The organism is Hyphomonas sp. UBA4505 (assembly GCF_002388685.1).
In the GTDB taxonomy this organism is placed as follows: domain Bacteria; phylum Pseudomonadota; class Alphaproteobacteria; order Caulobacterales; family Hyphomonadaceae; genus Hyphomonas.
In genome coordinates, this window is the sequence record NZ_DGMZ01000012.1 from 244,507 (window position 1) to 302,177 (window position 57,671).

Annotated in this window: 54 protein-coding genes (1 of these 54 running past the window's edge); 29 read left to right on the forward strand and 25 right to left on the reverse strand. The window is 58.4% G+C overall.

Annotated elements, in window-relative coordinates; translation table 11 throughout:
- Together B3527_RS10280 and B3527_RS10285 are read left to right on the forward strand one after the other, a co-directional pair.
- A partial coding sequence (locus B3527_RS10280; RefSeq protein ID WP_290479810.1) for an FkbM family methyltransferase occupies positions 1–1,307 on the forward strand: 1,307 nt, incomplete at its 5' end.
- 105 nt (positions 1,308–1,412) lie between these two features.
- On the forward strand, positions 1,413–2,459 hold the full coding sequence (locus tag B3527_RS10285) for an NAD-dependent epimerase (RefSeq protein WP_290479811.1): 1,047 nt from the start codon (positions 1,413–1,415) through the stop codon (positions 2,457–2,459).
- Here the strand turns inward: B3527_RS10285 and rfbC are convergent, their stop codons facing one another.
- The 4 genes from rfbC to rfbB all read right to left on the reverse strand — a co-directional run bounded on the left by rfbC (position 2,460) and on the right by rfbB (position 6,045).
- Positions 2,460–3,023 (reverse strand): dTDP-4-dehydrorhamnose 3,5-epimerase, encoded by a 564-nt coding sequence (rfbC, locus tag B3527_RS10290; RefSeq protein ID WP_206991144.1) that lies wholly within the window; start codon positions 3,021–3,023, stop codon positions 2,460–2,462.
- Positions 3,024–3,035: 12 nt separating this feature from the next.
- The gene (rfbA, locus tag B3527_RS10295) at positions 3,036–3,905 is read right to left on the reverse strand and encodes a glucose-1-phosphate thymidylyltransferase RfbA (protein ID WP_290479812.1); all 870 of its coding nucleotides are present in this window, start codon (positions 3,903–3,905) and stop codon (positions 3,036–3,038) included.
- Positions 3,906–4,114: 209 nt separating this feature from the next.
- Entirely contained in the window at positions 4,115–4,996 is an 882-nt protein-coding gene (gene rfbD / locus B3527_RS10300; RefSeq protein ID WP_290479813.1) for a dTDP-4-dehydrorhamnose reductase, read from the reverse strand.
- Entirely contained in the window at positions 4,993–6,045 is a 1,053-nt protein-coding gene (gene rfbB / locus B3527_RS10305) for a dTDP-glucose 4,6-dehydratase (RefSeq protein WP_206991147.1), read from the reverse strand. Before rfbB ends, rfbD begins: the two co-directional genes overlap by 4 nt.
- A 370-nt stretch (positions 6,046–6,415) precedes the next feature.
- Between rfbB and B3527_RS10310 the strand changes: the two genes are divergently transcribed.
- The 4 genes from B3527_RS10310 to metK all read left to right on the forward strand — a co-directional run bounded on the left by B3527_RS10310 (position 6,416) and on the right by metK (position 11,152).
- On the forward strand, positions 6,416–7,576 hold the full coding sequence (locus B3527_RS10310; protein WP_290479814.1) for a DegT/DnrJ/EryC1/StrS family aminotransferase: 1,161 nt from the start codon (positions 6,416–6,418) through the stop codon (positions 7,574–7,576).
- 105 nt (positions 7,577–7,681) lie between these two features.
- Positions 7,682–9,076, forward strand: a complete 1,395-nt coding sequence (gene ahcY, locus B3527_RS10315; protein WP_034810898.1) for an adenosylhomocysteinase — start codon at positions 7,682–7,684, stop codon at positions 9,074–9,076.
- 15 nt (positions 9,077–9,091) lie between these two features.
- Positions 9,092–9,946 carry a formyltetrahydrofolate deformylase gene (locus B3527_RS10320; RefSeq protein ID WP_290479815.1) on the forward strand — a complete coding sequence of 285 codons (855 nt, stop codon included), beginning with the start codon at positions 9,092–9,094 and terminating at the stop codon, positions 9,944–9,946.
- Positions 9,947–9,970: 24 nt separating this feature from the next.
- Positions 9,971–11,152 (forward strand): methionine adenosyltransferase, encoded by a 1,182-nt coding sequence (metK, locus tag B3527_RS10325; protein WP_290479816.1) that lies wholly within the window; start codon positions 9,971–9,973, stop codon positions 11,150–11,152.
- A gap of 7 nt (positions 11,153–11,159) precedes the next feature.
- On the opposite strand, the gene B3527_RS10330 is transcribed toward metK, so the two are convergent.
- From B3527_RS10330 to glmS, 4 genes are all read right to left on the reverse strand, one after another.
- Positions 11,160–11,555, reverse strand: a complete 396-nt coding sequence (locus tag B3527_RS10330) for a hypothetical protein (protein ID WP_290479817.1) — start codon at positions 11,553–11,555, stop codon at positions 11,160–11,162.
- On the reverse strand, positions 11,528–13,996 hold the full coding sequence (locus B3527_RS10335) for a S8 family peptidase (RefSeq protein WP_290479818.1): 2,469 nt from the start codon (positions 13,994–13,996) through the stop codon (positions 11,528–11,530). The genes B3527_RS10330 and B3527_RS10335 overlap by 28 nt, the downstream gene beginning before the upstream one ends.
- Before the next feature lie 104 nt (positions 13,997–14,100).
- A complete protein-coding gene (locus tag B3527_RS10340) occupies positions 14,101–15,027 on the reverse strand; it encodes a hypothetical protein (protein ID WP_290479819.1) in 927 nt (308 codons plus the stop codon).
- Positions 15,028–15,131: 104 nt separating this feature from the next.
- Positions 15,132–16,958 carry a glutamine--fructose-6-phosphate transaminase (isomerizing) gene (gene glmS / locus B3527_RS10345; RefSeq protein WP_290479820.1) on the reverse strand — a complete coding sequence of 609 codons (1,827 nt, stop codon included), beginning with the start codon at positions 16,956–16,958 and terminating at the stop codon, positions 15,132–15,134.
- 249 nt (positions 16,959–17,207) lie between these two features.
- Here glmS and cysD point away from each other — a divergent pair, with 249 nt between their 5' ends.
- The 4 genes from cysD to B3527_RS10365 all read left to right on the forward strand — a co-directional run bounded on the left by cysD (position 17,208) and on the right by B3527_RS10365 (position 22,721).
- Positions 17,208–18,110 carry a sulfate adenylyltransferase subunit CysD gene (cysD, locus tag B3527_RS10350; protein WP_034810883.1) on the forward strand — a complete coding sequence of 301 codons (903 nt, stop codon included), beginning with the start codon at positions 17,208–17,210 and terminating at the stop codon, positions 18,108–18,110.
- Positions 18,110–20,020, forward strand: coding sequence for a sulfate adenylyltransferase subunit CysN (gene cysN, locus B3527_RS10355; RefSeq protein ID WP_206991154.1), 1,911 nt, complete (start codon positions 18,110–18,112; stop codon positions 20,018–20,020). The genes cysD and cysN overlap by 1 nt, the downstream gene beginning before the upstream one ends.
- Positions 20,021–20,153: 133 nt before the next feature.
- A complete protein-coding gene (locus B3527_RS10360; protein WP_290479821.1) occupies positions 20,154–21,671 on the forward strand; it encodes an acetyl-CoA acetyltransferase in 1,518 nt (505 codons plus the stop codon).
- A gap of 45 nt (positions 21,672–21,716) precedes the next feature.
- Positions 21,717–22,721 (forward strand): NAD(P)H-dependent glycerol-3-phosphate dehydrogenase, encoded by a 1,005-nt coding sequence (locus tag B3527_RS10365; RefSeq protein ID WP_290479822.1) that lies wholly within the window; start codon positions 21,717–21,719, stop codon positions 22,719–22,721.
- Between the two features lie 25 nt (positions 22,722–22,746).
- Here B3527_RS10365 and B3527_RS10370 read toward each other — a convergent pair whose 3' ends face one another.
- The 3 genes from B3527_RS10370 to B3527_RS10380 form a co-directional block, all read right to left on the reverse strand.
- Positions 22,747–23,658 carry an MBL fold metallo-hydrolase gene (locus B3527_RS10370; protein ID WP_206991157.1) on the reverse strand — a complete coding sequence of 304 codons (912 nt, stop codon included), beginning with the start codon at positions 23,656–23,658 and terminating at the stop codon, positions 22,747–22,749.
- A 42-nt stretch (positions 23,659–23,700) separates the two neighbouring features.
- Entirely contained in the window at positions 23,701–24,639 is a 939-nt protein-coding gene (locus tag B3527_RS10375; protein ID WP_206991158.1) for a hypothetical protein, read from the reverse strand.
- A gap of 139 nt (positions 24,640–24,778) precedes the next feature.
- Positions 24,779–25,189, reverse strand: coding sequence for a TIGR01244 family sulfur transferase (locus B3527_RS10380; RefSeq protein ID WP_034810871.1), 411 nt, complete (start codon positions 25,187–25,189; stop codon positions 24,779–24,781).
- A 136-nt stretch (positions 25,190–25,325) separates the two neighbouring features.
- Here B3527_RS10380 and B3527_RS10385 point away from each other — a divergent pair, with 136 nt between their 5' ends.
- From B3527_RS10385 to B3527_RS10400, 4 genes are all read left to right on the forward strand, one after another.
- A complete protein-coding gene (locus B3527_RS10385; RefSeq protein WP_290479823.1) occupies positions 25,326–26,297 on the forward strand; it encodes an ABC transporter permease in 972 nt (323 codons plus the stop codon).
- Entirely contained in the window at positions 26,297–27,208 is a 912-nt protein-coding gene (locus tag B3527_RS10390; RefSeq protein ID WP_290479824.1) for an ABC transporter permease subunit, read from the forward strand. Before B3527_RS10385 ends, B3527_RS10390 begins: the two co-directional genes overlap by 1 nt.
- 131 nt (positions 27,209–27,339) lie before the next feature.
- Positions 27,340–28,779 carry a mannose-1-phosphate guanylyltransferase/mannose-6-phosphate isomerase gene (locus B3527_RS10395; RefSeq protein WP_290479825.1) on the forward strand — a complete coding sequence of 480 codons (1,440 nt, stop codon included), beginning with the start codon at positions 27,340–27,342 and terminating at the stop codon, positions 28,777–28,779.
- 108 nt (positions 28,780–28,887) lie between these two features.
- Positions 28,888–30,099: a potassium/proton antiporter gene (locus B3527_RS10400; RefSeq protein WP_290479826.1), complete on the forward strand. Its 1,212-nt coding sequence runs from the start codon at positions 28,888–28,890 to the stop codon at positions 30,097–30,099.
- Here the strand turns inward: B3527_RS10400 and B3527_RS10405 are convergent.
- Positions 30,096–30,968, reverse strand: a complete 873-nt coding sequence (locus B3527_RS10405; protein ID WP_206991162.1) for a DUF1499 domain-containing protein — start codon at positions 30,966–30,968, stop codon at positions 30,096–30,098. The genes B3527_RS10400 and B3527_RS10405 overlap by 4 nt on opposite strands.
- A gap of 153 nt (positions 30,969–31,121) precedes the next feature.
- Between B3527_RS10405 and B3527_RS10410 the strand changes: the two genes are divergently transcribed.
- Positions 31,122–31,640 carry a DUF305 domain-containing protein gene (locus B3527_RS10410; protein WP_206991163.1) on the forward strand — a complete coding sequence of 173 codons (519 nt, stop codon included), beginning with the start codon at positions 31,122–31,124 and terminating at the stop codon, positions 31,638–31,640.
- Here B3527_RS10410 and B3527_RS10415 read toward each other — a convergent pair.
- Complete coding sequence (locus B3527_RS10415) at positions 31,637–33,262, reverse strand: long-chain-fatty-acid--CoA ligase (protein WP_206991164.1); 1,626 nt, start codon at positions 33,260–33,262, stop codon at positions 31,637–31,639. The two genes, B3527_RS10410 and B3527_RS10415, sit on opposite strands and share 4 nt — an antisense overlap.
- A gap of 99 nt (positions 33,263–33,361) precedes the next feature.
- On the opposite strand from B3527_RS10415, the gene B3527_RS10420 reads away from it, so the two are divergent.
- Positions 33,362–34,306, forward strand: coding sequence for a glycerophosphodiester phosphodiesterase family protein (locus B3527_RS10420; protein ID WP_290479828.1), 945 nt, complete (start codon positions 33,362–33,364; stop codon positions 34,304–34,306).
- Here the strand turns inward: B3527_RS10420 and B3527_RS10425 are convergent.
- Complete coding sequence (locus B3527_RS10425; RefSeq protein WP_206991165.1) at positions 34,303–34,680, reverse strand: DUF4345 domain-containing protein; 378 nt, start codon at positions 34,678–34,680, stop codon at positions 34,303–34,305. The genes B3527_RS10420 and B3527_RS10425 overlap by 4 nt on opposite strands.
- Positions 34,681–34,962: 282 nt before the next feature.
- Here B3527_RS10425 and B3527_RS10430 point away from each other — a divergent pair, with 282 nt between their 5' ends.
- Complete coding sequence (locus B3527_RS10430) at positions 34,963–35,412, forward strand: glyoxalase superfamily protein (RefSeq protein WP_290479829.1); 450 nt, start codon at positions 34,963–34,965, stop codon at positions 35,410–35,412.
- Between the two features lie 15 nt (positions 35,413–35,427).
- On the opposite strand, the gene pdxH is transcribed toward B3527_RS10430, so the two are convergent.
- The gene (gene pdxH, locus B3527_RS10435; protein WP_206991167.1) at positions 35,428–36,099 is read right to left on the reverse strand and encodes a pyridoxamine 5'-phosphate oxidase; all 672 of its coding nucleotides are present in this window, start codon (positions 36,097–36,099) and stop codon (positions 35,428–35,430) included.
- Positions 36,100–36,272: 173 nt separating this feature from the next.
- On the opposite strand from pdxH, the gene B3527_RS10440 reads away from it, so the two are divergent.
- From B3527_RS10440 to B3527_RS10450, 3 genes are all read left to right on the forward strand, one after another.
- Positions 36,273–37,253, forward strand: coding sequence for a malate dehydrogenase (locus B3527_RS10440; RefSeq protein ID WP_206991168.1), 981 nt, complete (start codon positions 36,273–36,275; stop codon positions 37,251–37,253).
- Between the two features lie 29 nt (positions 37,254–37,282).
- Complete coding sequence (aroC, locus tag B3527_RS10445) at positions 37,283–38,374, forward strand: chorismate synthase (RefSeq protein ID WP_290479830.1); 1,092 nt, start codon at positions 37,283–37,285, stop codon at positions 38,372–38,374.
- A 103-nt stretch (positions 38,375–38,477) separates the two neighbouring features.
- Positions 38,478–39,533 (forward strand): hypothetical protein, encoded by a 1,056-nt coding sequence (locus tag B3527_RS10450; protein WP_206991170.1) that lies wholly within the window; start codon positions 38,478–38,480, stop codon positions 39,531–39,533.
- A 12-nt stretch (positions 39,534–39,545) separates the two neighbouring features.
- Here B3527_RS10450 and B3527_RS10455 read toward each other — a convergent pair whose 3' ends face one another.
- Both B3527_RS10455 and B3527_RS10460 read right to left on the reverse strand, forming a co-directional pair.
- Entirely contained in the window at positions 39,546–39,716 is a 171-nt protein-coding gene (locus tag B3527_RS10455; protein ID WP_156947775.1) for a hypothetical protein, read from the reverse strand.
- A 154-nt stretch (positions 39,717–39,870) separates the two neighbouring features.
- The gene (locus tag B3527_RS10460) at positions 39,871–40,944 is read right to left on the reverse strand and encodes a class I SAM-dependent methyltransferase (RefSeq protein ID WP_290479831.1); all 1,074 of its coding nucleotides are present in this window, start codon (positions 40,942–40,944) and stop codon (positions 39,871–39,873) included.
- Positions 40,945–41,062: 118 nt separating this feature from the next.
- Here B3527_RS10460 and B3527_RS10465 point away from each other — a divergent pair, with 118 nt between their 5' ends.
- A complete protein-coding gene (locus tag B3527_RS10465; RefSeq protein ID WP_206991173.1) occupies positions 41,063–41,791 on the forward strand; it encodes a hypothetical protein in 729 nt (242 codons plus the stop codon).
- A gap of 9 nt (positions 41,792–41,800) precedes the next feature.
- Here the strand turns inward: B3527_RS10465 and B3527_RS10470 are convergent, their stop codons facing one another.
- On the reverse strand, positions 41,801–42,529 hold the full coding sequence (locus tag B3527_RS10470; protein ID WP_290479832.1) for a TlyA family RNA methyltransferase: 729 nt from the start codon (positions 42,527–42,529) through the stop codon (positions 41,801–41,803).
- 66 nt (positions 42,530–42,595) lie between these two features.
- On the opposite strand from B3527_RS10470, the gene B3527_RS10475 reads away from it, so the two are divergent.
- The 5 genes from B3527_RS10475 to B3527_RS10495 all read left to right on the forward strand — a co-directional run bounded on the left by B3527_RS10475 (position 42,596) and on the right by B3527_RS10495 (position 50,327).
- Positions 42,596–43,189, forward strand: a complete 594-nt coding sequence (locus B3527_RS10475) for a superoxide dismutase family protein (RefSeq protein WP_290479833.1) — start codon at positions 42,596–42,598, stop codon at positions 43,187–43,189.
- 124 nt (positions 43,190–43,313) lie between these two features.
- Positions 43,314–44,828 carry an amidase family protein gene (locus B3527_RS10480; RefSeq protein WP_290479834.1) on the forward strand — a complete coding sequence of 505 codons (1,515 nt, stop codon included), beginning with the start codon at positions 43,314–43,316 and terminating at the stop codon, positions 44,826–44,828.
- A gap of 9 nt (positions 44,829–44,837) precedes the next feature.
- On the forward strand, positions 44,838–45,845 hold the full coding sequence (locus B3527_RS10485) for a zinc transporter ZntB (RefSeq protein ID WP_290480936.1): 1,008 nt from the start codon (positions 44,838–44,840) through the stop codon (positions 45,843–45,845).
- A gap of 178 nt (positions 45,846–46,023) precedes the next feature.
- Positions 46,024–47,100, forward strand: a complete 1,077-nt coding sequence (locus B3527_RS10490) for an efflux RND transporter periplasmic adaptor subunit (protein ID WP_290479836.1) — start codon at positions 46,024–46,026, stop codon at positions 47,098–47,100.
- Positions 47,097–50,327, forward strand: coding sequence for an efflux RND transporter permease subunit (locus tag B3527_RS10495; RefSeq protein ID WP_290479837.1), 3,231 nt, complete (start codon positions 47,097–47,099; stop codon positions 50,325–50,327). The genes B3527_RS10490 and B3527_RS10495 overlap by 4 nt, the downstream gene beginning before the upstream one ends.
- Positions 50,328–50,524: 197 nt before the next feature.
- On the opposite strand, the gene B3527_RS10500 is transcribed toward B3527_RS10495, so the two are convergent.
- Positions 50,525–50,959, reverse strand: coding sequence for a PH domain-containing protein (locus B3527_RS10500; protein ID WP_206991179.1), 435 nt, complete (start codon positions 50,957–50,959; stop codon positions 50,525–50,527).
- Between the two features lie 58 nt (positions 50,960–51,017).
- On the reverse strand, positions 51,018–53,357 hold the full coding sequence (locus B3527_RS10505; RefSeq protein ID WP_349677859.1) for an ATP-dependent helicase: 2,340 nt from the start codon (positions 53,355–53,357) through the stop codon (positions 51,018–51,020).
- A gap of 105 nt (positions 53,358–53,462) precedes the next feature.
- On the opposite strand from B3527_RS10505, the gene B3527_RS10510 reads away from it, so the two are divergent.
- A complete protein-coding gene (locus B3527_RS10510) occupies positions 53,463–53,777 on the forward strand; it encodes a hypothetical protein (protein ID WP_290479839.1) in 315 nt (104 codons plus the stop codon).
- A gap of 33 nt (positions 53,778–53,810) precedes the next feature.
- Positions 53,811–53,900: a hypothetical protein gene (locus B3527_RS16930; RefSeq protein WP_371822957.1), complete on the forward strand. Its 90-nt coding sequence runs from the start codon at positions 53,811–53,813 to the stop codon at positions 53,898–53,900.
- 350 nt (positions 53,901–54,250) lie between these two features.
- Here B3527_RS16930 and B3527_RS10515 read toward each other — a convergent pair whose 3' ends face one another.
- Complete coding sequence (locus B3527_RS10515) at positions 54,251–55,360, reverse strand: NADH:flavin oxidoreductase (protein WP_034810833.1); 1,110 nt, start codon at positions 55,358–55,360, stop codon at positions 54,251–54,253.
- A 148-nt stretch (positions 55,361–55,508) separates the two neighbouring features.
- Here B3527_RS10515 and B3527_RS10520 point away from each other — a divergent pair, with 148 nt between their 5' ends.
- Entirely contained in the window at positions 55,509–56,519 is a 1,011-nt protein-coding gene (locus B3527_RS10520; RefSeq protein WP_206991183.1) for a hypothetical protein, read from the forward strand.
- An 8-nt stretch (positions 56,520–56,527) separates the two neighbouring features.
- Here B3527_RS10520 and B3527_RS10525 read toward each other — a convergent pair whose 3' ends face one another.
- The 4 genes from B3527_RS10525 to B3527_RS10540 form a co-directional block, all read right to left on the reverse strand.
- The gene (locus B3527_RS10525) at positions 56,528–56,650 is read right to left on the reverse strand and encodes a hypothetical protein (protein WP_256434933.1); all 123 of its coding nucleotides are present in this window, start codon (positions 56,648–56,650) and stop codon (positions 56,528–56,530) included.
- A gap of 72 nt (positions 56,651–56,722) precedes the next feature.
- Complete coding sequence (locus B3527_RS10530) at positions 56,723–56,917, reverse strand: DUF4169 family protein (protein WP_206991184.1); 195 nt, start codon at positions 56,915–56,917, stop codon at positions 56,723–56,725.
- On the reverse strand, positions 56,917–57,516 hold the full coding sequence (locus B3527_RS10535; protein WP_206991185.1) for a GNAT family N-acetyltransferase: 600 nt from the start codon (positions 57,514–57,516) through the stop codon (positions 56,917–56,919). Before B3527_RS10535 ends, B3527_RS10530 begins: the two co-directional genes overlap by 1 nt.
- 13 nt (positions 57,517–57,529) lie before the next feature.
- A protein-coding gene (locus B3527_RS10540; protein ID WP_206991186.1) for an aspartate decarboxylase crosses the window boundary here: on the reverse strand, positions 57,530–57,671 show its final stretch. 158 nt of this gene lie beyond the right edge of the window; only the last 142 of its 300 coding nucleotides appear in the window; its start codon lies beyond the right edge, outside the window — the gene reads right to left on this strand; it ends in the stop codon at positions 57,530–57,532.

The window sequence follows — 57,671 nt, forward strand, 5'->3', positions numbered from 1 at the left end:
ACGATCTCCGCTTCCTCACCGAGTATGCGCTGAGCAACGACAACCAAAAAGCTTTCTTTGGAAACGGAGAAGTCCAGGCCGCAGCTATTGCGACCACATCCATCCGTCGCACGCTTGGAAATGACGTTCGATTCCTCACCGAATTTGCCTTGAGCGAAGAGAACCGAAAAACCTTCTTCGGAAAGGAAGAAGTCCAGGCCGCAGCTATTGCGACCACGTCAATCCGGAACGCGCTCGGAAACGATCTCCGCTTCCTTATCGAGTACACTTTGAGTGAGACGAACCGGAAGACCTTCTTCGGAAATGGGGAAGTGCAGGCCGCGATTGGTGAACTTTCCTCCGTCCGGAATTCCATCCTGACCTCTCAACTCAATGAAAGAGAAGCAGTGGGCGTCCTGTCCGGCACCTGGCCCATGAAGCAGCGCCAATTGGACGGATTTTCGAAGTACCTGGACATGATTTCCAGACTGAAAGTGTATTACGGCGACAGCCCGGTGCTGAAAGATTTGGAGACAGCTCCCATTCCCGATGGTGGCTTTCCAAACGATATCGTACTGCGAGATTTCTTCACCGAACATTTGTGCCGCGGGCAGGAATTCCTGATGCGCGATTCAACGCTGACCTATGTTGACAAGCATGCGATCTGGACGTTGATCCATGAAATCCTCATGGATCAGGAATACTATTTCGATACCGATCAGAAGAAGCCCTACATTATCGACGCTGGCGCCAATTTCGGGATGTCGAGCGTCTACTTCAAGGAACTTTATCCGAATGCAGAGGTTCTGGCATTCGAGCCTGTTCCCTTCCTTCACGATCTGGCGTCGAAAAATGTCGCCCGCAACAAGTTGAGTGACGTAACAGTGTTGAAAAAAGGCTTGGCCGCGAAACCGGGCACCGCCACATTCTTCATGTCCGGAGACTACAGTATGGCAGGATCCCTCACCGAGCGGCGCAGGACATTTGGCGATGAAATTGAGGAGCTGACAATCGAAACAGTGCCTCTGGCTGATTATCTTGATCGCGAAGTGGACTTCCTGAAACTGGATATCGAAGGCGCTGAAGGGGAAGTCCTAATGGCCGCTGGGGATGCCCTCGCCAATGTCAGACAAATGTGCGTGGAATGGCATCTGGGCGCAAACCCGTCTGATATCGCCCTGGACGATGTTCTTTCGATCCTCACGCGCCTCGGCTTCCGTTATCAGATTGGAAAGTCTGGAAACTATGCCAAGCGCAGCCGCAGCAAACCCATGTCGCACTTGGGAGAGTTGGGAACTTTGAACTTCTGGGCAAAACGCGACACCTAGCCTGCCCGCCCGCGACGCAGTATCAACAAGATTGCCCGCTCTGTATCGCAACGACCAACTGGATTGGTCCCTGCCCTCACCTGAACCATCACGGAATTCGATTACATGCCCTCAGCCACAGATAGCAAAACCTACCTGGTCACCGGCAGCGCAGGGTTTATCGGATTTCATGTGGCAAACACGCTTCTCAAACGGGGCGTGCCAGTCGTTGGGTTCGACAATCTGAATGCGTATTACGATCCCGCCTTGAAACGGGCGCGTCTGAAAGAGCTGGAAAACACATCGGCAAAAGAAGGCGTTTCATTCAACTTTGTCGAGGGAAATCTCGAGAACGCAGCAGAGCTGAACGCCTGCTTTGAGTCACATGACTTTCATCGCGTGATTCATCTGGCCGCTCAGGCTGGGGTGCGCCATTCGATCACCCATCCTGAAGAATACGTATCGTCAAATCTGGTCGGCTTTGCCAACATGCTGGAAGCTTGCCGAACAGCCAAAACGCCCCATCTGGTCTATGCATCGACATCAAGCGCCTATGGCGCGAATACGACATCTCCCTACAGTGAATCTCACGGGGCGAACCATCCGCTACAACTCTATTCCGCCACCAAGAAGGCAAATGAGTTGATGGCACATGCCTACAGCCACCTGTATCGCCTACCCACCACAGGATTACGGTTTTTTACCGTCTACGGACCATGGGGGCGGCCCGATATGGCGCTGTACCTGTTTACGGACGCGATCGTCCGCGGTGAGCCAATCAACATCTTCAACAATGGAGAGATGTCTCGCGATTTCACCTATGTCGATGACATCGTTGAAGGCGTCCTTCGAATTGCAGAAATGGTCGCGGAGCCTGATCCGGACTGGGACGCGAGCGCGCCAGACCCGGCAACGTCAAATGCTCCGTACCGGATTTACAATATCGGCAACAACCAGCCCGTAAAACTGCTCGATTATGTGGAGGCTCTGGAAAATTCCCTGGGGCGCAAGGCCACACGCAACTTGATGCCGATGCAGCCGGGTGATGTGAAAAACACCTATGCCGATGTGACCAAGCTGACGGAAGCCGTCGGGTACCGGCCCTCAACATCCGTCAAGGATGGCGTCGAAAGATTTGTCGCGTGGTACAGGGAGTATCACGGTATCGATTGATCAGCCCTGATACACAAATCCCGTATCAGTGTCCTGCAGACTGCCGGCCTGTTCATCTTTCTGGGAGAGTTGCGGCACGGCGCCGTCCAGAGGCCATTCAATTCCAATTTCCGCATCATCATACCGAATAGAGCGATCATTGTCCGGGGCATAGGGCGCCGTGACCTTGTAGATGACATGTACATCTGGCGTCAGCGTCAAGAAGCCGTGCGCGAAGCCCTTCGGTACCAGGATTTGATTTCCCGCTTCCGCGGTCAATGTGACCCCCGTCCACCGGCCGAAGTTCGGTGATCCCTTGCGGATATCCACGGCCACATCGAATACCGCACCGGTAACGACGCGCACAAGCTTGTCCTGGGCAAAGGGAGGGGTCTGGAAGTGGAGGCCTCGCAACACGTGCTTCTCTGCAGAGAAGGAGTGATTGTCCTGAATCCAATCCAATTCAATTCCAGCGTCAACAAAACGCTTGTGATTGTAGGTCTCGCTGAAATAGCCACGGGCATCGCCATAACGCGCCGGGACGATTTCCTTGACGCCATCAAGGCCAAGGTCACGTACATTCATCAATCACTGTCCTCAATTCTGGTTTGCAAGTGTACGCAGGTAAACGGCGTATTCTGTCTTGCCGAGCTGGTCTGCGGCATGAAGCAATTCTTCGCGCCCGAGATAGCCCTTTTCGAAAGCAATCTCCTCCGGACAGGCGATCTTGACGCCCTGCCGGTGCTCGATCGTACGCACAAAGCTGGATGCTTCATGCAGACTGTCATGTGTCCCAGTGTCCAACCAGGCATATCCCCTACCCAGCTGTTTCACTTTCAGCTTGTCCATTTCCAGATAGGCGCGGTTGACGTCGGTGATTTCGAGTTCACCTCGTTCGGACGGTTTCAAATCGCGTGCGATATCGACGACCTGTGCATCATAGAAATAGAGGCCGGTAATCGCCCAGTTCGACTTGGGCGCGCTCGGCTTTTCTTCCAGCGTCAACGCCTTGAAGTCTTTATCAAAGGAAACAACACCATAGCGCTGCGGGTCCGCAACCTTGTAGGCAAAGATTGTCGCTCCGTCGGCCTGTGCAGCCGCCTGCGCACACATCAAGCCGAGATTGGCGCCGTAGAATATGTTGTCCCCAAGGACCAGGGCTGACGGGCCGCCCTTCACAAAGTCCTCGCCGATAATAAACGCTTCGGCCAGACCGTTCGGTTGCTCCTGGACGGCAAACTCGATGTTGATTCCGAACATCGACCCATCTCCCAGCAGTCGCTTGAACTGGGACTGATCCTCGGGCGTCGTGATGATGAGAACGTCTCGAATACCGGCAAGCATGAGTACGCTCAGCGGGTAGTAGATCATCGGCTTGTCGTAAACCGGCATCAGTTGTTTTGAGACAGCCTTCGTCAACGGGAACAATCGAGACCCCGTCCCGCCTGCCAGAACGATGCCCTTCATCCGCCAACACTCCACATAGCAATTGTCCGCTTGGTTTGGACCATCTCGGCGAGGCTGGTCAACCGCTAACTGAATTTAAGCTGCACTGCCATCGCCCGGACGCGCGTCTTGCGTATAGACATGCCGATTTTCATCGGGACTGGGCGAAGAAGATAAAAATTCGAAGCCGAATGTGCAGCTGAAAAGTGTCTTCGCACGGGTCGAAAGCCTTATTGTGCAGGTTCGGCAATAATCGCGGAAACCGTCTCGGAAAGGCCAATATTCCAGTCAGGCATTTCAATTCCGAAAACACGGCGGGTCTCGGCCATATCAAGCCGCGCATTCAGGGGCCTTTGCGCCGGCGTGGGATAGTCCGCCGTCAAAATACCGTTCACATCGGCGACCGGACCGCCCAGCTCCTTGCTGACCTCGTAGATCCGCCGCGTCATGGATGCGCGATCGGTCTCTCCCGCCCCTGCAACGTGGTAAACACCCCAGCTACCAAAGCCAGGCTTGGCCGCCTGTTCAGCGATTGTGATCAGAGCCCGTGCGAGATCGGGCGCATGCGTTGGACAACCAACTTGATCACTCACAACACTCACTGCGTCGCGGGTCTGCGCCACCCTCAACATGGTCCGCACGAAACTTCCACCAAATCGCGAAAATATCCACGACACCCGCACAACCAGGGATCGTTCAGTCCCTTCGCGAACAGCCACCTCCCCCTGAAGCTTGGTCTTGCCATACACGCCCAACGGATTCGGTGTGTCATTTGGCGTGTAAGGACTATCCTTTGCGCCATCAAACACGCAGTCTGTCGACATGTGGATGAGCGGCACGCCACGCCGAGCGCACGCAACCGCCAGATTGCCCGGCCCTTCAGCATTCAGAGCATAGGCGCCGTCAGCATCTGCCTCGGCGCCATCGACTGCGGTAAATGCCCCCGTATTGATCACCGCCATGGGCTCATACCTGTCGAGCGCGCTGAGGTGCGAGTCTGCGTCCAGCAAATTCACGATCGAACGCCCCGGACAAATGACCCGATCACCCCCTACCGAGACCAGCGCTTGCGCGACTTGCCCCGACTTTCCAACGACAAGGATGCGTGTCATGCCTTAACACCCAGCCTCTCGCCACTATAGTGCTTGTCTCGCAGGGGCCGCCACCAGGCCTCATGCGTCAAATACCAGTCAATTGTCTCTTCAAGACCAGCTTCGAAATCCTGCCTTGGGGTCCAGCCCAATTTCGTATCGATCTTGGACGCATCAATCGCATACCGGAAATCATGCCCCGGACGATCGGTTACAAATTCGATCAGATCTGCATGAGGAGCATTTTCCGGACGCCGGGCGTCCAGGATTCGGCAGACCTCGTGCACGATCTGCAGATTTGTCCGCTCGCTACCGCCGCCAACACAGTAGACCTCACCAGGCACGCCATGTTCAGCCATCATCTTAAGGGCGCGGGCGTGATCTTCAACATGCAGCCAGTCGCGCACATTGGTTCCCGTGCCGTACACCGGAAGGGCTTTGCCTTCCAGAGCGTTCAGAACCATCAAGGGTATGAGTTTCTCGGGGAACTGGCGCGGTCCGTAATTGTTTGAACAATTGGAGACCACAACCGGCAGCCCATAAGTGCGCTGCCACGCCCTTGCCAGATGGTCCGACCCGGCCTTGCTGGCAGAATAAGGCGATGACGGATCATATGGCGTCGTCTCGCTGAAATGGCCTTCCGCGCCCAGAGAGCCGAATACCTCGTCAGTCGAAATATGTACGAAGCGAAAGTGTTGCTTTGCCTCGTCAGGTAGGTCAGACCAATATGTCCGAGCCGCTTCGAGCATCGCATATGTGCCCACAACATTGGTCGTGACGAATTCCGCAGGCCCATCAATCGAACGATCAACATGCGTCTCAGCGGCCAGATGAAAAACGACGTCTGGTTTGACCGACTGAACGATCTCCGTCATGCGCGCAACATCTCGAACATCAGCGTCTATGTGACGGAAACCGGCCTGAGAGCTCAATTCGTCAAGCGTGACCTGATTAGCCGCATAAGTCATGCGGTCCACAGCCACGACTTCGGCGTCGCTTTCCGACAATAGCAGGTGGCAAAGCGCAGATCCGATGAATCCGGCGCCACCCGTCACGACATATCGTTTCATTTAGCAAATCCTGTAATTTCGCAAAAAGGGATTGGGTTGCGACTCCGTATCAGAGCAAACTTCCCGACATGCCCGCAATCGAGATAAAAAAGCGGCGCCCTGTCGGCTTTTGCCAGTCGTTCAATTCCAGACATTACGCCCCTGTCATGGTCGCCCCGGCCCGCCTTCCGGGCTACACCAAGTCCGCTGTCACAGCAACCAATCGGCACATTATTCAGTCGCATTCGTTCACAATCCCTCATGCTGCGACTCCCCGCAGGCATGAGTGTGAAAACATTCGCAGAATTAGTCTGTAACCGCTCGTGACTTGCACCCATTATGGGTTGATCGTATTCGGCCAGCATCAGATCGCAGAACAGGCAGGTTCCTCGTGTCCATCCCCTTCATTGACCTTCAAGCACAGCGCAAGCGCATCGAAGCCGAAATCAATACGGCCATTCAGGGCGTGGTGGAAAGCGGGCGATACGTCCTTGGCCCCGAAGTCTCCGAGTTGGAAAACCAGCTTGCGGCCTGGTGTGGCGCTGCGCATTCCGTCAGCTGCGCCAATGGCACAGACGCCCTCGCGCTCGCGCTGATGGCGTGGGAACTGAAGCCCGGCGACGCCGTTTTCTGCCCATCCTTCACCTTCGTCGCGACGGCTCAAGTCGTGCCTTGGCTTGGTGCTGCGCCGGTCTTCGTCGACATTCTGCCAGAGACCTACAACATGGACCCGGCACATCTGCGCAAGCAGATTGAGGCCGTGAAAGCCGAGGGCAAGCTGACGCCGAAAGTCGTGATCGCCGTCGACCTGTTCGGACAGCCCGCCAACTACCCCGAAATCAAGGCAATCTGCGACGAGTTCGGCCTGAATCTGATCGCTGACACGGCGCAGGGCTATGGCTGTACGCTGAACGGCAAGCACCCGTCCGACTGGGCCGATATTGCCACGACCAGCTTCTTCCCTGCCAAGCCGCTGGGCTGTTACGGCGATGGCGGCGCGATCATCACGAATGACGCCAAACTCGCCGAGCGGATCGAATCCCTGCGCGTCTATGGCAAGGTCACCCCGACCGATGCGGCCGAGCGCAATTTCCATCATGACCCGAAATACCTCTCCCTGCGCGTCGGCATGAACTCCCGCCTCGACACGATCCAGGCCGCAGTCCTGCTGGAGAAACTGAAAATCTTCGCTGACGAGATCGAGAAACGCCAGATCGTGGCAGATCGCTATGCCGCGGGCCTGACCGGCCATGTCAAACGCGTGCCGAGCGTCATTGAGGGCGGCAAGAGTGTCTGGGCGCAATATGTCATCGAGCATGAAAACCGCGACGGCCTTCAGGCGCATCTCTCGGCGCAGGGGATCCCCACCGCCGTCTACTATCCGGTGCCGATCCACGAGCAGGATTTCTGCGCCCGTTTCAAACCCGCGGACGGCACGCTGCCCGTCACGGAAGCAGCGAGCAAACACGTGATTGCGCTGCCGATGCACCCCTATCTGGAAGAGGCGGACCAGACACGCATCGTGGACGCGATCAGGGCTTTCAACGAATAAGCCGTCCGCGAAATCAGAACTCAGTACGGGTAACGCGCACTTCGCGCGTTGCCTTTTGATGTGCGCCATGTTAGCCGCGATACAAACATATAAAGGATCATTGATATGGCTGAAAACTACCGCGTCGCCGATATTTCCCTCGCCGAGTATGGTCGCAAGGAAATTGCCATCGCCGAGACAGAAATGCCGGGTCTGATGGCCGCGCGCGAAGAGTTCGGCCCGTCGCAGCCGCTCAAGGGCGCGAAGATCGCTGGCTCCCTGCACATGACGATCCAGACGGCTGTGCTGATCCAGACGCTCGAAGCCCTCGGCGCCGACGTTCAGTGGGTTTCCTGCAACATCTACTCAACGCAGGATCATGCCGCCGCCGCCATCGCAGCCAATGGCACACCGGTCTTCGCCTATAAGGGTGAAACGCTGGAAGAGTACTGGGAATTCACTGACCGCATGTTCCACTGGCATGACGGCACCGGGGCGAACCTGATCCTCGATGATGGTGGCGATGCCACCATGTACCTGATCCTCGGTGAGCGCGCCGAATCCGATCCGGCCTTCCTCGAAAAGCCAGGCTCGGAGGAGGAAAAGTTCCTCTTCGCCCAGATCAAGAAGCGCCTTGCTGCGTCCCCTGGCTGGTTTGCCAAGACCAAGGCAGCGATCCGCGGCGTGTCGGAAGAAACGACGACCGGCGTGAACCGTCTCTACCAGCTTGAGAAGAAGGGTGAGCTGCCCTTCCCCGCCATCAATGTGAACGACTCCGTCACCAAGTCGAAGTTCGACAACAAGTATGGCTGTAAGGAATCTCTGGTCGACGCGATCCGTCGCGGCACGGATGTGATGATGGCTGGCAAGAAAGCCTTCGTCGCCGGTTATGGCGATGTTGGCAAAGGCTCGGCTGCGTCACTGTCCGGTTCCGGCGCGCGCGTTGCCGTTTCCGAAGTTGACCCGATCTGCGCCCTTCAGGCCGCGATGGACGGCTATGAAGTCCTGACGGTCGATGAAGCCGCACCGAAATTCGACATCTTTGTCACCGCGACTGGCAACAAGGATATCCTGACCGTCGACCATATGCGTGCGATGAAGGACATGGCCATCGTCTGCAACATTGGTCACTTCGACAATGAAATTCAGGTCGAAGGCCTGCGCAATTTCGAATGGACGAACATCAAGCCGCAAGTCGACATGATCACCTTCCCGGATGGCAAGCGGATCATTCTGCTGTCTGAAGGCCGCCTCGTGAACCTCGGCAATGCCACGGGTCACCCTTCCTTCGTGATGTCGGCATCCTTCACCAACCAGACGCTGGCGCAGATCGAACTGCATGTGCGCGGCGAGCAGTATGAGAACAAGGTCTATACGCTGCCCAAGCACCTCGACGAGAAAGTCGCCCTGCTTCATCTCGAAAAGCTTGGCGTTCAGCTGACAGAGCTTTCCGGCGAACAGGCTGACTATATCGGCGTTCAGACGACCGGTCCGTTCAAGCCTGAACACTACCGCTACTAGGGGAAACCTTCTTCCGTGGCACGTCCCTATATCCTCAAATTTGCCTGCCCCGACCGCGTTGGACTGGTCGCAGGGCTGGCAAAACTGATGGAGCGTCATGATTGCTTCATCGCCGCGTCGCGTACATTTGGGGATACGGAAACCAGCCGCTTCTTTGCACGACTGGTCTTCCACGGGACGACCGACGCCCTGTCGGCTGGACTTGAAGATGATTTGGCGGAAATGGCTCACGAGTTGGGTGCGGACTGGTCAGTCCATCCCGAGGGTGAGGCCGTACGGACACTGTTGATGGTGTCGAAATCAGAACATTGCGCAAACACGCTCCTCTACGCGGCGCGGCGGGGTGAGTTGCCAATTGATGTCGTCGGCATCGTCTCCAATAATGAGACGCTCAAGGATGATTTTTCCCACTGGGGCTTACCCTGGTTCCATGTTCCGGTGACAAAGGAAACAAAACCGGACGCTGAGGCTCGACTGTTCAGCATCGTTGAAGACACGCAAGCTGATCTCGTCGTACTCGCCAGGTATATGCAGGTACTGAGTGATGAAGCCTGCCGTCGTCTCGAAAAGCGGTGCATCAATATCCATCACTCCTTCCTGCCGGGATTCAAGGGCGCACGCCCCTATCATCAGGCCCATGCCCGCGGCGTGAAAATGATCGGCGCGACGGCGCACTATGTGACGGCCGATCTGGATGAAGGGCCAATCATTACCCAGCTCACCGAAGCCATCGACCATACGTTCAGCCCGGCTGACATGATCGAGAGCGGACGGCATCTGGAGGGCAACGCCCTGCTTCGCGCGGTCAAGGCTCATGCAGAGCACCGCATCTTCATAAATTCCGGAAAGACGGTCGTTTTTGCCCGGTAAAAGAACACTGATAGAGAGCCAGACATGAAACTTGCCAGCCACGAATTTACCAGCGAGAGCGTTTCCGAAGGCCATCCGGACAAGGTGGCTGACCAGATTTCAGACGCAATTGTCGACCTGTTCCTGTCGCGCGATCCAACAGCGAAAGTCGCCGTCGAGACCCTTACGACCACCAATCGTGTTGTCCTTGCCGGTGAAGTGCGCACCAATAATGGCGCCGTCATCACGCATGACGAAATGAACCAGGCGGCCCGCGATGTGGTCAAACGGATCGGCTATGAGCAGGACGGCTTCCATTGGGAAAACATGGAAATCGCCAATCACGTCCACGGCCAGTCGGTTGAGATCGCGCAAGGTGTCGAAGCTGGACAAGGCCTCTACGCTGAGGAAGGTGCAGGCGACCAGGGCATCATGTTTGGCTATGCCACGAACGAGACCCCGGAACTGATGCCAGCCACACTGGTCTATTCGCACCAGATCCTTCAGCGCCTCGCGCAACTTCGCCATGATGGCACACACCCCGAGCTCGAGCCTGATGCAAAAAGCCAGGTTACGCTGCAGTATGAAGGGTCAAAGCCTGTCGGTGTAAACGCGCTTGTCGTATCCCATCAGCACAAGGATAGCGCCACGCTGGAACAATTGCGTGAAATCGTCCGCCCCGTGATCAAGGACATCCTTCCCGATGGTTGGTTTCCGGACGAAGACAAGTTTTTCGTGAACCCCACCGGACGCTTTGTCATTGGCGGACCTGATGGCGACGCCGGCCTGACCGGCCGCAAGATCATTGTTGACACGTATGGTGGCGCTGCGCCCCATGGCGGCGGTGCATTCTCCGGCAAGGACCCGTCCAAAGTGGACCGGTCGGCCGCGTACGCCACGCGCTACCTTGCCAAGAACATTGTGGCCGCAGGCCTCGCTGATCGCTGCACCATTCAGGTCAGCTATGCGATCGGTGTAGCGCAGCCGCTCTCAATCTATGTGGACACGCATGATACGGGCAATGCAGACGAGGACCGTATCGCTGCGGCGCTGCGCGAATTGTTCGACCTGTCGCCCAAAGGCATTCGCACGCACCTCAAGCTGAATCAGGCGATCTACGGCCCGTCCGCAGCCTACGGGCATTTCGGCCGGACCCCGACCGAGAATGGTGGGTTCAGCTGGGAAAAGACAGACCTTGTAGACGAACTGAAGCGCCTCGCGAACTAGCGCCGCCTCAATACGCGATAGTGATTTTGTCAATGAATGCCACGGTCTTGCCGTGGCATTCTATTTTGACTCGCTGGGGCAACGGCTTCCGCGACTGCTGGTAAGCTGCCGTTCCGGGAACGGACGGCCCACCTTCCGTGAGGTTGAGGATCAGCAAGCCCTCACCCTCAGTCGGAACAGAGCCAAGCCGCCAGGACTGCTCATCCGCAACACGGACAACAACGTGCAATTTGCCCCCGGACTGACCCGGGCCCGGCATGCGATTGATCCATGCCGACGTGTCCGTGATTTCCGGGCACGCGGTTTCGCCAAACGGCAACCAGGCGCATCCGGTCAGGATGAACCCACTCGCGACTGCCAGCAATGACCTGCGGCCTACCATGGGGTCGACAGCCGCATCCACAGCGCCTCCTGGTCTTCGGCACCGCTGATATGGTTGGGCGACGTGGAGACCACAGCTGCAGCCTCGCCAGACCATGTATCGGTCAGTCCGAATGTGTAGCGCGTTTCAAAATCGATTTGCCGACCGCTGGGGGTCAATTCAGCCTGCACCAGATCCCGGATCAATTGACTGTTCATATCCACACCAATCGGCGCATCGAGGTTCAAGAAACCTGTCTCGGCTCGCCGCGGCTGCGCCATGATGAAGTGCAACCGCCCCTCACCCAGTGATCGGTCTGCGCCCACCGACCAGCGGCTCGTCCAGATGCCTTCCACATCAACACCTGGCAGGTCGACGCTCGCCATTTCCATTCCTGAAGACAGGACCCAGTCGGAACCGGCGAACCATGCTCCCTCCAGCGAATATGCCGTCATCTCGGTCTGGTCTTGCGCGCCGAAGCGCTCCTGCAGTGTTCCACCAAGCGCCGTATCTTCATCCGAAATGAAGGATGCGCCCGCACGAACTGACCAATCCTGGGCATCGCGGCCGAACATGAAGCCGGACTGACTGCGACCGCCCTGCTCGGCAGAGAATATGTCCATGACGAGGTCATCCGTCACGGCATGACTGAATTTCGCCCATGCGCCGCCGGTCGAAAAAGCGTTCCCGACACCGGGTTCGTTGAGCAGGGAGATATCTGGCGCCAGATGCGTCAATGATCCACCTCGTCCCAATTCCACCTGGCTCTCGCCGAAACTGTAGCGCATCTGGAATGTTGATTGCGGGTCTTCCTGATAAGGGGCGGTCGGATCATCCTGCAACCGCGCCTGGGACCAGCTGAACGACATGTTTCCAGCATTAACGGCATAGGATTCGCCCGCCGCCCAATCAGCGCGGGTTTCAAAATTCACCAGGCGTGAGCCGAGCGCATCTGACGGCAGGGTCGCAGCAATGGCATCGGCATTCAGGCGGAAACCGCGTTGGTACTGGTCCTGAAAGACGAGGCTGTTGAACGCGCCGGAATTGGTGGCCCAATCCCCAAACGCGCCACCGCTGGGCGCAAGCGCGTCGGTAAAGCTGACTTTCTCGATACCGAAGTCCAGATTCTGCTGGCCTTGTGGTCGGAATGCTTCTTCGAGGTTCAGGAGGCCCACACCGGAAACGCTGTCAGTACCAGCACCCGCGACCTCGCCCGTGATCAGGTCGGGCGATGTGTCTACATAGTCTGTCGCGGTATCCAGCAGGATCTGGAGAGCGACTTCAGGTTGGGACTGCAAGTTCGGGAACGCGTCCAGCAAGAGCGCCAATGCGCCCGCAACATAAGGTGCTGCAAATGATGTCCCCGAAATGCGATAATAGTCTCCATCACTGTCGGCATCATTCGTCGGGTCGCCGGGGAATGCGACATCATCGTCCGGGCCAGTCGAGATTACGTCCTCACCGGGTGCGAGCAGGTAGAAGTTCTGCGCCGCACTGCCTGCCCTGTTCGAGAAGTCCGACAGTATGCCATTCGGGTCGACCGCGCCCACGGCGACAACCCGCCCGAGTGAAGATGTTTCGCCTGCGATATAGGCAGGCTCGGTTGGGCGTTCCCCGACCGCCTCGGTGTCATTGCCATCTTCATCTGTCCCTGCCGGTTCAGCTTCATTGCCGGCCGAGATGACGACCAGCACACCCGCCGCGGCCGCAGCGCGGACGGCGTTCTCCAGTCGCGGATCATTGTCGATCTCGCCACCGAGAGACATGTTGATGATCGAAGCCCCCTGAGCCACGGCGTATTCAATCGCACGGACCAGCGTATCGTCGTTGTAGACGCAACCTTCATCTTCCCCGGTGCGCGCACAGCTGCCGGGCGAGTCAGCCCGGATATCGATTATGGAAGCCTCATACGCGGCGCCTTGAATGCCGTTCGGCGTGTTATCGTCCAACACGCTGCTGAAATCGTCCTGCCGACGCGCAGCGATGACGCCCGTAACCAGTGTGCCGTGGCCTTCGGTGTCGGTATCGCCATCCTGACGAGTGATGGTGACCCGGTCTCCAGCAGCGTTGAAGCCAGCACAGGCAGTGTCCGCACAGACATCGAACATCTGCACAACAGCCCCTTGGAGATCGGGATGATCAGAATCAGTCCCCGTATCGATGACCGCCACAGTCTGACCCTGGCCTGTCGCGCCAAGTGCATAGGCTGCTGACGCACCGATAATGGGCAGGCCTACTGTGGCATTGTACTCGCGCGTTTCGAACTGTTCCCGCTCTGCGATTGTGTCAGGAAACGGATTCGAGGGCGGCGGCGGTGGAGGCGGCGGCGGTGGAGGGGGCATCGGCGTGACAGCAGAACTGCCGCCGCCTCCTCCGCCGCCTGCGCAGGCCCCCAGCACAATGGCCGACGCACCCAGCATGGCAGCCGCCAGCATGGACCGCGGAATGGGCTTCACCGATTTTATGTTGCGATACCGGATCATAAAGATTCCTCCCATAGCGGCATCCAACTCGTCCTGCGGCCGGTGCCTTCCAAGCAATATTCCACCCCAAAGATAACCAAGGGGCAAACACTTCACTCAGCTTGTCAGGAAAATTCGACACGTTCTTGCGAGAAGTAGAACAGCGAGCGCGTCTCCTCATCAATTGTGTCATTGTGCGCTTCCAGCAATTTGTGCATGGCGTTTTTGCGATCCTTGAGCGCGTGATCGAAATCACCCTCAATCATGCGGTCAACACCGGTCCGAACCATCGCATCGCGCACTTCCATATACAGCGTCAGAGATCCGCCGAGAAACATGGACTCATAGGCAATCTTGCTGGCGATTTTGTCATGGATGTCAGAATACTGGAATTGCCGCTCCATCACCGATTTGCGCTTGCAGATGAAATCAATCTCGTGCCGGTGCTCTGGATGACGCAAGTAGAAATTCTTCAGCGCGGTCATCTCCGTGTCGATCCGGGCCTGCACATCTTCCGGCAGGGATTCACTGAGAATGATGATGATATCGATATCCGAGCCCTTCACCATCTCCCCGCTCGCGACGTGTTCCCGTGGCTCATTGTGCGCGAGATAGTAGGCGAGATCGCCCGCGATAAATGCGCAGAGTTGGCTGCGAATGTCGCGTCCCAGAGTGACGAATACCTGCTTCATCACGGCTTGGGCCACCGACAGCTTTTCGCGGCTGATCTCCCGATGCATGTTCGACAGGGTGCCCTGCCGCTCGATCATCTTGTCGCGTTGGCCCGGCAAGCCGAACAAGGTGAAGGACAGGAAATCTCGCAGGATCGAAGGGCTCAGCCGCACCTGATCGTCGCGCGTGATATCAAATCGCAAATAGTAGCTGGCGAAATGGGACACGTGCAGCTTGCGGCTCTGATAGCAGGCTTGCCACAAGGCCAGATGTGGAACGCCATAAAGATCGTCAGCCAGTTCCTTGCCGAGCCGAGGTCCCTTCTCCGCCAGGACCGTCTCGATCCGGGCTTCAATTTCTTTCAAATCATAGGTCGGCACGCACGAATCTCCCACATCCTGCATCAGTAAGGCAGGCCAGGAAGACGCTGTCCAGCAAGGTCAGGTGGTCACGATCCGTATTTGATACGATCAGGCGCGTCTCATCACTCAACGGTGACTGACTTGGCGAGGTTGCGCGGCTGGTCGACATCAGTCCCTTTGGCAACAGCCACATGATAGGCCAGCAATTGCAACGGCACTGCGGCCAGCACTGGCAGGCTGATATCATCACCATCCGGCAAGCAAATCACATGATCAGCCCGGTTACCCGCAGCTTTGATGCCGGCTGCATCCGAAATGAGGATGACACGCGCGCCACGTGCGCGGATTTCCTCGACATTTGAAATGGTCTTCTCGAACAGCTCGTCTTTTGGCGCGATCACAACGACCGGAAGGTCTTTTTCGATCAGCGCGATGGGGCCATGCTTCAACTCGCCGGCGGCATAGCCTTCGGCGTGAATATAGGACACTTCCTTCAGCTTGAGTGCACCTTCCAACGCCAGCGGGTAGTACCGTCCGCGACCGAGGAACAAGACATCCCGGCAAGGGGCCAACGTCTTTGCGATCTCGCGGATATCATCTTGTGCCTCAAGTGCCTCGGTCACCTTGCGTGGCAACGCCATCAGACTTTTGACCGCCATTACCTCATCACCAGGCAAAAGATGCCCCCGAGCCTTGGCTGCATTAAGGGCGAGCACAGCCAGAACAGACAATTGCGCGGTGAAAGCCTTCGTGGAGGCTACGCCAATCTCTGGCCCGGCATAGGTCGGCACGATCGCCGCCGCCTCTCGGGCGATCGAGCTTTCGGGTACGTTGACCACAGCCACGGCCGGGGTGCCATTTTGACGGCAATAGCGCAGGGCTGCCAGCGTGTCGGCTGTCTCTCCGGATTGGCTGACAAACATTGCTGGACCGGTCTGAGGCAGCACAGGTTCACGATAGCGGAATTCAGATGCGATATCGGTCTCGAACGCCAGTTTGGCTTTCTGTTCAAACCAGTATTTCGCTGTGTGGGCGGCATAATACGCTGTGCCACAGGCAATCGCCACAGCCCGATCAGCCTTGGCGAACATCGTATCGGCCACGTCGCCCAGATTGAGCGTCTGCGTTGCCTGGTCGATATAGGGCAGGATCGAGCGCGCGAGAGATTCCGGTTGTTCGTGAATTTCCTTCAGCATGAAATGATCATACTCGCCGCGCTCAATCAGGCCTTCGTTCACAGCGGATTTCACGCGGGGACGGTTTACGCGGTCACCATTTGCATTGCGCACATCATGGCTGGTGGGCGTCAGTACGACCCAATCGCCCTCTTCCAGATAAGTGACATCGCGCGTGAGGGGAGCCAGCGCGATAGCGTCTGAGCCAAGGAACATTTCGCCTTGCCCGTATCCGAGGACCAGCGGGCTGCCCTTGCGCGCGCCCATCAGCAAGTCTGTCTTGCCGGAAAAGATGGCAGCGATGGCGAAAGCGCCCGACAGGTTTTTCAGCGCGGCTTCGAATGCATCAACCGCGTCCATGCCTTCGGCCATGTTCTGGTCGATCAGCTGTGCGATGACTTCGCTGTCTGTCTCAGACTCGAATGTTCGGCCCCGCGCCTGCAAGTCTTTACGCAACTCGCGGAAATTCTCGATGATGCCATTGTGCACAATCGCGACCTTGCCTGACACATGGGGATGAGCATTGGTCTCGTTCGGCTTGCCATGCGTGGCCCAGCGCGTATGGGCGATGCCAGTCGGGCCATCAACCGGCGCGTCGGCCATGAGGGCTTCCAGATTGACGATCTTGCCCCTGGCGCGGCGGCGCTCAATTGCATCTCCCGCCAGCACAGCTATGCCGGCGCTGTCATAGCCACGATACTCCAAACGCTTCAGGCCGTCGACGAGACGCCCGGCAACGGTTTCTATACCTGTGATCGCAACAATTCCGCACATACTCTACCTCCATTCGGGTAAAGCGTATTTAGACCGCCTGAATCCGCCAGGATAATGACACTTTGTGTAGGAATGCGACAACAGACAGGCAAAACCGTCTCATGGTGGGCATATTGCATGCTTTAGCTCTGCTGAACGATCAAATTATGGATGTCACACACATTCGGGTCTATCGCCCACGCAAGCCCGCTATATCTGGGATATCAAGAACTTACATATACTGATGATGCTTGAAGGACTGTACGCGTTTTGAAAAACCTCACCCACCTCGACAGGCTGGAGGCTGAAAGCCTGCACATCATCCGCGAAGTGGCCGCCGAGTGCGAAAATCCGGTCATGCTCTATTCCGTTGGCAAGGATTCGGCGGTGATGCTTCACCTTGCGATGAAGGCGTTCTATCCATCGCGCCCTCCCTTCCCATTGATGCACGTCGATACAACCTGGAAATTCCGGGAAATGATCGAGTTTCGCGACCGGAAAGCCAAGGAGTTGGGCTTCGATCTTCTGGTGCATGTGAACGAAGATGGCGTCCGCGACGGCGTCGGGCCGTTCAGTCACGGATCAGCCGTGCACACAGATGTGATGAAAACGCTCGCCCTCAAGCAGGCGCTTGACAAGTACAAGTTCGATGCAGCCTTTGGCGGCGCCCGACGCGACGAAGAAAAATCCCGCGCCAAGGAACGCATTTTCTCCTTCCGCTCAGCCGAGCACCGGTGGGACCCGAAGCGCCAGCGGCCAGAGCCGTGGAACGTTTACAATACACGTATCAATCAGGGCGAAAGCGTTCGAGTCTTCCCGCTGTCCAACTGGACCGAACTGGACATCTGGCAGTATATCCGCCGCGAAAACATCGAGATTGTCCCGCTCTACTTTGCTGCCCCGCGCCCCGTCGTGAACTGGAATGGTGTGGACATCATGGTTGATGATGACCGAATGCCAGAAGAATTGCGCAGCACGGCGGTCACCAAATCCGTCCGCTTCCGTACACTTGGCTGCTACCCGCTGACCGGCGCGGTCGAAAGCACAGCTGCCACGCTCGAAGACATTATCCAGGAAATGCTCCTGACCACCACATCCGAACGCCAGGGCCGCGTCATTGACGCCGACCAGTCCGGATCCATGGAAAAGAAAAAACAGGAAGGCTATTTCTGATGCGCCTCAATGACGACCTGATTGAATCAGATATCGCCGCCTATCTGGAGAAGCATGAGCATAAATCCCTGCTTCGCTTCATCACCTGTGGATCCGTGGACGACGGAAAGTCGACCCTGATCGGCCGCTTGCTCTATGACGCAAAGATGATCTTCGAGGACCAGCTGGCATCGCTCGAAAGCGACTCCAAGAAAGTGGGAACTCAGGGTGAGAATATCGACTTTGCCCTGCTCGTTGACGGACTGACCGCTGAACGGGAGCAAGGCATCACGATCGATGTGGCCTATCGCTTTTTCGCCACCGACAAGCGCAAGTTCATCGTCGCCGATACGCCAGGACATGAGCAGTATACGCGCAATATGGCGACCGGCGCATCAACCGCAGATGTCGCCATTCTGATGGTGGATGCGCGCAAGGGCATCTTGACGCAAACACGGCGCCACAGCTTCATCACATCCCTGCTGGGCATCCGCAAAGTCGTGCTGGCCATCAACAAGATGGACCTGATCAATTACAGTCAACAGGCCTATGACGACATCGTAGACGATTTCTACGCCTTCGCAGACGAGTTGGCGACGGATTTGGAAATCCAGCCAATCCCGATGTCTGCCCTCGAGGGCGTGAATATTACAAGCAAATCGAATGAAACAGACTGGTATGATGGCCCCAGCCTGATGGATTATCTGGAGACCGTGCCGGTTGGTGATCGCCGCCTGAACACGCCTTTCCGTATGCCTGTCCAATGGGTCAATCGACCCAACCTCGACTTCCGGGGTTTCTCCGGACAGATTGCTGCGGGCTCGATCCAACCTGGTGACCGCGTCAAATCCATGCCGTCCGGGAAGCAGTCCACCGTCCAGAGAATTGTCACGGCGACGGGTGACCTTGAGCAGGCAATCGCCGGACAATCCGTTACAATCACGCTGGACGATGAAATCGACTGTTCGCGCGGCGACGTTCTCGTTTCAGCCGAAGACCCTTCCGAAGTGTCTGACCAATTTCAGGCTCGCCTGCTTTGGATGAGCGAAACGCCACTCCTGCCCGGTCGCCGCTACCTGCTGAAGATGGGGGCGAAGACTGTCACGGCCACGGTCAACGCGCCGAAATATGGCATTGATGTCAATACACTGAACGATGTTCCCGCGAAGACGCTGGAGCTTAACCAGATTGGCGTTACAACCCTGTCGCTCGACCAAGCCATTCCCTATGATCCGTATGATGTCAATCGGGAGATGGGCGGCTTCATTCTGATCGACCGAATGACGAATGACACGGTTGGTCTCGGCCTTGTTGATTTCGCACTCCGCCGTGCATCAAACATTCACTGGCAAGCCATGGATGTTGATCGGTCTGCCCTGGCGGAGCAGAAAGGCCAGAAGCCAGCCGTGCTCTGGTTTACCGGCCTGTCAGGATCCGGCAAGTCGACCATCGCCAACGCCCTGCAGAAACTGTTGTTTGCCCAAGGCAAGCACACTTTCACGCTGGACGGGGACAATGTCCGTCACGGCCTGAACCGCGATCTCGGTTTTACCGATGCGGACCGCGTCGAGAATATTCGACGCGTCGCCAATGTCGCCCGCCTGATGTCCGACGCCGGATTGATCACGCTGGTCTCGTTCATCTCGCCGTTCCGGTCAGAGCGACAAATGGCGCGCAATCTGATGGCTGATGGCGAATTTATTGAAGTCTATGTCGACACGCCACTCAGCGTCGCGGAGGACCGGGATGTGAAGGGCCTCTACAAGAAAGCCCGCGCTGGAGAGATCAAGAACTTCACCGGCATCGATAGCCCGTACGAGCCACCTCAGGCGCCCGAACTGCGCATCGACACAGTGAACAATTCTCCGGAAGAAGCCGCCGAAGTCATTCTTGGCTTCATGCGCGAAAAGGGCCTGCTGAACGGCGAGTGACCCAGCATTGAAGGCGCCGTGCCCACCTGACCGGGCACGGCGCCGATCATCGCCTCCTTCCCCAACGTACCGGCTCGCCTTGCCGAATTTCGCACGCTAGGTGTCGTTTCACACAACGATAAGGGAGCGTGTCATGGCAAAAGGCGATCTGCCGGTTCTGGTTGGCGTGGGACAAAGCCTCAGCCAGTGGGATGGAACAAGCGGAGCAGACGGTGCGCCGTCGCCCCTGTCGCTCATGGTCGACGCGTCCAGGGCAGCCCTCTCTGACAGTGGTGCAGACCTCTCCAAGGCCATCGACACGATTGCGGTTGTTCGCATCTTTGAAGATTCAGTCGGTGGCGCACCGCACCCGCACGGCCATAACACCAACCTTCCCGGCACGCTGGCGCGCGATATTGGCGCTGCACCCGATACGCTGATCTATGAAACCGTTGGCGGTCAGAGCCCACAGGCCCTTGTCAATGAGATGGCCGCGCGCATCCATGCGGGCGATGCTGACTGCGTGCTGATCTCCGGTTCCGAGGCCAATCGGGCCTCGAAGGGCGCGCGCCGGAACAATGTGGAAATTAACTGGGCCGACGGCGCTGATGTGGATTACGAAGATCGCGGCATGGGTCCGATGATGCTGTCGCGCGAAGAAATCAAGCATGGCATCGTCGCGCCAGCTTATTTCTATGGCCTGTTCGAAAACGCCATCGCCGCCCGCGAAGGCCATTCACGCAGCCAGCACCGCAAGGCCATGGCCGAACTCTTCCAGCCCTTCTCTGTTGTTGCTGCAAAGAACCCGTATTCTCAATTCCCGGAGGAACGCTCGGTTGAGTTTCTTTCGACACCGTCCAAGGCGAACTACGAATATGCTGATCCGTTCCTGAAATGGTTCATCGCCCAGGACGCTGTGAACCAGGGCGCTGCTGCGATCCTGATGAGCAGCTCCAAAGCCGACGCATTGGGTGTTCCGGAAGACAAGCGTGTCTATCTTCACGGTGCAGGCGAAGCGGCCGACGATCTGATCTCGCTGCGCCCGAGACTCGACGGCTCATGGGCAATGCAGACCGCCATAGATCGCGCATTGGATCAGGCCGCGAAAGCAACAGGCGATATCAAGCATCTGGATCTCTATTCCTGCTTTCCATGCGCCGTGTTCTCTTCAACTGCCGCGCTGGGCATCGACTGGAAGAATGATCCGCGCCCACTCACCCTAACGGGTGGCCTGCCCTTTTTTGGTGGACCCGGAAACAATTATTCCCTGCACGGTATCGCGGAAATGGTGTCGACCCTTCGCGCAGATCCCGGCAGCTATGGCCTTGTGCTCGCCAATGGTGGCTGGATGACAAAGGAAGCGGTCGGGATCTACTCGACACAGAAGCCGACCCGTTTCGCACCCGCAGAATCCTATGCAACACCAACCGAACAAGTCACGCTTTGTGGCGAGGATTGCGAGGGAACGCTGGAAACCTTCACGGTCACGCATGGCAAGGAAGGACCGAACAAAGGCATCGCGTTCGTACGCCTCGAGGATGGGCGCCGGGCACTTGCCGTCGCATCCCCCGCTGCGCTCGCGACGTTACGTGAAGATGCCTCGCCCGTCGGCCGCAAGGTTGCCGTCAGCGTGGATACTGAAAAGGAGCGTGGCACGTTCAGTTTCATCTGACCGAGCCGCTTGCCCCGCCCCCCGGTTTCGACCAATCTCCGGCGCATGACGAAACATTTCAAGACATTCGGCGTCATTGGCGGCGGCGCATGGGGCACAGCGATTGCCCAGATGCTGACCCGTGAGGCCCAGGACGTGCTGATCTGGTGCCGCGAAGCAGAGGTGGCCGAAGCCATCAATACGCGCCATGAGAATACGGTCTTCCTGCCGGGCGTACCTTTGAACCCCGCGCTCAAGGCGACATCGGACCTCGCAGACCTGCACCTGATGGACGCGCTCTTTTCTGTCGCCCCTGCCCAGCACACACGGGCAACCTTGCAGGCACTGAAAGAGCATATCCGCCCCGGCACACCAGTTGTCCTCTGCTCCAAAGGCATCGAACTGAAGACAGGCGAATTCATGACGCAGGTGCTGGCCGACGAGCTGCCCGAAGCGGTTCCGGCTGTCATGTCCGGCCCGAGCTTCGCCATCGATGTGGCCAAGGGCCTGCCGACGGCTGTGACCTTTGCCATCGAAAATGAAACCCTTGGCGCCGAACTGATCGCCGCTGTTGCGACCCCGAATTTCCGCCCTTACCTCGCGCATGACCTGTTAGGTGCAGAGATCGGCGGCGCGGTGAAGAATGTGCTCGCCATTGCGTGTGGTATCGCACTCGGCAAGGGCCTGGGCCGCTCTGCCCATGCAGCGCTCATTGCCCGCGGCAGCGCGGAAATGACCCGGCTCGCTCTTGCCCTGGGCGCCGAGCGCGAAACCCTTTCCGGCCTGTCAGGGCTGGGCGACCTCGTCCTGACCTGTTCTTCCGAGACGAGCCGCAACATGAGCTGCGGACTGGCGTTGGGCAAAGGTGAGCCCCTTGAAGACATCATGGGCGCGCGAAACGCCGTGACCGAAGGCGTCGCAACCGCGCCGGTTCTGAAACGGATTGCTGCAGAACGCGGCGTCGACATGCCGATCTGTGATGCAGTTGCGGATGTGATTGAAGGCGCAATCAGCGTCGATGAAGCAATCCAACGCCTGCTGATGCGTCCGAACAAGGTTGAAACAGTCTAGGACGGGTTTACCGACATCAAGCCCGTCACACCGGGGTTTTCACCAGTTCGAAATGAGACCGGACGGTGGGTTTGTCGTCCGGAGAAACCGCGACACCGGTCTTGATCAGCTCGATCATATGACCAAGCACAGACATGGCCGCGGCTGGATGCAAGCGCTTGTCGACTTCGGCGTACATCACCTTGACCATTTCAGGGATCGAGGACTGACCCGCCCGAAGCTGGTCAAGAATGGCAGCTTCGCGAGCCCGGCGGTGGTTGGCGTATTCCGTGATGAAATGGTCGACGAATTCGCGGCCACGCACCGGATCGCCATGGGTCGGCCAAAGCGTGTCGAATTTCCTGGATTGAATCTTGTCGAGGCTGCGCATGTAATCGCCCATGTCCCCATCCGGCGGCGCGACAACAGTCGTGGACCAGCCCATGATGTGATCACCCGACAGACACGCATTCTCTTCGCGCAAGCCGAAGCAGAGATGGTTGCAAGTGTGACCCGGCGTCTCAATCACATCGAGTGTCCAGCCGGGGCCCGAAATCACGTCGCCATCGCCAACTTTGACATCCGGCATGAAGCCAAGGTCGTCTGCACTGCCAAGCTCGCCCTTGGCGGTCGGTACGCCGCAATTTTTCGCGTAAGTCTTGCAACCCGCCCACTGCGCCAAAGGCGTCGCCAGGGGGGAATGGTCGGAATGGCCATGAGTGACCAGAACGTGGGTGACCGTCTCCCCCTCCAGCGCCCGCTTTAGGGCTTCGAAATGCTCAGCATCTTCCGGGCCGGGATCAATGACAGCCACTTCTCCATGACCGATGATGTAGACGCCGGTGCCAACATAGGTGAACGGCCCGGGATTGTTCGCGATTACGCGGCGAATGAGCGGGGAAACCTGCTCTACGATGCCGTATTCAAACTCGATTTCGCGAACGTAGGGAATAGCCATATTATTCTAGTCTCTTGCAGCGATCCTGGCTTGCCGGAGCGATCAGCGCTTCTTCGAAGCAAAGGCGACGGCAAAGGCCTGCGCCATGCGACGTGTAGCCCTCAGCTTGGCGCCAAGCTTCAGCGCCACGGGCGGGCCCATATCCGTCTTGTTTGCATCGACGATGTAGATTCGTCCGGATGAACGGTCACGTAGGACGTCAACGCCGCCCCAGTCCAGTCCGATCGATGCAGCAAACCGCTCAATCACGGCAATTTCATCGCTCGTGTAGCAATTGCGAGGCTCGTCGAGCAAAACCTGAACATTCTCGTTCAGGAAACGGCGCTCCAAGGGCCGACGCTTGCGGAACACGATGACGGGTGAGCCGGCCACGATGCAACAGCGCAGATCCTCGACCAGACCGCCTTCGATCTCATTGTCGACGAGGCGCTGATAGGTCTTGCCCGGCAGAGGCGTATCCAGCGGACCTTCCAGAATCCGGCCATCATGCGCGGCATTCAATTCAGACTTCTCGACCATGCGGCCCTGATGGGTCGTAGGGTCAACCGCGAGAGAATATCCCGCAGCCTCTCCGAAAGCGGCTGCGACAGTCGATTTTGAAATATCATCACAGGTGAAATTGACCAGTTTCGCCCCATCACGAACCATCGGGACCGTATTGTCGGTTTCGGTGGAGTCATCAAACTGCATGACAATGTCAGCGGTCGCGACGTCATCAATCAATTTGGCACCTGACACATGTGTCACTGGCCAGATGAAATACCATGGGCGTGGCTTGTCAGGATAGAATGCAATCGTGGGGCGCTTGTGTCCGGTGACCCGGCGCCAGGTGCGCCATGTCTGCGCAAAGAAATAGAAGCAGAACCAGGTGAAGATGTCGTGCGCCAGCGAAAATGTGAGCGGAACGCGGTGCCCGGTCTTCTTCACCAGCATGGCGCCGTCATCGTATTTGAAATCGGTGATCCACAGACGATCGCTCATCCATTCCACTCCTCTTGCGCATACAGCCTCATGGCCAGCGCCTCCCTGTCTTGGCCTTCGCATGACCGGTCATCACTGACAACACACATAATGCGGCGCAAGTGTGACCACTTGCTCACAACATCTGTGAGCAGGATGGTCACAGCAGCGATTGCAGACTCGACAGATCATAGCCCGCATCTGCGGCAGCATCGACGATTTCCTGACCTGTACCCTGCCCGGCATGAGTCAGGGCCCATGCCGTTATGCATCGTGTCCCGGTGCGGCAATACGCCAACACCGGTTGAGGCGCTTCGTTCAGGATATTGCTCATCCGCTCGACGACTTCTGGGGTGGGGGCGCCTGAGAAAGGAAGTGCCACAAAGGCCAAACCCAGGGATTCGGCTTTGGCACGAATCGCGCCCATACGGGGCTGGTCCACGCCGCCTTCACCATCTGGGCGGTTCGCAACAATGGTTTTGAAGCCTGCAGCCTGAATTTGGGCAACATCCTCCTCGTTAATCTGGGGGGCGACAGCAAAAGCTTCCGTAACGCGGCGAATATCGGCCATATTTTAGTGTCCCTGCCTGAGTCTGCGGTCTTGATCGGCTGTCGCTACAAGCTAAGGATTGCGGATCGTTATGCCAAGCGTCGGTGACGGCGGCATGATCAAATTCCTATTACCAGCAGCGGAATAACTTAAGTACGTGTCCTCATTTCAACGTGTCATCAGCCGAATTCCGTGGGCCTATACGTTCAGGCGTCTGCTAATTGCAATCCCCACAATGCTTGCCATCGTAACGATGGCTTTCCTGATGATGCGCGCCGCTCCGGGTGGTCCGTTCGATGGTGAGCGGAAACTGCCGCCTGCGACCGAAGCTGCCATTGCAGCCAAGTTCGGTTTCGACAAACCGCTTCACGAACAATATCTGAGCTATGTTGGCGGCGTTGTCACCGGCGATTTCGGACCGTCCTACAAAACGCTTGGCAAGAGCGTGAACGACTTGATTGCAGACGGCCTGCCCATCTCCCTCACCATCGGGTTTCTCTCCATGGGTCTGGGCATAGCGGTGGGCACATTGCTGGGTGTTTTTGCGGGACTCAGACAAAATTCGGCGGCGGATTACAGCGTCATGGGGATCGCCATGGCAGGCATTTCGATCCCCACTTTTGTTACCGGCCCGATCCTGATCCTGATCTTTGCCCTTGGTGCCGGCATCTTCGCGGTTGGCGGTCTCGGAACCTATCCGAATATCGGGATGAACTGGCACAATATGACCTTGCCCGTAATCACGCTGGCCCTGCCACAGATTGCGATCATCTCCCGCCTCATGCGCGCCTCGATCATCGAGACAATGCGTTCCAACCATATCCGCACGGCGCGTTCCAAAGGCCTGACCGAACGCCAGGTGATTGCGCGTCACGCCCTGCCATCGGCCTTGCTGCCACTGATCTCGTATGCCGGCCCCGCAATGGCACGCGTCATGACCGGGTCAGTGGTGATCGAAAAGATTTTCGGCCTGCCCGGCCTCGGCTCATATTTTGTCGATGGTGCCCTGAACCGTGACTACACGCTCGTGATGGGCGCAATCATTGTCTATGCGGGCCTGATCGTACTGCTCAATCTTGTAGCAGACATTCTCTACGCCCTGCTTGATCCGAAAGTGAAGTACGATTGATGACGGATCTTGATCCTCTCCTCGACCCGACTGGTCGCATCGAACCGGTTCAGAATGCCATTATTGGGGGACGCTCGCTCTGGGAAGATGCCCGGGCGCGCCTGTTCCGCAACCGCGCCGCCGTCGTCTCCATGTGGATTCTCGGCTTCCTCATTCTGTTTGCAGTCGTCGGGCCATTTGTCTGGGTCCACAAGTACAGCACCATTTCTGACCTGCGCACCATTGCGCCGACGCTGGAAGGCCTGCATCCGCTCGGAACCGACCTGCAGGGACGAGACCTGCTTGCGCGCCTGATGATCGGCCTGCGTATCTCGCTCATGGTCGGCATTGTCGCCACGGCTGTCAGCCTCGTGATCGGCGTCAGTTGGGGTGCGACGGCAGGTTATCTCGGTGGTCGCGTCGACAATTTCATGATGCGCATTGTCGACGTACTCTACGCTCTGCCCTTCATCTTCTTCGTGATCCTGTTGCTGACGGTGTTTGAGCGCAACATTGTGCTGATCTTTGCAGCCATCGGCGCGATCGAGTGGCTGACCATGGCGCGGATCGTGCGCGGCCAGACACTCGCCATCAAGGGCAAGGAGTTCATTGAAGCTGCGCGCGCGTCTGGGGTCAGCCGCAAGGACATCATTGTGCGCCACATCCTGCCGAACGTGATCGGCCCGGTCGCCGTCTATGTCACGCTGACCATCCCGGTGGTGATCCTCGCCGAAAGCTTCCTGTCCTTCCTCGGCCTCGGTGTGAACGAGCCCCTTACCTCACTTGGCGTGCTGATTTCGGATGGCGCACACCGGATGGAAGAAAAGCCCTGGATGCTGCTGGCACCCGCCGTCACGATGGCAGTCACCTTGTTGTGCCTCAACTTTATCGGTGACGGCCTGCGCGATGCGCTGGATCCGAAAGACCGCTAGACAGTATTCACCTGGCACCTGGACAGACTGGACCAAGTGTGCCCGTCACACCGGGAAAATCTTGGTGTTCAGGGTGGCCTTTGCTGGTGCGCTGAGGCAAGAGATTCGCGGGTAATTTGAAAGAGCAAACGATGGCAAAATCGATGACCAGCATCGTTCCGGTACTAATGTGCGGCGGAGCGGGCACGCGGCTCTGGCCGCTATCGCGAAAGAGCTATCCAAAGCAATTTGTTCCCCTGATCGGCGATACATCCCTGTTCCAGGCATCCGCGCTGAGATTGACCGGAGGCGCTTTCACGCCGCCGCTTGTCCTCACCAATGCGGATTTCCGGTTCATCGTGCAAGAACAGCTCACCGACATCGAAATCGATGACGCTTCCATCATGATCGAGCCAGACGCGCGCAACACGGCCCCGGCAATCCTGGCGGCAGCACTGCATCTGCAAAAGACCCAACCAGATGCCCTGATGCTGATCGCACCATCCGACCATGTCATCCCGGACAGTGATGCATTTCTGGAGTCAATCAATGCGGCCGTCGATGCGGCCCGAAAAGGCCAGCTCGTCACGTTCGGAATCCAGCCCACACATCCCGAAACGGGATACGGATACCTGGAACTCAGCAAGCCGGTGGAAGACAACAGTCTGTCCCCCATCAAGTTGAAGCGGTTCGTGGAGAAGCCCTCTGCGACCAATGCCCTTAAAATGGTGAATAGTGGTGACTACCTCTGGAACGCAGGGATCTTCCTGTTCAGCGTCAAAAGCATTGTCGAAGCTTTCCAGAAACATGAACCGGGCATGGTTGAATGCGTGAGCAAGTCTGTCGATGACCTGCAGATGGATCTCGGCTTTATGAGGCTCGATCCGGAGAGCTGGAACCGGGCCCAGTCGATCTCGATCGACTATGCAGTCATGGAACGCACCGAAAATCTTAGCGTCGTGCCATTTTCGGGCGGATGGTCAGACCTTGGCGGCTGGGACGCCGTATTACGCGAAACCGGGCCGGACAAGCATGGGGTTTCGACCAGCGGACATGTCACGGTCATGGATTGCCAAGACTCCCTGATCAGGTCCGAAGATAATGGACTGGAAGTCGTCGGTATCGGTCTGAAGAACATCATAGCCGTTGCCATGCCGGATGCGGTGCTGATCGCGGATGCGTCCCGCGCACAGGACGTGAAACTGGCCGTTACCGAGCTCAAGGCCAAACAGGCACGCCAGGCCGAGCAATTTCCGCGGGACTATCGCCCCTGGGGCTGGTTTGAGTCCATTGCGAAGGGCGAACGTTTTCAGGTCAAGCGCATCCAGGTAAAGCCGGGCCAGTCGCTGTCCCTTCAATCGCACCATCATCGCGCCGAGCACTGGATTGTCGTATCCGGAACAGCCAAGGTCACGATCAATGAGGACGTCAAGCTCGTCACCGAAAACCAGTCCGTATACATCCCTGTAGGATCCGTTCACCGGCTGGAAAATCCGGGGAAATTGCCCGTCGTCCTCATCGAGGTTCAAACTGGCAGCTATCTCGGTGAGGATGACATCATACGATACGAAGATAAATACGCGCGCGATTAGAGTCTGCGGAGTCGAACTTATTTGAATTCGAATGAATCTGCACCTTGCGGCACGAGGTGCGGCACTCTTATCTAAAGAGTTCCCCCATTTCAGACCCGAGGATGCCCGTTGGAACTCTTTGTCTTCCTTTGCAGCCTCATCATATTTGTCAGTTTTGCGCTGATGCCGCTGGCAAGGCGAGCAGGAGCTCCATTTCTCTTGATCGCACTTCTCATCGGCATGCTGCTGGGAGAAGATGGTCCAGGCCGTATTCAATTCAGTAATTTCAACTTTGCGTTCGACCTTGGCAGCGTGGCCCTGGCCGTCATCCTGTTTGCCGGCGGATTGGAAACTGGACGCAGCGTCTTCCGTTCCGCTGGTGCGCCGGCATCCCTACTCGCAACCATCGGTGTACTGATTACAGCAGGCATCACGGGTGTTGCGGCCTGTCTATTCATGGGACTGCCCTGGCAAGTTGGTCTATTGCTTGGCGCAGCGGTCGCCTCTACCGACGCGGCCGCGACCTTCCTTCTCGTTCAGCAAAGCGGCATAGCCCTGAGACAACGCCTGAAGGATACGCTGCTGTTGGAATCGGGCCTGAACGACCCGATGGCCATTTTCCTGACAGTGTCGCTTACCACGCTGGTCGCCTCCATACAGACCAATGCGCCGGCGGACCTCCCCGGCATGGCTCTGTTTCTGCTCATGCAAGCCGGTATCGGCATTTTGGGCGGCGTCCTTGGCGGCAGGCTTCTGGCCCGCATTCTTGATCGCCTTTTCCTGCCAATGGGCACGTATCCCATCATGACCCTTGCAGGCGCCCTCGTCATCTTTACCGGCGTGTCGCTGGTTGGAGGCAGCGGCTTCCTCGCGGCATATCTTGCCGGCGTCAGTTTCAAGGCCAAACTGAAGCGACCAATCGATCGCATTGTCGACTTCAATGAAGCCTTCCAGTGGCTCTGCCAGATGGTGTTATTCCTGACCCTCGGTCTGCTCGTTACGCCGAGTGCGCTGTTAAACGACATCTGGCCTGCCATCGGATGCGCCGCAGTATTGATGCTGATCGCTCGACCGCTCGCCGTATTTGCCAGCGTGGGATGGATGGGCTTTTCCTTCCGTGAGAATGTCTTCCTGAGCTGGGTGGGCCTGCGCGGCGCGGTACCGATCCTTCTCGCGATCTATCCCGTCATCGCACCAGGACCGATTTCAGTTGGCTTCTTCAATGTCGTGTTCGTGATCGTGACAATCTCGCTGACCATTCAGGGCTGGACGATTGCGCCGACAGCACGGCTCCTTCGTCTGGGCCCGGAAGCCCAGACAAAGGAAATAACTGATACCTAGCGCAGCGCGATCTCGATATCATCGAGCAGATTGCGGACCCGTTTGGCATTCGCACCAAGATCAGACAGGCCGACCCGACTGGTTGAGCGCACATCAATGCGGGACCCGCCCTCTTCTGTCGGCTGGATACGGATCATGATGTCATCCTTGAAATCAAACCAGAAGCTCGTTTCGGTTGCCTCGATGCGACCGGCCGTCTCGTCACTGGCAACGATCACCCAACCGCGCTCCTTCACAAGCGTGAGGATGGCCTCGAATGCCGCTTCCGACGGAGCTTGAGTGATATAGGAATCAAGTTTCGGATAAGGGGCGTCCGCACGGTCATCCTGTTGGGTCGGATCGAATTCGGCCTCTTCCTGCAATTCGGACACGAGGCGCCCCGGAGTGCCCGGCCAACGGTCTTCGGCATATTCCGGAACGATTGGTGCAGCTTCGACCGGGTTCATGGCCTCGGTCTCGGCCCGGACGGCGAGCAGGGCATCGCTCGGCATGATCGGGTTGGACCAGTCGGTCTGAACGTCGTGGATCGGCGGCAAGCGGGACGCTTCCCCGCCAAACGCCGCGACGCGCCCAAAGCTGAGCCCGGCAATCAAGAGCGAGGCAAACGCCAGAATGAAAGCGCGTTTCCGGGGTGCTTTGATCAATGAGAGGATCACAGCGATCACTGAGACACCGAGCGCCACGAAGATCAGCTTGAGTCCCCAATTGATCGTCATCAGACCAAGCCCGACCTGCCAGTTCCACAGGCCCAGCTTGGTGCCAAGCGCTGCGATGATGAACCAGAAGACCGTAAAGATCGACAAGGCAAGCGACGCCTTGGCAACCGTGCCGCGCCATCCGGCATCCTGTGTCTGTTCTATCGTATCCATTGTGTTTCCAGCCCTCTCCGGATGATCCCTGTCACCTGACATAGATCACACTGCCCCTCTCAACCAGTCTCGTGGAACAGATTCGTGCGGAACAGCGTCCGCTCCTGCACGTTCAAACTGAACCTCTTCAACGTCAATTCGAAAGGAAAGACCATGGACCATTCCGGCAGCTATCTCCGCTTCGGCCTGATGATCACGACCTCCGCCATCGTCATGTTCGGACTTATGTATCTAAACACCTATGCCCTGCCCCATGTGCATTGGAGTGAAACCCGCTTCTACATGACCCTCATCATGGCCGCGTCGATGGCGATCGTAATGTTGGCCTTCATGCTCAACATGTATCAGGATAGCCGCAAGAACCTCGCAATATTCGTCGGCAGTGGCCTGCTCTTTGTTACCGCCCTGCTTCTGGTGCGCTCGCAAGCAACGGTAAGCGACCAATCATATATGCGCGCCATGATCCCGCATCATTCCATCGCCATCATGACCAGCGAAAGGGCGGGCATAGAAGACGTACGCGTTCAGCAATTAGCCGATGAAATCATCAAAGCTCAGAAGGTGGAAATAGCTGAAATGGAATGGCTGATCGATGACATCTCCAAAAATGGAAAAGCGGCCACTCCCGAAGAAGCAGCCGCCCGTCCAGTTCCCGAGTTCAGCCCGAACTAGGCCGTCGGCAGCTTGTAGTCCTTGAACTGGTTGCGCAGGGCCAGCTTGTTGATCTTGCCCGTGGCGCCAAGCGGAATTTCATCGACAAAGACGACATCGTCCGGTGTCCACCATTTGGCAATCTTGCCTTCCAGTTGGGCCAGCACGTCTTCCTTGCTCGGCGTTTCCCCCGGCGCGGCTTGTACCACCAGGAGTGGGCGCTCATCCCATTTCGGGTGATAGATGCCGATAGCCGCCGCATTGGCCACTTTCGGGTGGCCGACTGCGATGTTCTCGATGTCGATGGAGGAAATCCACTCGCCGCCTGATTTGATCACATCCTTCGCGCGGTCGGTGATGGTCATCGTGCCATACTCGTCGATATTGGCGACATCGCCCGTATCAAAATAGCCGTCCTCGTCCAGCACGTCGCCGCCGACGCCCTTGAAGTATCCAGCTGCAATCGCAGCGCCGCTCACCATCAACCGGCCAGATGTCTCGCCATCATTCGGCAGCACCTTGCCTTCGTCATCGACGATCTTGAGCTCCACGCCGAATGGCGGGCGCCCTTGCTTGAGCTTCTGCTCCATACGCGTGTCGATGTCGGCATTCACGAGATGGGGCGGCAAGGCGCCCAGCGTTCCCAGCGGCGAGGTTTCGGTCATGCCCCAGGCGTGGACAACGTCCACTTCATAATCCTGCTCGAAGGCACGAAGAATCTTCTCCGGAATGGCTGAGCCCCCGATCAGAACCTTCTTCAAGTGCGGCAGCTTGAGATTGTTTTCCTGCAAATGTGTCAGCAGCATCAGCCAGACGGTTGGAACCGCGGCGGTGATCGTCACCTTTTCCGTATCCAGCAATTCATAGATGGATGCGCCATCCATCTGTGCCCCCGGCATTACCATGTTCGAGCCGACAGCAGGACAGGACAGTGCAAGGCCCCATGCATTGGCGTGAAACATCGGCACGACCGGTAGAACCACATCATCAGCGCCCATGCCCATCACATCCTTGCCCATCGTGATCAGCGTGTGCAACACGTTCGAGCGGTGGGAATAAAGCACCCCTTTCGGATCGCCTGTAGTGCCCGACGTATAACAAAGGCCACATGCGGTATCTTCCGGAAAGTCGCCCCAGCGGACCTCGGTCGAGCGACCATCAATCCAGATATCAAACGGGATTGCACCGAGAGAGTTTTCCGGCATCGTGTCAGCATCAGCGTATATGACGAAAGTCTTCACCGTCTGCAGATGGTCCTTGATGGCCTCCACAATAGGCAGGAAGGTCTTGTCGAAGATGAGCACCTTGTCTTCGGCGTGATTTGCGATCCAGGCGACCTGTTCAGGGTGCAGGCGTGGATTGATCGTGTGGAGCACCGCGCCAATGCCCATGGCGCCATACCAGGAGGCCATATGCCGTTCAGAGTTCCAGCCCAGCGTCGCCACGCGGTCGCCCAACTGAATGCCGCTATCGATAAGCGCATTCGAGACCTGCTTGGACTGGTCAAAGAGATTGGCATAGGTCGTGCGGACAATATGGCCTTCCACGCGCCGAGTGATGATTTCTCGTGTAGGATTGATGCGCTTGGCGTGTTCGAGGATTTTGTTAACCGTCAGCGGCCAGTCCTGCATGATACCCAGCATGGTAAGTCTCCCTGTAATGTTTTGTCTTCGGCAATAATTGCCTGATTTAGAACCGGTTTATGCGTGCGATTGCTGCAGCGCAAGAAGAGGACCACCCGAATGAACCACTCCGCACTGCTTGTTATCGCTCTCATCCTGCTGTCTGGCTGCGGCCCGTCAAGCGATACCCCACAGTCAGGGGCCGTGGAGCCCGCAATCACCGAGGCTTCTGCGCGCATGCCCCTGCCCGACTATTTCGACTGCCTGCGTGAAAACGGAGGCGTGGTGATCGCTGCGCATCGCGGGGGCCCTGCGCCGGGCTATCCTGAGAATGCCATTGAGACGATGCAGTTCAATTTCGACAACGGGGTCCGGGTCTTCGAGATTGATGTCGCCGAAACCCGAGACGGCGTGTTGACCCTGATGCATGATGACCGGCTGAACCGAACGACGACCGGCCGGGGCTATGTCTCCGATATCAGCTGGGAAGAACTGTCGGGCCTGACCCTGGTCGACAATGATGATCGTCACACGCGCTTTAGCCCGCCCAAGCTGACCGACGCCCTGATCTGGGCCCGAAACAGCGGCGCCATTCTGGAACTCGACCGCAAGAAGACCACAAGCTTCGCCAATATGGCCAAGGCCGTTTATGCGGCTGGCGCGGAAGAGAACATCATCATGATTTCCTACAATGATGACGAAGCCGCCGAAATCGCAGCCATCGACCCCCATTTCATGATGACCGCCTCGGCACGCGGCGGCCGTGACATTGCGGCACTTGAGGCACGCGGTGTGGACTCCCGTCGACTGATCGCCTGGACCGGCACTGGCCGCCCCGATGCCGCAGCCTGGGATCGCAATGCCCGCAACGATGTCGAATCCGCTTTCGGCACGCTGGGTCGTTCCGGCGAGCGATTGGACGATATCTATCTGGCCGACGGCAACGGATCGGAGTTTCAGGATCTTGCCGATGACGGCCTCGTCATGCTGGCCACTGACCGGCCGCTCGAAGCGGCCGAGGCAATGACCGCAGATGACACCGCCATCGCCGCGTGTGGTGGCTAGGCTCGGGCAGAAACCATCCGTTGCCAGAGCACAAAGATCACAGGCACAACCAGCTCGATACCCAGCGCGACCATCTGGTCCTGCGCGGGCTGACCGACGGTCATCACTGAGACAAGACGACCGAGCCCTCCGATAAAGATGGCTGCGCTAACCACCAGAAGAAGCCGCCCTTGTTTTTCGATGGATGGAATGATCGACCAGATCAGGAAGCTCACCACAAGATACATACCGGAGAAGTACCGATACTGATTGTCCAGTTCTGTCGTGACGCCTGCCGGGGACAATCGTTCCGCCCCGTGCAGAAAGCCCATCAGGGCAAAAATAGCGGGAATGAGTGAGAAAATGCCAAGGGCAATCTGAAGTCCGCGTTTCATTATGTGGTGTACCTCCCCTAATGGCGCATCGTTTCCGTACGCCCTGCCGTCACTTACTCACGGCAAATGTCTGGTGACAATGATTGACGCAACGTCTTCCCAGGCGTATGAGGCGCGCGGGCTCTGGGACGCCCGCCGCTCGCAAGGCCTTTGGTCTTTCGGTGAAGATCCCCCGGCGCACTCCGCGCCGCGACTTTTGATCACGGAACACCGGTCCATCCGGCAGTCCCGCGGCAAGGCGAGCCCCGCTGAGAAGCGACTGCCCGGACAAGGATGTTTCCAATGTCTATTTCAATAACAACGCGCGAACAGGCCAAGGCCCGTGCCCGCGACATACGGACAGAACAGGCAAATGCCGGTACGTCCATCTCACATGCGAGAGCACTTGAGCTCGTCGCGACTGAACTCGGCTACCGCGACTGGAATACCGCATCGGCGCGCCTGTCGAACAAACCCGAGGCACCCTGCCAGCTGGGTGACCGCATCTCGGGCCGCTACCTCAAACAATCCTTTGAGGGGCGCGTGCATGCAATCCGCGAACTGGCGGGTGGCATGGGGTACGAAGTGACCCTGCACTTCGACACGCCGGTAGATGTGGTTGAGTTCGAGAGCTTCTCGGGATTTCGCCAGCGCGTGACCGCCATGGTGAGTGGTGATGGCGTGTCATGGGCAAAGACCAGTGATGGCGTCCCGCACCTTGTCATCGAAGCCGTCTCGAACGGAATCGTTTGATCTGGCAGCGGAACGCTACGGATAGAGTCGACCGGTGGTCCAACCCTCGTTTGAGCGGACAAACTTCAGCCGGTCGTGCATCCGGAAAGCCTGGTCCTGCCAGAACTCGATCTCGACCGGCACGACACGGAACCCGCCCCAGAATTCGGGGCGGGGAATGTCTGGTCCGTCGCCGAAGATTTCCGATAGTTCAGCCACGCGCTGTTCGAACTCGGCCCGATCGGCCAGTGGACGCGACTGGTCAGACGCGATGGCGCTGATACGGCTCTGGGCGGCACGGGTGGCAAAATACTCATCGGCGGCCTCTTCGGAGACTGGCATAACCGTCCCGCGCACCCGCACCTGCCGGCGCTGGCTCTTCCAATGAAAGCCAAGCGCTGCTTTGGGGGTCTCGGTCAGTTGCTGGCCTTTGGCACTTTCGAGATTGGTGAAGAAAACAAACCCCGCCTCAGTCACCTCTTTCAACAATACAATACGGACATCCGGCATGCCGTCAGCGTCCACGGTCGCCAGAGACATTGCGTTGGAATCATTCGGTTCGGCTTCGCGCGCCGCCGCCATCCACTCTTTGAACAGGGCTATCGGGTCAGCCACGTCTGGAATCAGGGGTTTTCCCGACGGGTCGGTCAGATAATCCGTCGCGCTGGGTGAAGGGGGAATGATGTCGGGTTGGTCGCTCTGGCTCATCGATCTGTCCGCTCGTCAGGCTGTGGGGGCTGGCCGTCATATAGGCCAATCGGGCGCGGAGTCATACCGCTACGGCGGCGACATCCTGCGGCATAGGCGCATGGCCGCTTGCCCTTCTCTGACAAATTCGTCATTGATGCCGCGAAATCACCCTATGCAAGAAGGACTCTCCCATGAAAAAGCCCGTGAAAGTCGCTGTAACTGGCGCTGCAGGCCAGATCGGTTATGCGCTCCTGTTCCGCATTGCCGCTGGAAACATGCTTGGACCTGACCAGCCGGTCGACCTTCACCTGCTGGAAATCACGCCTGCGCTCGGCGCGCTCGAGGGCGTGGTCATGGAATTGAACGATTGCGCCTTCCCGCTCCTGAACAATATCGTCGCCACTGACGACCCGAATGTTGCGTTCAAGGATTGCGACTTTGCCCTGCTCGTCGGCGCGATGCCACGCAAACAGGGCATGGAACGCAAGGACCTGCTGTCTGCAAATGGCGGTATCTTCGGCCCACAGGGTAAGGCGATCAATGATCATGCCAGCCGAGACGTGAAAGTGCTTGTCGTCGGCAACCCGGCCAACACCAATGCCCTGATCGCACAACAGAATGCGCCTGATCTGGATCCGAAATGCTTCACCGCCATGGTCCGTCTCGACCACAACCGCGCGATGAGCCAACTGGCTGAGAAGACGGGCGCCCACAATACCGACATCAAGAAGATGACAATCTGGGGCAACCATTCCTCAACTCAGTACCCAGACCTGCATCACGCCACCGTCAAAGGCGAAGCTGCCCTCTCCAAAGTCGATCAGGACTGGTACGAAAACACCTTCATACCGGACGTGCAGCAGCGCGGCGCCGCCATCATTAAGGCCCGTGGTGCCTCTTCGGCCGCTTCGGCTGCGTCAGCCGCCATCGATCATATGCGCAGCTGGGCCCTCGGCACCGAAGCTGGTGACTGGGTGTCCATGGGCATCCCGTCCGATGGCTCCTACGGCATTGAGCCGGGCGTCATCTACGGCTACCCGTGCACCTGCAAGGACGGCAAGTACGAGATCGTCCAGGGTCTCGAAATCGGTGAATTCTCGCGCGCCCGCATGGATGCGACCGAGAAAGAACTGCGCGAAGAGCGCGAAGCTGTTCAGGACCTGCTCGGCTAGGCCCTGACTCAATACTGAAACGGGCAGCCATGTCTCACAACACGTTCGGCCACCTCTTCCGCGTGACCACCTGGGGCGAAAGCCACGGGCCCGCACTCGGATGCGTGGTCGATGGCTGCCCGCCTAATCTTCCGCTGGATGAGGCCTTCATTCAGCAATTCCTCGACCAGCGCCGCCCCGGCACCTCGCGATTCGTAACCCAGCGTCGGGAACCCGATCAAGTGAAAATCCTGTCCGGCGTCTTTGAGGATGACCGGACCGGCGGCCCTGTCACCACAGGCACACCGATCTCGCTGATGATCGAAAATACAGATCAACGGTCGAAAGATTATGGTGAGATCCGTGATCGGTACCGCCCCGGTCATGCCGACTATTCCTACGATCAGAAATATGGCGTCCGAGACTATCGCGGCGGTGGCCGCTCCAGTGCGCGCGAGACTGCCGCGCGGGTAGCTGCAGGCGCGGTGGCGCGCCGCGTTCTTGGCGACGGAATCTTCTTGCGCGGCGCTGTCGTCCAGATCGGCCCCCATGCCATCGACCGCTCGCGCTGGAACTGGGATGAAACGCAATCGAACCCATTCTGGTGTCCTGACGCCGAAATAGTGCCCGTCTGGGAGACCTTTCTGGACGAAACTCGCAAGGCTGGAAGCTCTGCTGGCGCAATTGTAGAGGTCGAAGCGACGGGGATTCCTGCGGGTTGGGGCGCTCCCATATACGGAAAACTGGATAGCGAACTCGCGGGTGCCATGATGAGCATCAATGCGGCCAAGGGCGTGGAAATCGGCGAAGGCTTTGCCGCCGCGGCTTTGTCCGGTGAGGAAAACGCCGACCAGATGCGCACTGGCAATGACGGCGCCCGTTTCCTGTCCAACCATAATGGCGGCATTGCGGGCGGCATTTCAACCGGTCAGCCGATCGTCGTGCGAATCGCAATCAAACCAACATCTTCCATCCTTACCCCCGTCCAGACTGTCACGCGTGACGGTCAGGAGGTGGACGTACGCACCATCGGACGGCATGATCCCTGTGTTGGCATTCGTGCGGTGCCGGTGGCGGAGGCGATGCTCGCCTGTGTGCTGGCCGACGCGAAGTTGCGACATAGAGGGCAGACGGGAAAATGACCGCAAATGCGCATGTCACAGTAAGTTCACATACCTGCTATCGGCATTGCACATTGAACCTGCTACCTCGCGTTCAGTATTCAAATAGCGATGGGTTGGCGTAATGGGTGGCGTAGAAATTTTCGGCATCATTGGATTTATGCTGGCGTGCTACGCCGTCGTCGCGAATGATTCGATCCAGACACTGGGGACATTCCTGTCCTCGAATGCAAAGCGTCCTTGGTGGGTCCTGTGGATTTTTGCCAGCGCAATTCTGTTGGCCGTGCTCTTCTACGGGTATTTCAATGGTCAGGGAGACGTTGCCTACGAACGTCTCGACAAATTGTCTGTGCTGCCAGGTGAAGGGGATCGCACCGCGGTGCTGATGCCCGGCATTCAATGGTGGCACGCCCTGCCTCCCCTGGTCCTGCTATTCCTGACTCGATTTGGCATCCCTGTGTCGACGACCTTCCTGGTCCTGACCCTGTTTGCCTTGTCGGGCGGGTCTGCCAGCGATGGCATCCTCGAAAAAATGATCATCAAGTCGGCAATGGGCTATGTCGTGGCGTTCGCGTGCGGCGCTGTGATCTGGATAATAATTTCCCGCACGTTCGAGCGTTGGGTCTTTCATACGAAAGACGAATTGCCTTGGCCCTACTGGATCACATTCCAGTGGCTGACGACGACCTTCCTCTGGTCACAATGGCTGATGCAGGATCTGGCGAACATCTTCGTTTACCTGCCGCGAACGGTCACAGTCACTGGTGACGAAACGCATGTGGCCTTTTCGCTCGGCTACGTCATTTTCGGCGCGATCCTGCTTGTGGCCATCCAAGGCTACATCTTCGCCACGCGCGGCGGCCAGATTCAGAAGATTGTGGAACGCAAGATCAACACGGTGGATGTCCGCGCCGCGACAATCGTCGACCTGATCTACGGAATCATCTTGTTCCTGTTCAAAGAAGTCAGCAATGTGCCGATGAGCACGACTTGGGTATTCCTTGGCCTGTTGGCCGGTCGCGAACTCGCGATCTCCTACGTCGCGCATCTGCGCGAAAAGAATGAGGCCGTGAAAGACGTTCTCGGCGATGCCGGACGTGCCTTCCTCGGCCTCATCATTTCGATCATTCTGGCTTTTGCCATGCCCCTCATGGGGACAGGTAAGCTTCCGAGCTTCTAGCCCCGTTGGCGTTTAGGCGAACAGGTTAAAGATCGGATCGAGCGCGATCGCGAGACTCACCCCGACGACGCCTGCCAGTGCCAGCATGGCTCCCCGCAGGACGCGCAGGCTCGACTCGTTGAGGGTCAGGTCCCTGTGCGCCAGCCAGGAAACGTGATTATCATTATGATCTAGGACTGCCATAGGTGGCTCCTTTCATTCCTGGTAAATAGTTCGTGTCACATGACCGTAACGTAACTGTCATATTACTGTCATGTTCCATTCGCGCAAATCAATATTTTTTCATACAGGATTAAGCAGCGCCCGTAGCTCTGGAAAAAAGTTTCATTTCAAGGCGTTATGATGATCGCCGGAAGGTGCTGATTTTTGTAAGAAATGCCAGTGACTGCGTTTCAGGCACCAATCCTGTCAAATCGCATGCTTGTACGGCGTCCCAGGACAGATAGCTTTTGTAGTATGGCTCGTGGAAACCGTGGGGAAAATATTCCAACAGTCCATCAAGGTCCGAATAGTCTCCAAATTGCGCGCTATCTGCCAGGATAAACAGACCGCCCGGCTTCAGGACTCGTCGAATTTCCGCCAGCACCTTCTCCCTCACGCGGGGCGGCAATTCGTGGAACAGGAAAATGGAGACCACCATATCGAGGCTATTGTCCTCTACGGGCATCGCCTCGGCCGCCTCGTGCAGGATCTCTACCTGTTTCCACGGTTTCAGACGTGTGCGGGCGGCGTCGGTATAGGTCGGTGACAGGTCCAGCCCGCTCGCCATTAACCTTGGATATACCTGCATCACTTGCGACAGGAAGCGGCCATTGCCGCACGCCACATCCAACAGGCTGACACCGCGTTGGTCGCGTCCCCTGAGCTCCCGTGAAATCTCGGCCAGAACGGCGCGGCGCATCGCATCTGCTGTGCCAGTAAACAATGCTTCGACCTGAGTGTCATAGATATCGGCGCTGTCCTCGGTAAACCAGCCGCCGGACTGATAGTGGAAATTCTGGAGATAGTAGGCGGGATACCGGTTATGCCCGTCGGTCACCTGTTGCCGTACTTCCGTTCCATTGCGTTCCAATCGGCGCCGATCAACGTCCTCGACATCTTCCCGGAAAGCCCGCGCCGATCTCAACGCTTTCGGCAAATCCTTCAGGCGCACATCCGATGGCGCTGGATACAGCCCTGCCTCAACATTCAGGCGGTCCTTGATGAACAGTTCGAAATAGGCTCGGCGCAGGACAGCAAGGTCGGGCTGGCCTCGGGTGGGCTGGAACGTTGGTTCGCCCGGGCGATCAAAGCCGCTGGCACGCCGACGCGCCGCGCTCATCTGCGCGCCATACCAAGCCGACCGCAGCCCTTGTGCAGCAGCGTAACGCGCCCGGCCGGCGGTGCGGGTGGCGATGTCGAACACTCCCATGCAGTCAATATGTGGCCAGGTGTACCCGGCGTCCAGTTTTCACCTACTGTTCAGGTTCCGCCCCGCAGTATGCTAGTCTGACACTGGCGGACGTGTATCCGCGACAAGGAGTATTGCGATGAAATCCCACTCGCTGTTCATCGGAGCGCTGGCCATGGCCAGTCTTGCCATACCGGCTACGGCCTCGGCCCAAAGCGGATATGGCTACACCTATAATCCCCCTGTCCAGAACGTCCAATGTGAGCGCCAGCGCAAGGATGACCAGTTTGCGGGCGTGCTCGTCGGCGCGATTGCGGGCGGCCTGATCGGCGGGGCAATCGGCAATAATGTGGATGATGGCGATGCCTACCACTACCGGGGTCACAGAGGGTATCGCGGCCATAGAGGTTATCGCGGTCATCGGCGTCACGGCGGATACCATCATGGCAACGGAAACTCTGATGAAGTCGCTGCGGGCGCCATTCTCGGCGCGATTGTGGGCGGTCTTGCTGGCGGAGCCATTGCAGAAGACACAAGCCGACCCTGTCAGGTTGCAACACCTTATGGAGCGGCCACGAGCGGTACCTATCCAGCCGGCGGCATTCCGCGCACGACCGACGGCCTGTATGGCGGACCGGAGATCATGAACTATCCCAACACGCCGCCGCCAAGCCGCACATATCCGGCGTCAACGACTGCGGGACCGACCCTGCCGCCCCAACCGGGCACCGATATCGAGTGCCGCACGATTGAGCGCGAAACGCGGCTGCCCGATGGTCAGGTCATCCGCGACCCGATCACCGCATGCCGCGATCCCTATGATGGCACATGGGAGATCAATGACGGTTTCGGGGACGAGAACTACTAGGCGCCGGAACTAGGTTCGCACCGCATAAAACAGGCGTTCCGCATTGCCGTCGCCCCCGGTGATAGGGCTTTGTGTCCATGACTGGATTGGCCATCCCTGCCCGGCCATCCATTCCGTGAAAACGTCCGCCGCCAAGTCTGCCTTTTCGGAATCTGTGACCAGTCCGCCCTTGCCGATGTTTTCCCGACCAACCTGGAATTGCGGCTTGAACAGGCCGACAATTTCCGCCCGCTCAGCCGCGAGCGACAGAGGAACGGCCAGCAGCTTTTCGAGCGCAATGAAGCTCGCATCGCATACGAGCAAGGAAGGCGTGTCGCCCAGCATCTCTCCGGTCAGGGTCCGGGCGTCTTGAGCTTCCAGGCTCGTGACGCCGTCCTCATCGGAAAGAGAGGAGTGAAGCTGGCCTCGCCCGACATCGACCGCGACGACATGCGTCGCACCGGCCCGCAACAGCACGTCTGTGAAACCACCTGTGGACGCCCCGATGTCAAGGCAAACGCGCCCAGCCGGATCAACGCCAAAAGCGCTCAGGCCGTGCGCCAGTTTCAATCCCCCTCGCGATACGTAAGGGTGCGCCGGTTGTGCCTCGATGCGGTCGTCGCGTGACAGCATTTGCGATGGTTTGGTGACCACGACGCCGCCAGCCGTCACATTGCCTGCCTCAATCGCGGCGCGCGCAGAGGCTCGGCTGTCGAACAACCCCAGACTAACGAGCAATTTATCCGCGCGGTCCTTCACGACATGGAGCCTTCCTGCCAAATAGACGTTAAGCCTATATCAGAACCCCGCTGACAGGAGACCCCCATGATCACTCGAACTGCAATCGCCTCACTCGCCATCGCCCTTGCCGCTTGCGGACAGCAAGGCGCGACCCCGCAGGAGATGCCCGACAGCGACAATGGCTTGCCAACGACAGACGAAATGCCCGGGCCGGATGAGGGCGTGTTCCCTTCCATGATGACCGCGACGGCTTCCATCATTGGCGCGGAAGGCACGGAGATCGGCACCGCGAATTTTCTCGATGGTCCGAATGGCGAAATGATTCGTGTTGAACTCAATTCCGGCAGCTTGACGCCCGGCTGGCACGGCATCCATTTACACGGCACCGGCACGTGTGAAGATGTTGGCGTGTTCAAGGCATCCGGTGGTCATCATGGAAAGATCGAAGGTGCGCATGGCCTGCTCAATCCGAAGGGACCGGAAGCCGGCGACCTGCCAAATATCTGGGTCGCGGAAGATGGTTCGGCCGGATATGAGGCGTTCACACGCCTGACCGCACTCGACTCCCTGTTGGATGAAGACGGCTCGGCGCTCATCATCCATGAGGCCGAAGACGACCACATGACCCAGCCTATTGGCGGCGCCGGTGCGCGAGTGGCGTGCGGCGTTATTCAATAGGCACCACCAGATCAGAAATATTGAAAAGCCGCGCAATTTCGCGCGGCTTTTCCACGATTTGGTGGTTGCGAAATTCCAATTCCCGTTACAGGCTTCGCTAAAAATGGGAATTGGGAGGAATAGAATGACTGGATTTTCACGGCGGGAAGCTCTGCTGGGCGGGGCAGCCATCGCGACACTTGCGGCATGCGGACAAACGCCGAGCGACGCCGCAGCCACCGTGCCGACAGGTCCCGTGGCAGCAAAAGCTGTCCCACCAGCCGGTTGGGAAAGCGGTCTCACCATCGCCGCCCGAATTGCCTCCGGCGAAACCACTTCGCTCGTAGAAACGGAAAAAGCCATCGCTCGCGCCAAGGCCGTGAATGGCGATCTCAATGCGATCGCCACCGACAGCTTTGACCAGGCCTTGCGCGACGCAGCCGTCCCCGCGCCGGGAACGTTCAGTGGCGTGCCCACATTCATGAAAGACCTTGTCGGGTGGAAGGGCACGCAATCCATGTGGGGTAGCCGCGCTTTCGTGGGCAATATTTCCCAGGAGGATTCCCCCTTTGCCGCAGCGTGGAGAAAGGGAGGAGTCGTTTCTCTCGGTAAATCCACGACACCCGAAATGGGGCTCATTTCATCAACCGAGCCGCTCGTAACAGGCCCGACCCGCAATCCTTGGGACCTATCCCGAATTCCGGGCGGATCGTCCGGCGGCGCAGCCGCCCTCGTGGCCGCACGTGTCGTCCCGTTCGCGCATGCCAGCGATGGCGGCGGATCCATCCGCATTCCCGCTTCTACGTGTGGTGTTTTTGGGCTGAAGCCATCACGTGCCCGACTGGACAAGCGGGACGCGGCCAACGCTCCGCCTGTCGATATCTCGGTCAACCATGCCGTGACCATCACGGTGCAGGATTCCATTGAGCTGTTTCGTGTGGCGGAGACCAATGACGGGACCTATGCACCCCTCGGAGACATATCGACCCTGAACCGTCCGCTACGGATTGGCTTCGCACCGGACTCGATCAGCGGGACACGCGTGTCCCCTGAAACCACCGCAGCGCTTGAGGACGTCGCGCAGCTCTGCCGGGATCTGGGCCATGAGGTGATCGACTTCAAAGTTCCGCTCGACGGCAAGGAGTTCACCGACAAGTTCCTGCTCTACTGGGCGGCTGGCGCCGCCGAGTTTGCCCAACAGGCCAGCGCCTATTCCGGCAAGCCTATCGGGCCCGACATCGTCGAGCCATGGACGCTCGGCCTGGCCGCCATGTTCCAGGCGCGGCAGTCGGAAATGGAAGACACGATCGCGTATCTCAAGGCATTCGAAGCCGTCTATGACGACTGGTTCAGCGACATGGATGTGCTACTCACACCCGTAACAGGCAGCCCCGCCGTACCGATTGGCGAACAGGCCCCGGATGGAGATTTCGACGCGGTCATGGAGAGTGTTCTGAACTTTGCCGCTTTCACTGCGCCGATGAACGTTGCAGGCGCAGCCTCGATGAGCGTGCCCTTGTCATGGTCGTCGGGCGGCCTGCCGATCGGCTCCATGTTCTCTGCCAAACGGGGCGAGGATGGCCTGCTGTTTGAACTGGCCATGCAGCTCGAAATGACACGCCCCTGGATTGCGCGCACGCCGCCAGTCTCGGCGCTCTGATCCTGCATAGTGTCGACCGCTGTTTCCTCAACTGACGCAATGACGGCGCCGCTGGTTTTCGGCTACGGAATGGCGGCTGACGGCACCATCGCATCGCTGAACTGGGAGGATGTGACCTCCGGCCGATTGAATGAGTTCAGTCGCCACTGGTTGCACCTCAACCGTTTGTCGCCGGAAGTGAGAACCTGGCTCGCTCGCCAGAGCGGGCTGGACCGTATCGCCACCGAGGCGCTGCTTCAGGAAGACACTCGCCCGCGCTCGACCCGGCATGGTGCTGGTTTCCTGATCAATTTGCGCGGCATGAACCTGAACGAAGGCGAAGCACTGGAAGACATGCTGGCCTTGCGCATGTGGGCCAGTGAAAGCTCTCTGATCACGTTGCGCGCCAAGCCCATCCAGGCGACGCGCGATGTCGAACTGAAGGTCAAAGAGGGCAATGCGCCCAATTCAACGGGCGGCCTTGTTGCCGCCCTTGCCGATGCGTTGACCGACCGGATGGAACCGGAAGTGTCGCGTTTCGATGAACAGGCGGACCAGTTCGAGGATGATCTGCTTGATCCTGGTACGCGTCTCCCGCGCTCCAAACTGTCGGAGTTGCGCCGCCGCGTATTGCAGGTACGTCGCTATATTTTGCCCCAACGCGAGGCACTTTCCCAGCTTGTCCGCGAAGGCACCCAGTCCGGCTTGTTCTCCGATCATGATCTGCTGTTCCTCCGCGAGTCCGCTGATCGGGTCACACGTCTGGCGGAAGAACTCGACACGATCCGGGACCGCTGCACCGTGTTGCAGGAACAGGTGATAGAGGAACGCGCGGAAGTGATGAACCAGCGCTTGTTCGTGCTCTCGATCCTGTCAGCGGTCTTCCTGCCGATCAGCTTCGTGACGGGCCTTTTCGGCGTTAATGTGGGCGGCATGCCGGGGGTTCAAAGCGCCGGCGCATTTGCCATCCTGGTTGGGGCGCTCGCGGTGGCGACCATCCTGATGCTGGCCATCTTCCGCTGGCGACGCTGGATCTGACTCTGCCCTCGCTGATCGGGGCATTTATTAATCACACCTTGCACTGAAACCTGAAATCTGCGCGCCAGCTTTGCCGGATTGCAACAATCGGCTGTTAACTATGATCGAGCGGCGACCTTATTCAGGCGACGCCGCGCCCTATATCTGATACAGCGCCAGCCGTGCGAAAGACTGAACCGTGAACCGATCCTTAAAAATTGCCATTGCTATCTTTGTCGGCCTATTGGCCTGGTTCGTGATCCGGAGTGTTATTCGGGGCGACATCAGCACGCAGCATGAAGATGTCCGGCTGGAAGCCAGCGAGGTCGCGCCCGAAGCGGTCACTTTCACGGTTTCGGCACAAACTCACGGCATCCGCCTCAAGGCCAAGGGCCTGACGGCCCCCGATAAATCGGTGACGGTAAAAGCTGGAACCGCGGGCAACGTAACCTCGACGCCCGTGCGCGAAGGTACGCGCGTCTCACGGGGCACGCTGCTCTGCGGACTGGATGTTGAAGCCCGCGCCGCCCGTCTGGAAGAGGCTGAAGCTCGCCGCGACGCTGCACGGATCGATTTCGAGGCGGCAAGAACATTGGCCGAAAAAGGCCTGGCCCCCGCCAATAATGAAGCCTCCGCGAAGGCAGCTCTCGACGCTGCAGAAGCCTCGGTGAACGCCGCGCGGGTGGAACTTTCCAAGACACAGATTCGGGCCCCGTTCGACGGAATCTTTGAAAACCGCTTGGCCGAAGCTGGTGATTATCTTTCGCCCGGTCAGCCTTGCGGCACCATGGTCGACATGGACCCAGTTATTGTCGCGGTCGAAGTGGCCGAGGCCAATGCCGGCCAACTGACGACCGGCATGACCGGCACCGCCCGCCTGCCCAGCGGCAAGACCTATCCGGCCACGCTGCGTTATGTCTCACGCACGGCCGACGCGGGCACGCGCACCTTCCTGATCGAGGGTGAACTCGACACAGGCGACGATCCGGTCGCCGCGGGTGTCACGGCAGAACTCTTTATTCCAATGGGCGAGGTGCCAGCGACGCTGATCTCTCCCGGCCTTCTGACATTGTCGGACGCTGGCGAACTCGGCGTACGCTACGTCGACGACCAGAACACGGTACAGTTCGCGCCCATCAAAGTGATTGATGAGACGCCTGAGGGCGCGTGGGTCACAGGCCTGCCCGCTACGGTCAGACTGATCTCTATTGGCCAGGACTACCTGGCTGAAGGGGTCGAAGTGAAACCTGTTCCCCAAGGCGGTGCCCAGCCATGACCCAGATCGTCGAGGGTGCCATCGGCCGCGCGCGGATGGTATTGTCCATCCTGATCTGCGCCATCATTGCCGGTACGGCGACGTATATCGGATTGCCCAAGGAAGCGGATCCGGACATTCCAATTCCTTTTGTTGGCATCACGGTGCCGCTGGCTGGCGTGACGCCGGAAGATGCCGAGCGTCTTCTGGTCAAACCCATCGAACAGGAAATCCAGTCTCTTGAGGGCCTGAAAACCTTTATCGGCATCGGCGCAGAGGGCGCTGGCCAACTGGTTCTGGAATTCGAAATCGAAACCGATGTCGATCAGGCAGTGTTGGACGTGAAGGACAAGGTCGATCTGGCCAAACGGTTCTTCCCGGCTGATGCCCGCGAGCCCATCATCACCGAAGTGAATGCTTCACAATTCCCGATCATGGTCGTGAACCTGTTCGGCCAGGCGCCTGAGCGCGGACTGAACCAGATTGCCGAGACCCTGCAGGACATGCTGGAGCGCAATCCGGGCGTGCTGGAAGCCAACATTATTGGCCAGCGCGAAGACGTGCTCGAAATTGTGGTCGATCCCGTCAAACTTGAAACTTACAATCTGTCCTATCAGGACATCTACGCCGTCGTGACCGCGAACAACCAGCTCGTCCCGGCTGGCCAGATCGACACCGGCGAAGGCAGCTTTGCCGTCAAGGTGCCCGGCCTGATCCGATCCGCCCAGGATGCGCTCAACCTGCCGGTCAAACGCTCTGACAATGCCACGGTGACCCTGTCGGACGTGGCCGAAATCCGCCGCACTTACAAGGACGCAACCGGCTACGCGACGTTCAACGGCCAACCCTCCCTGCAATTGCAGATCGTCAAACGCTCCGGTGCCAACATTCTCGACACGGCGAATTTCGTGCGCGACACCGTCGCGGCCCAGCAGGAAAGCTGGCACAACACGGTCGATGTCCGCATCACATCAGACGCCTCGGAACTGATTGGGGATCAGCTGGGACAACTCCAGAACTCGATCATCACCGCTGTCATGCTGGTGATGATAATCTGTGTGGCCGCACTTGGTTGGCGCTCCGCGCTGCTGGTGGGTATCTCCATCCCCGCCTCCTTCGTGATGGCGTTCCTGCTTCTTGGGGCATTTGGTTACACGATCAACATGATGGTCATGTTCGGCATGGTCATCGCGGTGGGTATTCTGGTCGATGGCGCCATTGTCGTAACCGAATATGCCGACCGAAAAATGGCCGAGGGCCTCAACCGGAAAGAGGCTTACGGCATGGCCGGCAAGCGGATGTTCTGGCCAGTGGTTGCATCGACCGCGACAACCCTTGCGGCTTTCATCCCATTCCTGTTCTGGAACTCGATGCCTGGCAAGTTCATGGCCTATCTGCCGATTACGCTGATTTTCGTTTTGTCGGCGTCGCTGGTCATGGCGCTGATCTTCCTGCCGGTGCTCGGTTCGGTGATCGGCGCACGGCCTGATGGTACCGATGAGAGTCTGGCGGCATTGGCGGCAGACGCCGATCCGTCGGAGGCTACCGGCTGGCTTGGCGGATATGTTCGCCTGCTGAAAGCGCTGCTGGCGCACCCTTTGGCTGTGACGGGCGTCGCCATTGCCGGGGTCATGATGATCTTTGTCTGGTTTGGCTCGACACCGCACAAGACCGAACTCTTTCTGGATGTCGAACCTGAACAAGCCTTCGTGTTCGTTCAGGCTCAGGGCAGCCTCTCCACCGCAGAACAGCTTTCTCTTGTCAAACGGGCCGAAGTGGCAATTACCGGCATGGACGGCGTTGAAGACATCTCGACCGAAGCCGGCGCCTCCGGTGGCGCGATCTTTTCGCCGGACGGATCGTCCAGCAAGCCGACCGACACGGTTGGGCAGCTATTGGTCGACTTGGCCACGGCCGATGGCGTGCACAATGGCCGCCGCACACTCGCGAACATCCGCACCCGGCTGGCTGAAATTCCTGGCCTTCGCTTCGAAATCGCCGCCCGCGAACAAGGCCCACCCTCGGGCAAGGACATTCAGATCGCTCTACTCTCCGAGGATGCCGCCTCCCTCAATTCCACTGCGCGCATGATCCGCGACTACCTCGATTCCCGACCTGACCTGCGCGAAGTTGAAGACACGCGCCCTCTGCCCGGTATCGAATACCAACTCGAAGTCGACCGTGCCGAAGCTGGCAAGTATGGACTCGATATCAGCCAGGTCGGCGCAGCCGTACAGCTAATCACCAATGGCGTGCTCGTCGGTCGCTATCGGCCGGACGATGCCAATGACGAAGTCGACATCCGCGTCCGCTTCCCACAGGCAGACCGCAGCGCCAGCGCAATTGACGATCTTCGTATCGCCACGCCGCGCGGCAATGTTCCGCTGTCTTTGTTTGTCGAGCGCGTGCCCGCCCCGCGGGTCAGCCAGATTACGCGCCGTGATGGAGCCCGGGTCGTGGATGTCCGCGCCAATGCCGTGGAACAGGGTGCAGGCGCTGCGATCGTCGAAGAGGTCAAGGCCTGGGTTGCCGAACAGGATATTCCCGGCACGGTGGAGGTACGCTTTGAAGGCGCGGACGAAGATAGCGCCGATGCGGCAGCCTTCTTCCAGGGGGCCCTGCTCGCCATGCTGTTCATGATGGCCATCATCCTGCTGTGGGAGTTCAACAATTTCTGGCAGGTCTTCCTGACCCTGACGGCCGTAATCATATCCACTGCCGGTGTGCTCGTTGGTATCCAGCTCGTCCTGCCTTACGTTTCCCAGTTGATGATCGGTACGGGCATTGTCGCGCTCGCCGGGATCGTGGTGAATAACAATATCGTCCTCATCGACACGTATAACCGTCTGCTCAGCGATGGCCGCACGCCGGAAGAAGCCGCCGTCGCGACAGCCGCCCAGCGTATTCGTCCGATCCTGCTGACGACCGGCACGACGATCTGTGGCCTGTTGCCGATGATCATTCAGATGAATGTGAACTTCTTCGAAGGCTCGATCAATTTTGGGGGTGCCAGCTCCGAATGGTGGGTCCAACTGGCAACGGCCGTGGTATTTGGCCTTGGCTTTTCTACAATCATGATCTTGCTGGTGACGCCTGTCTGGCTACTTGCACCACACCGTATTCGCCGTTGGGCCGGCCGCCTGAAGGATCGGGTCCGGGGCGAACAGGCAGCCGCCCACAGTATATCTGAACAGACCACGGCCAACGAGAACGAACCGTCTGACCGGTCCCTGCCCGCCGCTGAATAGGAATCCAGATGAGCCTCAGATGAACGCGCCATTCGGTTTGCGTTCGCGTGGTTCATGCGAGAACAGGTCCTGCAGCACCGGGTCAGCCTTCGCCCTTTCGGGCAAGCGCCTCCACCCATCGCGCTTCATGAGGCCGGCCGGACTCCCTCCCCCCTGACCAGGCCCCCGGTGCTGCATATCCTTTCTCGCGAAACAGGTCAGCCGACCAGAGGCCCGCCCGGCGCAAGCGCTGTCTGCTTGGATTTTTCCGCTTCAGCCCGAAACCTCTGGGGATGGGCCATGTTGGGGAAGTTGATGTGGGTTTCACCACGCCCATGAACCGACAGTTTTCCGAAGCCGAATATCCGCCCCAAGATGCCTTGGTTGAGGGAACTGCCTTCTATGGAATCGAGCGTGATCTCCTCGACATTGGCTGACCAGAGCCCGGTTTTTTTCACAACCCGGCGATCTGTCACCACAAATTCGGTCGTGTTCAGCCGGATCATCTGGGCGATAAAATAGAAAATCCCGAAGATGATGATGCCAAAGACAATCAGCATCGCCCATGCCTTGGCATATTCGAGCCAATGGAACTGGCCGCGATAGCGCAGGACCTCGCCCTCATAGAGCCGCTTCTCAAGATAACCGGCCATGATCGCCTCACCGCTTTGCCTTACCCATCCAATTCGGAATGGAACGCGCGGTCAACCATCAAACGGGTTGCACGAATGTGGCGATCACTTTCTTCCGTCCGGACTTTTCGAAATCCACGGTCAGCTTGTTGCCTTCCGTATGAGCCACCCGGCCATAGCCGAACTTGTCATGGAAGATACGTGTGCCGACCTTGAAAGTTGCCGGTCCGCCTGAAGTGGCCGACAGGGTCGTATTGTCTCGCGGCGGACGCGTGTCGAACCGGCCCGCATTTTCCTTCAGGCGCTGCCAGCCCGGGCTCTTGTAATTCGAACGTTCGCCAAGGTCTTCGACCGATCCGCTAAATCCACTTTCGCCACCGGGCATGCCGGAAAAGCCGGTCTCTGAAATCGCCTCGACATGATCATGCGGCAACTCATCAACAAAGCGGCTCGGCAGTACGCTCTGCCAGCGGCCATAGATCTGGCGGTTCGCCACAAAGGAAATATAGGCGTGCTGACGCGCGCGCGTGATGCCGACATAGGCCAGCCGACGCTCTTCCTCGAGCCCCTTCATGCCGCTTTCATCCAGGCTGCGGCGGGATGGGAAGACTTCCTCTTCCCAGCCGGGCAAGAAGACGACGGGCCATTCCAGCCCTTTGGCGCCGTGCAAGGTCAGGATCTGCACCTGGTCTTCCCCGGCCCCGCCGGTCGAAGCGTCCATGACCAGTTCGATATGTTCCAGGAAGCCGGCCAGTGAGTCGAACTCGCTCATCGCGCGGACCAGTTCCTTCAGGTTGTCGAGCCGTGTCTGCGCCTGCGGGCTGCGATCCTTCTGAAGCATGTCGGTATAGCCGGACTCTTCGAGAATAGTTTCGGCAAGTTCCGTATGCGGCATGCCATTGGCCAATTTGTCTCGCCAGAGATTGATCTGGTCGATGAACTGGTTCAGCCCGCGCTTCGCGCCGCCCTTGATCTCGTCAGTCTGCAGCACCATTGGCGTCAGCACGAACAGGCTGCGGCCATCCTCGCGCGCATAGGATTGCAGCTTGGCGAGCGATGTATTTCCCACGCCGCGCTTCGGCTGGTTCACGACCCGTTCGAACGCAAGATCATCATCCGGCGACCGTACAAGCCGCAAATAGGCCAGCGCATCGCGTATCTCGGCGCGCTCGAAGAAGCGCGGGCCCCCGATCACGCGGTACGGTATGCCCAGCATGATGAAGCGTTCCTCGAAGGCCCGCATCTGCCACGAGGCGCGCACCAGAACGGCGCAATCCTCATGGCTGCCACCCTTCGACACCCAGCTCTCGATATCGTCCGCAATCAGGCGGCTCTCGGCCTCGCCATCCCACAGGCCGCGTACCTTCACCTTGGAGGCGTCAATATCATCAATCGCATTGTCGTCGCCGACATAGAGCGTTTTGCCGAGACGGCTCTTGTTGTGACTGATCACCGAGGAAGCAGCGGCAAGGATATGCTTGGTCGAGCGGTAGTTCTTTTCCAGCCGGATCACATGCGCGCCGGGGAAATCCTTCTCGAAACGGAGGATGTTGTCGACTTCCGCCCCGCGCCAGCCATAGATTGACTGATCATCATCACCGACACAGCATATATTCTGCGAGCCCTGCGCCAGAAGGCGCAGCCAGAGATACTGCGCAACGTTCGTATCCTGATATTCGTCGACCAGAACATAACGGAACTTGTCGTGATATTCCTTCAACAAATCAGGGTTTTTCTGGAAGATCGTGATGTTGTGGATCAGCAAATCGCCGAAGTCGCACGCATTCAGCACTTTCAGCCGCGCCTGATAAATCTGGTAACAGGTGATGCCCTTGCCGTCAGCGAACTGGTGGGCCTCTTCCGGCGGCACCTTGTCCGGCGTCAGCGCCCGGTTCTTCCAGCCATCAATCAGGCTGGCGAGATAGCGCGGCGTCCAGCGTTTCGGATCAATGTTCTCGGCCTGAATGATCTGTTTGCACAGGCGCACCTGATCATCGGTGTCGATGATGGTGAAAGTCGATTTAAGCCCTGCCAGTTCGGCATGTTTGCGAAGAATCTGCGCGCTGATCGAGTGGAACGTGCCAAGCCAGCGCAGGCCCTCGCCCGCCTCGCCCAGCATGTTCAGCGCCCGCTCGCGCATTTCCCGGGCGGCCTTGTTGGTGAAGGTCACGGTCAGCGTCTGCGACGGCCAGGCCAGCCGCGTGCCGATGATGTGTGCGAGACGCGTGGTCAGCACGCGCGTTTTGCCCGTGCCGGCACCGGCAAGCACCAGCAGAGGGCCTTCGGTCGTCAGCACGGCCTCGCGCTGCTCCGGGTTCAGGCCGTCCAGATACTCCGCCTCGCTCTTGGCAGCGGGCGGTTTGGCGGCGGCCATTTGGGAAATGGACAGGCGATTCGGATTAGAACTCATAGCGAACATATAGCACCGAATGCCCCGTTGGGCAGGGTTTGCGGCACACACGAATATTGTGAATATGCCAGTGCCATGTCATGCTCCCAAAAATTGAATTTGGAACCCTTGAGGATGAAGAAGCCCGTCTTTCTGATAGCCGCTGCCATCGTGTCTTCTCTATTGCCCGCACAGGCAGATGCGCCGTCCAATCCTACTGCATGCAACCCCGTGGTCGGTGATGGAACTGCCAAAGCAACCATGTGGCTCGAAGAACGCGTGGCTGCACTGCAGGAGCTGGAGAATCCTACTGAACAGGATGCGGACCTGTTGAAGGAGTTCCAGGCCAGCTTGCTCGGCATAAAGGACAGGCAGATGTCCGGGCAAGACAATGACGAGGCCCGATGCACGCCTGCCAAATCCTTCGACAATAGCGACAAGACCACTTGATCTGATCGTTTAGCGGCAGAAAAGCCGGGCAGTATGTGCACGCACAAGGTTCGGCTCGTATCTGCCGAAGATGTCGACTCTGAAGTCAGGGCATGGCTGGCCGAGTCCTACAGCACCGCCTGACCCGAACTGACCACAAAAAAACCCTGCAGGGACGCGTCAGGTGTGCGGGACGCGGCCTTGCAGGGTCGAGCGAGATGCTGGTGTGAAGGCATCTCACTTTGGTACGGGCTTGGCCCGCGTCAGAAGGGGGAATAGATCATCCGAACAAGACGGCTATCGCGCAGGTGGCGTCGAAGCGCGGACAAAGTGCGTGTGATGTACGGGTCCCCCACACGCCTTCATCGTCAAATTGTATCGGGATGGCCTAAACTGTCCCCACCATCCAACTGGACCTTGGCGGAATAGCCACCTTCGGCCCAGCTGAATTAACCAAAACCATTCCTGACGATCGGATGCAAGTCTAAATCGACCTAAGATAGCGTTGCCAAACTCGCTGCATCATAATCGTTCAACTCATCAAGGCGACCTTCATGCACCTTGCGGGCCCATGCCGGATCCTGAAGCAGCGCGCGCCCAACCGCAACAAGGTCAAACTCACCGCGCGACAAGCGCTCTTCGAGGTCATCGAGCGACCGTGTCCCCGAACCCTCACCCTGGAAAGCCTTGATGAAATCGCCTGACAGGCCAACCGACCCGACGGTAATGGTGGGCAGGCCAGTCAGCTTCTTGGCCCAACCTGCACCGTTCAGACCGTTCTCGCCATCGACCTCAGGGAATTCGGGTTCCCAGTAGCGGCGCTGGGACGCGTGCAATACGTCCACGCCGCCATCGACGAACACTTTCAGGAAAGCTTCGAGGTCTTCCGGCGTCGTAGCCAGGCGCGCATCATATTGCTGTTGTTTCCACTGCGAGTAGCGCAGGATGATCGGGAAATCCGGAGAGACACGCTTGCGAATTTCCTTCAGGATATCAGAGGCAAAGCTGGCGCGGTCGACCAGCGATGTGCCGCCGAACTTGTCATCGCGCTTGTTCATGACATCCCAGAAGAACTGGTCGATCAGGTAGCCATGCGCGCCATGCACTTCGACACAGTCAAAACCGAGCTTTTCCGCTTCAGCGGCGGCGTCAGCATATGCGAGCACCATGTCGTCGACTTCAGCTGATGTCGGTGCCTCAATCACAGCTTTACCGGTATGCGTCATGCCCGAAGGGCTGTCGGTCGGCGCGTCCGGATTCGGACCACTGCCTTCCTTGCGCACCATGCCCATATGCCAGATCTGGGGCGCGATCTTGCCACCCTTGGCGTGGACCTTCTCAACCACATTTTTCCAACCAGCCAGGGAGTCCGGCTCATGGAAGTTCGGAACGTTCGGGTCGTTCGATGCCCCACCACGGCGGATTGTGGTGCCTTCGGTCAGGATCAGGCCAACCTCGTTTTCGGCGCGACGCGCATAATAGTCTGCAACATCATTGCCCGGCACGCCGTTCGGCGACTTCGACCGCGTCATCGGGGCCATCACGATGCGGTTAGGCAAGTCGAGGGATTTCATCTTGAAGGGGGTGAACAGTGAACTTGTCATTTAGAGCTCCATCAATGTTGCGAGACAGGTGGCGGCACCCTCCCCCAAGGTCAAGATTTTCCCCTACGCAAAGACAGCCATTGCATGGTTCAGTGTCTGTTCAGTATCTCTCAACGCTACTGACTTGAAACTGTTGAAGGCTCTCCACATGAGACACGCCCTGTTATTCTTCCTGCCCGCTTTGGCCGCTGCCTGTGCCACGCCCGGATATGACTATGAGGCGCGCATGGCGCCTGGCTTTCCTCAGGCCGCAGAATATCGCGATGTCGCCGTGGGCCAGTTCCGCGGGCCAGCCGGGAATGTCGCAGAAGCCGAGTTCGCCGACATGATCGAACAGGTCACGCTGGATGGATCCTACTGGTTCACCTTGCCGTCCGGCGATCCGGCCGGAATTTATGAGGGCCGGGTCGACATAGAGTCCTGGGATGCCGAAACGCGCTTTGAACGCGAGAAGCGATGCGTTGAATATGACGGCCTGTTCGATTGCGAACACCGCGCCATCGTTGAAACGGAATGTCGCGAAGAAACCGTCGAAGTCGTTGTCACCGCCAATCTGGTGGACTATCGCACCAACCGGCTGGTCTTCAGCCAGCAACAGCTGGGCGGGGCAAATCGGGAAACATGCGTCGACGTGGCCGAATACGAAGATCGCGGCCATGACCTCGGCGTTTGGCGCGATCCTCACCAGTCCAGCTACGATCCCTACAATGCCCCGATTGGCATGGTGCGGGATGCGACCGTGGAAGCCGTTCGCCGGTTCCGCAATGATATCGCGCCTTACTACCAGACCATGCGCGCCGAAATCATGACGGACGGCCTGACCCCAGAAGCCCAGAACGACCCTCGCTTCGCCGCTGCCGTGAAGGCCACCAAGAATGGCAATTTCATGGGGGCCTGCGCACAGTGGGACGAATTGGGACGCGAATGGACCCACGCCCCTGCCATTCTTCATAATCTGGGTGCATGTGCGGAGGCGCGCGGCGATATGGCCACAGCCCAGTTGCGTTATGCCCGCGCCGCCGAATTGGCCCAGTCAATCCCCCTGCTCGAAGACAAACAGGCCAAGCCGATCTTCAGCGCACTGGAGCGCGTTTCAGGCCGCCGCATGGATGACGCCCTGATCAATTCGATCCTGTATCCGGAAGAACCGGCTAGCTGAACGGAAGACTAAAAACCAAGCAGCGTGCGGATCGGAATACCGGCTTCAGCCGCGTCAGCCACGATGCCCCAAGTGATCCCGGCCGCAAATGCGATACCGGCCACCACGAATTTTCCCAGAATGCGACCCATTGGCGTGTCCTCCCGCTTTGAAACAAAGTCAGAAGGGACACTGCAAGTCAGAGGCCGGTTGGTAAGACCTGATTAACCATGGTCTTCGGGATCATCGTCCCGGCGATGGGCTTCGGTCTCCCGGCGCGCTTTGTCCGCGCGCGCTTGCTCCAGGGATCGATCGGACTTGGTGCGTCCGAATTTCGCGCGGTTTTCCTTGGCCAACTTGTCTTTCTCGGCCTTGGCTTTCGCTTTTCGAAACTTGTTGAGATTGATCGGTTCCGCCATCAGTCCTTCCTCTCGAAACGCGCCAGCCGCGCCTCCAGGCCCTCTTTCACGCCGGGCCATTCGCGGGCGAGGATCGAGAACACCACAGTGGTGCGGACAAAACCATCCGGCAGGACGCGATTATCGCGCAGGACGCCTTCCTGCACGCCGCCCAGCTTGGTCACTGCTGCACGAGACCGGGCATTGCGTTCATCCACATTGAAACAGACGCGGATTGCTCCCTGACCAAAGGCATGGCCGAGCAGCAAATGCTTGCAAGCGGGATTTGTCGCGCCACCCTGAAATTCAGGCGCATAAATCGTCATGCCGATCTCGACATTCTTCGACACTGCATCCGGGTTGAGATAGGCGCTCATCCCAGCGAAGCGACCCTCCGGCGTCAGGACGGCAAATGGCACCAGTGTGCCAGCCTCTGCGCGTTTCCGGATCGCTTTTACCCAAACCGAAATCCAGTCACCCGGCGGATTGAAATACGGCCACGTCGCCAGCCGCTGGCCGGACCGCTCAGCCATGTCCCGTAACGCTTCGGCATGCGCGTCAATGTCAAACGGCACGAGCCGTACGAAACGGTTCTCCAGCGTGACGGGCGCAATCTGCAAACCGGCAAATCCCTTAATCGCCGGAATGCGTCTCGCGCCACTGTTCCATGGCCAGCGAGATGGCGAAGGTTTCGCGATATTTCGGGCTGGAGGCCGGGCGCGGGGCTTTGGCGGCCGTCATCGCCATGATCTCGGCCAGCTTGTTGTGGGCCGCG

Bases quoted from the DNA above. Each gene is read 5' to 3' on its own strand.
- B3527_RS16930 (WP_371822957.1), top strand. From the start codon at position 53,811: ATGTGCACGCACAAGGTTCGGCTCGTATCTGCCGAAGATGTCGACTCT.
- B3527_RS10480 (WP_290479834.1), top strand. From the start codon at position 43,314: ATGACTGGATTTTCACGGCGGGAAGCTCTGCTGGGCGGGGCAGCCATC.
- rfbA (WP_290479812.1), bottom strand. From the start codon at position 3,905: ATGAAGGGCATCGTTCTGGCAGGCGGGACGGGGTCTCGATTGTTCCCG.
- pdxH (WP_206991167.1), bottom strand. From the start codon at position 36,099: ATGAGCCAGAGCGACCAACCCGACATCATTCCCCCTTCACCCAGCGCG.
- B3527_RS10390 (WP_290479824.1), top strand. From the start codon at position 26,297: ATGACGGATCTTGATCCTCTCCTCGACCCGACTGGTCGCATCGAACCG.
- B3527_RS10525 (WP_256434933.1), bottom strand. From the start codon at position 56,650: ATGGGTCGCATTCTGGGAAAATTCGTGGTGGCCGGTATCGCATTTGCG.
- B3527_RS10410 (WP_206991163.1), top strand. From the start codon at position 31,122: ATGGACCATTCCGGCAGCTATCTCCGCTTCGGCCTGATGATCACGACC.
- B3527_RS10430 (WP_290479829.1), top strand. From the start codon at position 34,963: ATGTCTATTTCAATAACAACGCGCGAACAGGCCAAGGCCCGTGCCCGC.
- B3527_RS10505 (WP_349677859.1), bottom strand. From the start codon at position 53,357: ATGTTCGCTATGAGTTCTAATCCGAATCGCCTGTCCATTTCCCAAATG.
- B3527_RS10285 (WP_290479811.1), top strand. From the start codon at position 1,413: ATGCCCTCAGCCACAGATAGCAAAACCTACCTGGTCACCGGCAGCGCA.
- B3527_RS10510 (WP_290479839.1), top strand. From the start codon at position 53,463: ATGAAGAAGCCCGTCTTTCTGATAGCCGCTGCCATCGTGTCTTCTCTA.
- B3527_RS10495 (WP_290479837.1), top strand. From the start codon at position 47,097: ATGACCCAGATCGTCGAGGGTGCCATCGGCCGCGCGCGGATGGTATTG.
- B3527_RS10360 (WP_290479821.1), top strand. From the start codon at position 20,154: ATGGCAAAAGGCGATCTGCCGGTTCTGGTTGGCGTGGGACAAAGCCTC.
- B3527_RS10465 (WP_206991173.1), top strand. From the start codon at position 41,063: ATGAAATCCCACTCGCTGTTCATCGGAGCGCTGGCCATGGCCAGTCTT.
- B3527_RS10455 (WP_156947775.1), bottom strand. From the start codon at position 39,716: ATGGCAGTCCTAGATCATAATGATAATCACGTTTCCTGGCTGGCGCAC.
- B3527_RS10405 (WP_206991162.1), bottom strand. From the start codon at position 30,968: ATGGATACGATAGAACAGACACAGGATGCCGGATGGCGCGGCACGGTT.
- B3527_RS10450 (WP_206991170.1), top strand. From the start codon at position 38,478: ATGGGTGGCGTAGAAATTTTCGGCATCATTGGATTTATGCTGGCGTGC.
- B3527_RS10420 (WP_290479828.1), top strand. From the start codon at position 33,362: ATGAACCACTCCGCACTGCTTGTTATCGCTCTCATCCTGCTGTCTGGC.
- B3527_RS10375 (WP_206991158.1), bottom strand. From the start codon at position 24,639: ATGAGCGATCGTCTGTGGATCACCGATTTCAAATACGATGACGGCGCC.
- B3527_RS10515 (WP_034810833.1), bottom strand. From the start codon at position 55,360: ATGACAAGTTCACTGTTCACCCCCTTCAAGATGAAATCCCTCGACTTG.
- B3527_RS10520 (WP_206991183.1), top strand. From the start codon at position 55,509: ATGAGACACGCCCTGTTATTCTTCCTGCCCGCTTTGGCCGCTGCCTGT.
- B3527_RS10530 (WP_206991184.1), bottom strand. From the start codon at position 56,917: ATGGCGGAACCGATCAATCTCAACAAGTTTCGAAAAGCGAAAGCCAAG.
- B3527_RS10370 (WP_206991157.1), bottom strand. From the start codon at position 23,658: ATGGCTATTCCCTACGTTCGCGAAATCGAGTTTGAATACGGCATCGTA.
- aroC (WP_290479830.1), top strand. From the start codon at position 37,283: ATGTCTCACAACACGTTCGGCCACCTCTTCCGCGTGACCACCTGGGGC.
- glmS (WP_290479820.1), bottom strand. From the start codon at position 16,958: ATGTGCGGAATTGTTGCGATCACAGGTATAGAAACCGTTGCCGGGCGT.
- metK (WP_290479816.1), top strand. From the start codon at position 9,971: ATGAAACTTGCCAGCCACGAATTTACCAGCGAGAGCGTTTCCGAAGGC.
- B3527_RS10335 (WP_290479818.1), bottom strand. From the start codon at position 13,996: ATGATCCGGTATCGCAACATAAAATCGGTGAAGCCCATTCCGCGGTCC.
- B3527_RS10415 (WP_206991164.1), bottom strand. From the start codon at position 33,262: ATGCTGGGTATCATGCAGGACTGGCCGCTGACGGTTAACAAAATCCTC.
- B3527_RS10380 (WP_034810871.1), bottom strand. From the start codon at position 25,189: ATGGCCGATATTCGCCGCGTTACGGAAGCTTTTGCTGTCGCCCCCCAG.
- B3527_RS10395 (WP_290479825.1), top strand. From the start codon at position 27,340: ATGGCAAAATCGATGACCAGCATCGTTCCGGTACTAATGTGCGGCGGA.
- B3527_RS10460 (WP_290479831.1), bottom strand. From the start codon at position 40,944: ATGGGAGTGTTCGACATCGCCACCCGCACCGCCGGCCGGGCGCGTTAC.
- rfbD (WP_290479813.1), bottom strand. From the start codon at position 4,996: ATGACACGCATCCTTGTCGTTGGAAAGTCGGGGCAAGTCGCGCAAGCG.
- rfbC (WP_206991144.1), bottom strand. From the start codon at position 3,023: ATGAATGTACGTGACCTTGGCCTTGATGGCGTCAAGGAAATCGTCCCG.
- ahcY (WP_034810898.1), top strand. From the start codon at position 7,682: ATGGCTGAAAACTACCGCGTCGCCGATATTTCCCTCGCCGAGTATGGT.
- B3527_RS10425 (WP_206991165.1), bottom strand. From the start codon at position 34,680: ATGAAACGCGGACTTCAGATTGCCCTTGGCATTTTCTCACTCATTCCC.
- B3527_RS10475 (WP_290479833.1), top strand. From the start codon at position 42,596: ATGATCACTCGAACTGCAATCGCCTCACTCGCCATCGCCCTTGCCGCT.
- B3527_RS10365 (WP_290479822.1), top strand. From the start codon at position 21,717: ATGACGAAACATTTCAAGACATTCGGCGTCATTGGCGGCGGCGCATGG.
- B3527_RS10440 (WP_206991168.1), top strand. From the start codon at position 36,273: ATGAAAAAGCCCGTGAAAGTCGCTGTAACTGGCGCTGCAGGCCAGATC.
- cysN (WP_206991154.1), top strand. From the start codon at position 18,110: ATGCGCCTCAATGACGACCTGATTGAATCAGATATCGCCGCCTATCTG.
- B3527_RS10500 (WP_206991179.1), bottom strand. From the start codon at position 50,959: ATGGCCGGTTATCTTGAGAAGCGGCTCTATGAGGGCGAGGTCCTGCGC.
- rfbB (WP_206991147.1), bottom strand. From the start codon at position 6,045: ATGAAACGATATGTCGTGACGGGTGGCGCCGGATTCATCGGATCTGCG.